The sequence below is a fragment of the Undibacterium sp. SXout20W genome, from assembly GCF_049340285.1.
GTDB lineage: Bacteria > Pseudomonadota > Gammaproteobacteria > Burkholderiales > Burkholderiaceae_D > Undibacterium.
In genome coordinates this window covers 1-57,671 of record NZ_JBMPPH010000024.1, presented here as the reverse complement: position 1 = coordinate 57,671, position 57,671 = coordinate 1, and the positions used below count along the sequence as shown (strand labels likewise).

The window sequence follows — 57,671 nt, the reverse complement described above, 5'->3', positions numbered from 1 at the left end:
CTGAATAATCCTGCTGTGAAGTCGACCAGACCTGGAAATGCAGGAGAAATAAGCAAACAGCTCAGTCCCGAAGTCATGATGAAATTGCGAATTTTTTTTGAAACAACCATGGATGCAACTTCATTCGAGCAAAATGTGGAAAAACGAGCAGCCAACACACCCCAGATAAATTTTGGACAGTAGGTGGTTATGATGCCATTAAACGGGATTAAAAAGAATTAAAACCAGGTAATTACAAAAAACATTCAGATGCAGAATTGTAGAATATTTTCTTTTCCAGAAAGCGCATCTTTTAGTCTCATGTTGTTTCCTGCAAATTAAAAGAAAAATTATTGTGCTACGTAATCTTTAGTGAGTTTTCTTGGCGAATTTAATTTTCACGTTCTACGCGGGTAAGTGCCGCGTACGAACCGGACGACCTTGCGTGTACCTGAGGGGTGATGCCACTTATTCTAAAAAAATAACAGCCTCAGTTATAGTCAAAAAGCTAATTTTATATGCCACTAGTTGTCTAAATTGTAAAAATATGGATGGCGTAAAATTGATCGCCAATGAAGAAATAAAGATGATTTGTGAGGCATTTTTTTAATGCGTCATACAAAATAAAAAAGATTGGCGGATTCAATATCTTCTCGATGCACGTAAATATGAAATCAAATTTATAATTTGGCTCATTATCTAAAATCCAATTCCCCGCGTGTATGGCTCAAAAAATAAATCCCGGTAACAAACATCAGGCATTTGAAGCCTTGAAAATTCCTAGCTTTCCGATCTTTGTTGCAACTTTTGTTTTAACAATGATGGCGGATAACGTGGAGCATGTGATCAGCTATTGGGTCGCTTTTCAGAAGTTTAAATCACCGACACTTGGTGGATTTGCGGTGATATCACATTGGCTGCCATTTCTTTTGTTTTCGGTGGGTGTCGGTGCATTGAATGACAGATTTGATTCGCGGCGATTAATTCAAATTGGAGGAACCTTGTTTGCATTGGTGTCGTTGGGGTGGGGCTATTTCTTTGTCACCGATACGCTGACGATACCGTGGGCAATGGCATTGCTGGTGTTACATGGCATTGCTGGCGTGTTCTGGATGACCTCAAGTCAGGTCTTGTTGTACGACATTGTCGGTGTAGAGAAGCTGGCGAGTGCGGTGCGTTTGAATGCGACTGCGCGTTATTTTGGTGTTCTGGTCGGACCAGGTGTCGGTAGTTTGATTATGTCAACCTTGGGGCCATCCAATGGGATATTTTTGAATGCGGCGTTATATCTTCCTTTGTTGATTTGGCTGATCAAAGCGCCGACACCACATCGTTCCAAGCGGCTTGAGCAGTCAAGTACGCGTCGCGTCAATGGCCTGACTGATATTTGGCAAACGATTGTGGCTGTCAAAAAAATTCCGACTCTCGGTGTGATGATTCTGTTGTCCGGTGCGGCGTCATTTTTTGTCGGGAGTAGTTATCAGGCTCAGATGCCCGGTTTTGCCACTGACCTCGGTAATATCGAACCAGGATTCGCCTATTCTATGTTGTTGGCGGCAGATGCGGCAGGTGCTTTATTTGCTGGCATTACGCTGGAAGCCGGATTCCGTTTTACGAAGGTTACACCCTCGGCGGCCATGGGTTTTGCGCTAGCGTGGGCGGTTGCATTGGGTAGCTTTGCCATGACCCGCAACTATCCAATGGCCCTCGTGTGCTTATTTGCTGCAGGCTTTTGTGAGTTGTCCTTTAGTAGTATGAATCAAACGATCGTGCAAATGAAAGCACCGGATGCGATTCGTGGAAAAGTGCTTGGCTTGTTTGGCATGTCGTCAGCAGGCCTACGATTATTTAGTGGAATCTTTGTCGGACTTATCGGCAGTAAAATCGGCATCCACCTTTCTATGGCCGGTGCGACGACCGTATTTTTTGTAGTGACACTGGGCTTGATCTATCTGAATCGTCCCCAGCGTCAGGAACAGCACTAAACACCTAAAGAAAGAAGGTGTACAGCAACTAAGTAATCAAATGGAAGAACTCTGTTGGTCAACACAGAAAAATGCCTTGTCGGTTTGTCCGTCGAAATAAGTCAAATGGCTGCTTATCTGATAGGGAACTTGAGAATTTTTTGACGTTTGTATTGAAGCTTTGAAGGAGGATGTGCCGATGGAAATTCGTGTTGATGACTTGCAAGGGGATGACATCCGCCGTTTGCTGGAAGAGCACTTAGAAGACATGTACGCAACGAGTCCGGCAGAAAGTGTCCATGCACTGGATCTGAATGCCCTGCGGCATCCTGACATTACGTTCTGGACGATCTGGGACGGCGACCAATTGGCGGGATGTATCGCGCTCAAGCAATTGGATGCACATCATGCGGAAATCAAATCGATGCGAACACCGCGCGCTTTGCGTCGTCGCGGCGCTGCCAGGGTTTTACTGCAGCATGTGATTGACGTGGCAAAGCAAAGGAACTATGCGCGACTAAGCCTTGAAACCGGCTCGATGCGCTTTTTTGAACCCGCACGTCAACTATACGCAAGTTTTGGATTTGAATTTGGTTTACCGTTTGCCAATTACGTCGATGATCCAAATAGCGTGTTTATGACCAAAGTCATTCGATGATGTTGGTGGCTTGAGGCCATCCATCATCATCATGGTGACTGTACTTTTTGCAGGGCGGGGCAAGCGGCCAATTGGCTCGGTAAATTCGACTGTCAGCTTGCACTTGCCCTCCAAAACGTGATTAACACACTTTATGCATCCAACCGTGTGTATCTGCTATCGTACCGTGTTGCAAACCTAAGAGAGCTTCTCGTAAGGCCATTGTTACTTTGCCATTTTCGCCATTGTTAATGGTGAATTCGAAATTTTTCGCCTTAACATGACCGACTGGTGTGATCACCGCAGCCGTGCCACAAGCGAATACTTCGGTCATTTTTCCAGATGCTATGTCGTCGCGCCATTGTTGTACCGTAAGCTTACGTTCCTCTACTTCATAACCCAAACCTTTTGCCATTTCCAGCAAACTACGACGCGTAATTCCGGAAAGCAAGGTGCCAGTCAGCTCAGGTGTAACGACGCGTGTTTTTCCGCTTTCTTCGTAGACGAAAAACAAATTCATACCGCCCATTTCTTCAATGTATTCGCGTTTTACAGCATCCAGCCAAACCACCTGATCGCATCCTTTTTCTAATGCTTGTGCTTGCGCAACCAGACTTGCCGCGTAATTACCAGCACACTTTGCCTCACCAGTACCGCCGGGTGCCGCACGGACAAAGTCTTCGCTGATCCATACAGTGACTGGTTTAACACCTTGTGGGAAGTACGCACCGGCAGGAGATGCAAATAAGACGAACAGATATTCACTAGCGGGACGAACACCCAAAAATGGATCGGTCGCAAACATTAATGGTCGCAGGTAGAGGCTTTCACCGACATTTTTTGGCACCCACGCTTTATCGATCGTGATTAAAGCATCAGCGGCTTCCATAAATAAATGTTCTGGCAAGTCCGGCATGGCTAAACGTTGTGCGCTACGGTTAAAACGTGCGCTGTTGGCTGCGGGGCGGAAAGTTTTAATACTGCCATCAGGCTGCGTGAAGGCTTTAAAACCTTCAAAAATTGCCTGTCCATAATGTAACGCTGAGGCGGCAGGATCAAGACTTAACGGACCATATGCTTTTAATTCACCTTGTTGCCATGCACCATTGCGATAGGGGATGACAACCATATGATCCGTAAAAATACGACCAAAACTTGGATTTGTCATGCGTTCTGCACGTATTGCATCGCTCATTGGATGAGCAGATGGCGTTACTAATAGAGTAGGAGTAGAGTTGATCATGGTTATCTTAAAAATCAATGTAAAAAGTAAGAGACGCGTCTTTGAAGAATGAGCAAATTATCGCATTTCTTCTAGATTAGTAGAAATTTCAAAAAATAGCGACCAGACGTCAGAAAGCGTGCCAATTCCTTTTACATTCCGGTTTTTTCGTCCAAATGAATTTTTAAAAAAATCGCCTCAAAAAAGCTTTGCGATCGATTTTGTTGTCGATATTACAAATTAATTATTAAGGTAACATTATGTTGAGCAGAGGACGCGTTTTTAAGAAACGATCTTTAACAAATAAATTGAAATTCAAATGGAACATTGGATTCCAGACTCGAATTGATATCAACGATTTTTGTTAAAACATTTTTGCTTTGAAATACATCCGAAGTAGCTGCTAAACGTAGCGTATCTGATTCTAAATTACCTTCATCGTGGCAATCGCATAGTGACGAGGACTATTTATTGATGGTTGTGCTGATGATGACGATTTTCAATTCTTCACAAATTTGTTATTAAAAAGAACTTATATCTTGCATTTTTCAGATACACGTCTCAGCGAAGACAATCTGTATATGCTACGATTTTCTTGCTTTATAGAATAAATCGTTATCTTCTTTTTGGGGATGACATTCACCACGAACGGAGACAGCCATGACGCAACTCTCTCGCCGTCAGTTTCTCAAGATAACCGGTTCAACGGTTGCAGGCTCCAGCCTGGCGCTGCTCGGATTTATGCCGACAGCAGCACTTGCGGAAGTGCGGCAATATAAGCTTTCTCGCACGACTGAAACACGTAATACCTGTCCGTATTGCTCAGTCGGTTGCGGTATTCTCATGTACGGATTAGGTGATGGCGCGAAAAATGCCACCGCCAGTATCATCCATATCGAGGGTGATGCCGACCATCCGGTTAATCGCGGCACGTTGTGCCCTAAGGGTGCAAGTCTGATTGACTTCATCCATAGCCCAAACCGCTTGCTGGCGCCAGAATATCGCGCACCAGGCGGCACAGAGTGGAAAAAAATCTCCTGGGACGACGCATTGGATCGGATCGCCAAGCTGATGAAGCAAGACCGCGATGCCAATTTTGTGGAAAAAACCGCAGACGGCAAAACGGTCAATCGCTGGTTGACGACGGGTATGCTGGCGGCCTCTGCTTCAAGTAATGAGACCGGTTATCTGACCCACAAAACCATGCGTAGTTTGGGGATGCTGACATTTGATAATCAGGCGCGTGTCTGACATGGTCCGACGGTGGCAGGTCTTGCCCCGACGTTTGGCCGTGGAGCGATGACGAATCATTGGGTAGATATTAAAAATGCCGATGTAATTCTTGTCATGGGTGGCAATGCCGCCGAAGCACATCCTTGTGGCTTTAAATGGGTCACAGAAGCAAAAGCACATAACAAAGCAAAGCTGATGGTGGTGGACCCGCGTTTTACGCGTACCGCATCGGTTGCTGACTACTATGTGGCAACACGCACAGGAACGGATATCGTTTTCCTGGGCGCGATTATTAATTATTTGCTCACCAACGATAAAATTCAGCACGAGTATGTCAAGAACTATACTGACATGCCTTTCGTCGTGCGTGAAGACTTTGCATTGAATGACGGTCTGTATTCCGGCTACGATGAAAAAGCGGGCAAGTACACAGATAAATCGTCGTGGAGCTATGAAATTGGCGCCGATGGTTACGCTGTGGTTGACCCAACACTCGAACATCCGCGCTGCGTCTACCAATTGATGAAGAAGCACTATTCTCGCTACACGCCGGAATTAGTTTCCCGCGTCTGCGGTGTACCCCCAGAAAAATTCAAGCATGTCGCTGAAACGCTGGCTTCCACCGCTGTACCTGGTCGTGCTGCAACGATTCTGTACGCGTTGGGCTGGACACATCACAGTACTGGTGCGCAAACGATTCGTGCGGGTGCGATGGTGCAACTGCTGCTGGGTAATATTGGTATCTCTGGTGGTGGTATGAACGCGCTACGCGGTCACTCTAATATTCAGGGCTTGACGGACTTAGGTCTGATGTCGAACCTGTTGCCTGGTTACATGACCTTGCCATCTGAAAGTGAGCAGGAATTTGAGGGCTACATTGGTGTTCGTGCCAAGAAGCCGCTGCGTCCGAATCAGCTCAGTTATTGGAAAAACTATCGCGCGTTCCACGTCAGTCTGATGAAGACCTGGTGGGGGGATGCAGCGAAAGCGGAAAACAACTGGGGCTACGATTATCTGCCTAAGTTGGACAAGCCATACGACATGATGCAAGCCATTGAGTTAATGCATCAAGGGAAGATGACAGGCTATATCTGCCAAGGCTTTAATATTTTGGCCTCCGCGCCAAATAAGAAAAAGGTCTCTGAGGGATTGTCCAAGCTCAAGTTCTTGGTGGTCATGGATCCATTGGCGGTGGAGACCGCAGAGTTCTGGAAGCCTTACGGCGAGTTCAATGATGTTGATCCAAGCAAGATCCAGACGGAAGTGTTCCGCTTACCAGTCACTTGCTTCGCAGAAGAAAGCGGTTCATTGGTGAGCTCTTCACGGGTTCTGCAATGGCACTGGCAGGGTGCGGAGCCTCCGGGCGAAGCACGCAGCGATATCGACATCATGTCAGGTATTTTCCTGCGCATGCGTTCGCTGTACAAAACCGAAGGTGGTAAGTTCCCGGATCCAATCGTGAATCTGACCTGGCCGTACGCGAATCCAAAATCACCACGTCCGGAAGAGCTGGCAAAAGAGTTCAATGGTCGTGCTTTGGCCGATGTGACGGATCCAAAAGATCCAACCAAAGTATTGGTGAAAAAAGGTGAGCAGTTACCATCATTTGCCATGCTGCGCGATGACGGCACAACAACGAGCGGTTGCTGGATCTTTGCTGGTTCATGGACGCAGGCGGGTAATAACATGGCGCGTCGCGATAACAGCGACCCGACGGGTATTGGACAGACGCTGAACTGGGCGTGGGCATGGCCGGCGAACCGTCGCGTGTTGTACAACCGTGCTTCCTGTGACGTCAATGGTAAGCCGTTTGACCCAACCCGTAAGCTGATCGCGTGGAATGGTACAAATTGGGCTGGCGCTGACGTGCCTGACTACAAAGCGGATGAACCACCAGAAAACGGTATGGGACCATTCATCATGGCGCCTGAAGGCGTGGCTTGCTTCTTTGCTTCCAAAGCAATGAATGAAGGTCCGTTCCCAGAGCATTATGAACCATTTGAAAATCCACTTGGTTACAACCCGTTGCATCCAAAAAATGCACGCGCAACCAGCAATCCTGCTGCACGGATTTTTGCTGGCGACCGTGAACAATTGGGCACGCATGAGGATTTCCCCCATGTGGCAACGACCTATCGTCTGACCGAGCATTTCCACTATTGGACCAAACACGCCAAGCTGAATTCCATTATTCAGCCTGAACAGTTTGTCGAAATAGGTGAAGAGCTGGCCAAACAGGTAGGTGTCAAAGCCGGTGACAGAATCAAAGTGAGTTCCAAGCGCGGTCATCTGGTGGCCAAGGCAGTCGTCACGAAACGTATCAAGCCATTGATGATTGAAGGCAAAGCGGTGCAAACCGTTGGCTTGCCAATTCATTGGGGATTTACAGGCGTAGCCAAACCAGGCTATTTGGTCAACACACTGACACCAGAAGTAGGTGACGCGAATTCCCAAACACCGGAATTCAAATCATTTTTGGTCAAAGTCGAAAAAGCCTAGGAGAACACCATGCCACTTCAATCTCTTGATATTAAACGTATGTCGGCGACCACCGTACAACCGCCGTCGGTACGAGAGCCGATTACAGGTACTGTGGCCAAGCTGATTGACACCACAAAATGTATTGGTTGCAAGGCGTGTCAGACGGCCTGCATGGAATGGAACGATTTGCGTGACGAAGTCGGTGAAAATCACGGCACGTATGACAATCCACGCGACATGTCCGAACACTCGTGGACGGTGATGCGTTTTTCTGAATACGAAAATCCAAACGGCAACCTGGAATGGTTGATTCGCAAGGATGGCTGTATGCACTGTGAAGATCCGGGTTGTCTCAAAGCTTGTCCGGCACCGGGTGCGATTGTTCAATACACGAATGGTATTGTCGATTTTCAGGAGGAGAATTGTATCGGCTGCGGTTACTGCGTCAGCGGTTGCCCATTCGATGTACCTCGCATCTCCAAACAAGACAACCGCGCTTATAAATGTACTTTATGCTCGGATCGCGTTGCCGTCGGGCAGGAACCTGCATGTGTTAAATCATGTCCAACTGGTGCGATTGTTTTTGGTACCAAAGAAGACATGAAGCAACACGCCGAAGAGCGCATTGTTGACCTGAAATCACGCGGTTTTGATAATGCCGGATTGTACGATCCGGCAGGTGTCGGTGGTACGCACGTCATGTACGTGTTACATCACGCCGATAATCCGTCGCTGTATCACGGTTTGCCAAATAAACCGCGCATTTCGCCGATGATCGCGGTTTGGAAGGGATTGTCCAAACCATTGGCGGTAGCAAGTATGGCTGCAGCTGCCGTAATCGGATTCTTCCATTACACCCGCATCGGTCCAAACGAAGTGACTGAGAAGGATGAAAAGGAAGCAGCCGACGCAGTGAAGGCCGCTAATGCAGCAATATCGTCAGCACAATCTGAGGAGGCGCATCATGAGTGATCATCAGGATGCAACAAAGATCGAGCGTTATAGTGCCAATGATCGCACCTATCATTGGATTACCGCGATTAGCTTTATTTTGTTGGCAATCTCCGGATTGGCGCTGTTTCACCCGTCACTGTTCTGGCTTAGCAACTTACTTGGCGGCGGTCAATGGACGCGTATTCTGCATCCATTTATTGGCTTAGTGATGTTCAGCATGTTTGTTGTGTTGGTCGTGCGCTTCTGGCATCACAATGTCATGGAGCCAGTGGATCACCAGTGGCTGAAGCAGATGAAGGACGTGCTGCACAACCGTGAAGAAAACTTGCCGCATATCGGTCGGTATAACGCGGGTCAGAAGATCCTGTTCTTTGTACTGATCTTCTGCATGGTTGGTTTGCTATTGTCCGGCGTGGTGATCTGGCGTGCGTATTTTTCGTGGGTGTTTCCGATCGAATTGATCCGGTTTTCAGCGTTATTGCATGCGTTTTGTGCGTTTTTGCTCATTACCAGCATCATCGTGCACATCTATGCGGCGATCTGGGTTAAAGGTTCGATTGGCGCAATGATGCGAGGAACAGTCAGTCTTGGCTGGGCTCGTAAGCATCATCGATTGTGGTTTGACGAGGTGGTCAAAGCATCGAAAGAGAAATAATATTAAACAAGTAATAATTATTCTTTCAATAATGGTATAGGTTCGTTTTTTATTTGGTTTGGAATTGACCAGATATTGTGCGCAGCAATACGACATCTACAACCTTGCTACAGTAAGAAAAAGCAATCGAAAAAGCAATCGAAAAAGCAATCGAAAAAGCAATCGAAAAAGCAATCGAAAACCGACGCCGAAGTTCGGCGTCGGTTTTATTTTCAAACTAGTCTAAAATACCCTTAGTTCGTTTTATTTCTGAGCCCGAAAACGCCTCATTTTGTTTATTTTATTGGAATAATCTTGGTACAACGAATCATTGAACGTGGTGAAATCGAATCACTCGATCATACCGCCTTGCCACGTTTTCATTTGCCAGAAGGGGCAGCAGCAGTATTTGCCGCGCGCGCTGCACGTTTGCGTGACTTAGCGGACGGTAAAGTCGCGGGCATTGCTTTTAATCCGGCCTTAAGCGGTTATCTGGAATTAATGCGCGAAGTCACATTAGCACAATCTGAGATCGCGCAATCGCTCAGCGAAGCAGATCTCGACATGCCAGATCAAAAGTCGCTCAGTCTTGCGCTTGATCATATGATGCCACCATTGGCAACGCAGCTAAAACGCCCGCTAATGTGGAGTACGATTCTGAATGCTCTGATTGAAAAATTAGCAGACCACAATAATCCAGAAAAGGCAGCACTCAATTCAGTACTCCAGAGTCTAAGAGATTTGATTGAGGAAAACTTGGAAGACCTCGAAGATCAAGCCAACGCTGTGTTAGCGCAGCGTCACGAACAGGTTAATCCCGCACAAGCCCCTTTTATTGCCGCCGCGCTGCAAGTCTTATGGACCTCGCGTGCTGCGAAACTAAAGCAACAGCAAGTGCCTATGCTTGATACCTTTACGCTCTGTCCTGTATGTGGCTCACATCCCGTTGCCAGCTTGATTCGCATTGGCGGACAATCACAAGGCTATCGTTATCTCACCTGCGGTATGTGTGCGACGCAATGGCATATGGTCCGGGTAAAATGCGTGAGTTGTGAGCAAAACGGAAAAATTTCTTATCAAGGACTAGATCCGGTTGATGCGCCTGAAGCCGCTGCGTCGCCGGTGAATAAAGCCAATGATCCACGCAAATATGTGCGTGCTGAGACTTGTGGCGATTGCCATCGCTACACCAAGATTTTTAACCAAGAGCACGATTACAATGCCGAGCCGTTTGTCGATGATCTGGCAACGTTGACACTGGATATTTTAGTCAGTGAAGCTGGCTTTGATCGCGGCAATATTAACCCGCTGCTGTGGTTCGGAGAATCAGAGTGACTTCAATACCACCGGTCAGTTCTGCGACGATATCAACGATGCGTAGCGTACGGCTGCCATCTGTTGATAAGGTATTGCTGGAAGCCAGTGGATTGATTGAACGATATGGTCGCAGCCGCATAGTATTAGCAGTACAAACCTCGTTGGCGGCGCTGCGTAAAGAGGCGTTAGCCCAAGACCCGCAAAAACAGATGGAAGCACCAGACATTCCCAGCATCGTCGAAAGTGTCGCGGCCGCGCTGGAGAAGCAAGATCGATCACACCTGAAAAGGATGTTTAATCTGACCGGTACGGTCTTGCACACCAACCTGGGGCGCGCTTTATTGCCCGATGTGGCCGTGCAAGCCGTGGTCGACGCGATGACGTCGCCAACCAATCTGGAATTTGATTTAGACACAGGTAAGCGTGGTGACAGAGACGATCTTGTTGAAGAATTGCTATGTGAATTGACAGGCGCAGAAGCGGCGACCATCGTCAACAACAATGCAGCCGCAGTGTTGCTGCTGTTGAATACCATGGCGATGGGCAAGGAAGTGATCGTTTCGCGCGGCGAGTTGGTTGAAATTGGCGGGGCGTTTCGAATTCCCGACATCATGCAGCGCGCAGGAGCAACATTACGAGAAACCGGCGCCACCAATCGCACCCATTTGGCCGATTACCGTAACGCGATTCATGCCAACACAGCACTGTTGATGAAGGTGCATTGCAGTAATTATGTCATTACAGGCTTCACCAAAAGTGTCGAGTTATCTGACATTTCGGCATTGGGGCGTGAACGCAATATTCCTACGGCTGTGGATTTGGGAAGCGGAACACTCATTGATCTTGAACAGTTCGGTCTTGTGCGTGAACCGACGGTGCGCGAGGCGATCGAGGCGGGGGCTGATTTAGTGACATTCAGCGGCGATAAATTGTTGGGTGGCCCTCAAGCAGGGATTATCGTTGGCCGCGCGGATCTGATTGCGCAGATTAAACGTAATCCACTGAAGCGGGCTTTACGCGTTGGTAAATTAACTTTGGCAGCCTTGGAGCCAGTGCTGGCCCTGTATCGCTCACCAGAGCTACTGACGCAACGTTTGACCACGATGCGCCTGTTAACGCGCCCAAGGGCTGAAATGCAACAGTTGGCGCAAACACTAATCCCTTTAGTACAACAAGTACTTGGTGCCGCATATATGGTCGCCGGCGAAGAGATGTCCAGTCAGGTTGGTAGTGGGGCTTTACCTGTCGATCAGTTGCCGAGCTTTGGCCTGACAATTCGACCAAATCCATCACACAAAGTAAGTAACCCCTTGGGGCGCCTCGAAAAAGCATTCCGGCAATTGCCGCGTCCGGTCATAGGCCGTATCGCCAATGAGACTTTCCTGCTGGATTTGCGTTGTCTTGATGGCGATCAGCATGAATTCATTGATCAACTGGCATTTTTAAAACCATGATAGTTGGCACCGCTGGACATATCGATCATGGTAAGACAACGCTGAGCCGCGCCCTGACTGGCGTCGATACTGATCGTCTGAAAGAAGAAAAGGCACGCGGCATTTCGATTGAGTTGGGTTACGCTTATACCCCATTACCCAATGGCGATGTGCTCGGCCTGATCGATGTTCCTGGCCACGAAAAGCTTATTCACACGATGGCAGCGGGTGCCAGTGGTATTGACTATGCGCTGCTCGTCATTGCCGCAGATGATGGTGTCATGCCTCAAACCCGCGAACATGTATCGATCCTGGAACTACTAGGCATCCAACATGGTGTTGTCGCATTGACCAAAATTGATCGGGTCGACGCCGAACGTATCGCTGCGGTGAAAGCTGAAATACGGCATTTTCTAGCCACAACAACTTTTGCTGATGCGCCGATTTTTTGCACTCAGGCGCAGGTGGAAAATGATCCTGGCGTGGCTGATCTGAAACTGCATTTAATGACTGCCGCTCAATCACTCGCGCAAAAAGAACATCGCCGTCTATTCCGGCTAGCGATTGATCGGGTTTTTAATTTGAGTGGCAAAGGCTTATTCATTGCCGGAACCGCGTCGGCGGGTGTTGTTTCAGTGGGTGACACGATTGCCTTGGCACCTTCCGGAAAGTCCGTCAGGGTGCGCAGTATTCACGCGCAAAACCGGCCTGTGGAGGCAGGTTATGCTGGTCAGCGATTGTCAATGAATATTGTTGGCATAGACAAAGACCAGGTGGAGCGGGGCGACTGGGCAGTGGCGAGCGCAATGACAGAATGCGGCGATCGAATCGACGTTGAATTGCATTTGCTTAACACTGCTGGACTGAACTTAAAGCCATGGTCTCAGGTGCACGTGCATTTAGGCGCTGCGCATCGTGTGGCAAGGGTATTGATGTTGGAAGGTGACACGATAGAACCTGGTCAAAAGGTACTCGCGCAATTGGTTTTTGACTCACCTGTTCATGCGGTACCAGGTGAGCGTTTTGTATTGCGTAATGCACAAGCACTGCGTACTGTTGGCGGTGGCCGTATTTTGGATCCGTTTGGTCCGGCACGCAAACGTCGCAGTGCGGATAGGCGCGAATGGCTGCATACGTTGGCTATTTATCTCAATACAGACAACCATCATGTGTTGATAGAACGTAGCGTGATGGGTATCCGGCGCTCTACGCTGACGCGCCTTACCCAATTGTCGCCTGAACAATTACGTTTTCCGGAAGAATGTTCAGAAATAGATATTCGCGGCGATGATGCGATTATTTTATCTAAAGCAAGCGCTGATCAGTTAAATAAACAAATCATCGACGCATTGCGAGCGTTTCATATGAATTTTCCGGATGAGACCGGACCGCAACACGCACGACTTAAACGGATGGTTGCACCGGAGATCGACGATGCACTCTGGCGCAGTTTGATCGATAAGCTTCTTGTAACTGGCGCATTGATCGGGCAAGGCTCATGGCTGCGTCTGCCAGAGCACAGTGTTGAATTGGAACCCGAACAACAACGATTGGCAGACTTGTTGCTAACGTCGTTACAGGCCTCAGAATTTGATCCGCCATGGGTGCGGGACCTTGCAAAAACACATCAGAGCAATGAAGAGATGGTTCGTACTTTGCTCCGTAAGCTCGCATTACGTGGGCAGGTCTACCAAATTGTGCGTGATTTATATTGTCATCCACAGCGGATTGCTGAGTTAGCCAAGCTTGCTGAGTCAGTGGCGACTATACCGTCACAAAACAGTAGTTATCGTCAAATTAGTGCGGCAGCTTTTCGTGATGCGAGCGGGCTTGGGCGTAAACGTGCGATTCAATTTCTGGAATTCTTTGACCGTGTCGGATATACTCGGCGCCTACGTGACGTACATGTTTTGCGGGCGGAAAGTCTTTGGCAAACCGGGAACATGGTGTGATAGTTTTTTTTAAACGTTTAGTAGCAAAATTGGAAGGCACACGTATCCGGTGGTGCGGGCGGGCTTCAAACCCGTCAGGGGATGTCAATCATTCTCTCGTAAGTTCGACTCTTACTGTCTTCCGCCAATTCATCAACGTTTCTGGCATCGGATTGTGCCGTACGTACTCCTCAATTATGCAAGTTAAAGACGTCACTTCAATCCATTAGTCGATGTTTCGCATAACGATACTATGGCCGAAAAAACAATGCTGACAGAATCTGATGCGGGGTAGCGCATCAACTCTTTTGGTGGTTTGAACCTCCAGACTGTATGCAAGGCAGAAATAACAAAAGCGTGGAATCAAACTGAAACGATGTTGAATTATGAGGAAGGTACGAATGAAAGTTTTTGGTATCGTTGGGCATTCTGGTATGGGTAAAACAACCCTGTTAGAACGTCTTATTCCTGAGTTACAAGCGCGTGGCTTGAAGATCTCCTTAATTAAACACAGTCACAAGGACATCGATATTGACCACCCTGGTAAAGATTCATATCGCTTGCGTGCTGCAGGTTGCCAGGAGGTGCTGTTAATGGGTAAAAGTCGGTGGGCGCTTATGCACGAACTGAATGAGCAGGCTGAGCCGCCATTATCCTATCTGCTGGATAGATTGCATGAATGTGATCTGGTTCTGATTGAGGGATTTAAAGCGGAAAATTTTCCTAAGTTAGAAGTGTGGCGCTCGCCAATTGGTAAGCAGCCACTTGGTACGGACTGGCCGGGAATTCAAGCGATCGCGTCCGATGGTGAAACGACGCATTCAACGTTACCAGTTTTCAATCTGGCGGATACGCCAAAGTTAGCTGATTTTGTAATTCAACATGCGAGTGAATTTGTCGCGTAAAAGTTGCGATTGAAATCAAATCTGAATTGAGTTGTGATGAATTGAAATTGAAATTGAAATTGAAATTGAAACATTCAACGCCCCAAAGTTATGCGAGCCCTCAAATGATCACGTCAGAGACAAAAAACACTTCCCTCAATGACCTCATCCATCGACTATCGGGTTGCTCAGGTGCTCATCCACATGAACATCCACGCGATCTTTCTGTAAATAAAGCACAAGAAATTATTGCGCAGTTTATTCAGCCGATACATCAAGTTGAAAAAATCGGCATCTTGCAAGCGCTAGGACGTATTCTGGCTGAAGATGTGATTTCCGGTATGAGTGTACCTGCCCATGATAATTCAGCGATGGACGGCTATGCGTTTGCCGGTGATGCATTATCTGAAACAGACGAATCTACGTATCGCATTGTTGGTGCCGCCTACGCTGGTCGGCCGTTTCAAGGTAGTGTGGCAGAAGGGGAGTGCGTACGTATTATGACCGGCGCGGTGATGCCGGATGGCTGCGATACGGTAGTGCCTATTGAGTTAAGTGACCAAGTTGGCGATACGCAAATAAAAATTCCTGCAGGGCGACTACAAGCTGGGAATAATCGACGACGTGCAGGTGAGGACTTGGCGATCGGAAAGACTGCTTTACGCAAGGGCAAACGAATACGCCCCGCAGACCTCGGATTGTTGGCCTCGTTGGGTATTGCTGAAATTACGGTACAGCGCCGTTTGCGCGTCGCTTTTTTTTCTACCGGCGATGAGTTACGTTCCTTAAATGAACCGTTAGACGTCGGCTGTATTTACGATAGCAATCGGTATACATTGCACGCAATGTTAACTCGATTAGGCTGTGAGTTGATTGACATGGGGGTGGTGAAAGACGACCCCATATTGCTTGAGTCCTGCTTCCGCAACGCGACTGAAAGCGCGGATGTCGTGATCACTACCGGTGGTGTATCAGTAGGAGATGCGGACTATACCAGGCAAATCATGTCGCAATTAGGCGAGGTAGCATCTTGGTCTATCGCTATGCGTCCGGGTCGGCCAATGGCGTTTGGGAAACTTAATTCTAATGGTAAGAGCGCCTATTTATTTGGACTTCCCGGCAACCCCGTCGCCGTGATGGTGACGTTTTACTTTTTTGTAAAGCAAGCTTTATTACATATGCAGGGCGCTGAAAACGCAACGCCGATTCTGGTGCCGGCAACGAGTAAATTTCCAATAAAAAAGCGACCAGGTCGAACCGAATATCAGCGTGGTATCGTTGAATTGAATGCACAAGGTGAACTTGAGGTGAGTATTACAGGATCGCAAGGATCAGGCATTCTACGCTCGATGTCTGAGGCCAATTGCATGATTGTTTTAGACCACGACCACAATGAAGTACATGCGGGCGATAGAGTAAAGTTGGTCTTGTTTGACGGGCTTATTTAGGTAGGTAAAAATTGCAATGGCAATGACAGTGATAATAACTTTTTGCTGAACTTGGCGGGTTGCAACGTCCCTGTAAAAACTGACAATATGAGCTGTGTTTGCCCAGTTGGATTTGATGAATGCCAATTGCAGTCAATGTCATCTCATCGATGCTTTATAATTTCAACTCATTTAAGCCATACGCATTCAGCACATCAAGCCAGCGTTTATCAGTCTTCATATCGGTGGCAACATTTGCTAACAACTTCGCCAATTCTGCATCAGCACTTGCGCAAAAAATATGTCGCGTAAACGCATAATGCCGTTCTCGCGCGACATATAATTTATCGGCAAAAGAGCTGCTTGCGTTCCGGATAAAAAATCGAAAACTACTAGCGGGTACAATGGTGACATCGATTCGACTGTAAGCGACCTTTTTTAAATTGGACACCTCATCACTCGCATCCTCACGTTCAATCGCTTCGCCAAACTGACTGTCCAGATTGAGGTAATGGTAACCTTTGATGCCGCCAAATTTCGTACCGGAAAGTGAATCTGGTCCTGTGTAATTCACTTTTTTATCGATGTTGGAGACGACGTAGTTTTCGTCGCGCATGAACGCATCAGTCCAATAGAATTTCTTGTTGGTATCGACAACGAAATTAGGATTCAGAAAAAGCACAATCCCATTGAATGAGCGCGCATTGATGATGGATTGATTCAGTTTCATACGAGGCACTGTCTGCAAGGTAAAATGATATTTACCGCTCAGACGTGAATTTAGATAGGCGACCAGATCTGCGCCTAACCCGCCGCTTGTGGTGACAAAAGGTTCGCTATCATAAGTGTTGTAAGCAATTAGCTGCTTTTCAGTCGCCAGTACATTCAGACTCATTAACCCGCTCGTTACCGCGAAAATGGCTTTTAGTGTTCTCAAAAAGTCGTTTTTTTTACCTGACATCAACACTTCCCCAACGTAAGCGAAATCCTTAAAGGATGCTAATTCATTCGTTGATATTGTGCAAATGTGATTGCCTTGGGATGAGGAAAAACTGTGGTTTTCATCATCGTGGCGCACGTTTTATGGTTTATTTAATATGAACAATATAGATTTTTCCGCACGTTTCGCATGTCGGGCTGAACACAAACATGATCATGAACATGAGCAGCCCGACAGACGTCATTATGACTGACGAATTTCGCGTCTTAAAATCTTGCCCACTGCCGATTTTGGAATGTTCTCAACAAACAAGACCACCTTCGGAATCTTATAGCCCGTGAGTTCCCGACGACAATGGGCGATGATATCGGCTTCAGTTAATGTCGCGCCTGCCAATTTAGTGACGACGAGCTTGACGGCTTCACCTGTTTTCTCGTCAGGAATGCCAACACATGCACACTCCATGACGCCGGGACAAGCGGTGACAACCGCTTCGATCTCATTGGGATAGACATTAAATCCTGAGACAATAATCATGTCTTTCTTGCGGTCAACGATACGCAAAAAGCCTTTTTCATCAAAGACACCAATATCACCCGTGCGGAAATAGCCGTCGACAGTGAATGCCGCTGCATTGGCTTTCGGTTGATTCCAATAGCCTTGCATGACCTGTGGACCTTTGGCGCAGATCTCGCCGGCCTCACCGATCGCAACGCGATGACCATCGTCATCTAATAATTGAATATCCGTTGATGGAATAGGTAAGCCAGTGCTGCCGTTAAATTCTTTAATTGAATCTGGATTGAAACTCAAAATAGGCCCTGTCTCAGACAATCCATAGCCTTCCCGAATAAACGTACCAGTCAGCGTTTTCCATTTGTCTGAAACAGCCCGTATCACGGCCGCCCCACCTCCTGCGGCAAGGCGCAAGCGGCTCCAGTCGATTTCAATTGTACGTGGATGGGCGACGAGTCCCGCGAATAAAGTGTTGACGCCAGTAAAGACAGTGGGTCTTGCTTCTTTTAGTGTGTTAACAAAGCTGTCCATATCGCGTGGATTGGGAACGAGCCAGTTGTCTGCACCAATTGAAAAGTACGTAATAAAATTCACCATCAACGCAAAGATATGGTAAAGCGGTAGGGCAGTCACAATCACTTCTTGTCCAGGGCGGATGGCGCTCGGCATGAAAGCTTTAAATTGCTCAGTGTTAGCAATCAGATTGCGGTGGGATAGCGCAGCACCTTTTGATAGTCCCGTTGTTCCACCTGTATATTGCAGAAAAAGTAGATCAGTGGCGCTCAGTTTTACAGGCTCAAGCATGGCGTGTGCGCCTTCTTCCAGCACATGTGCCAATGATTTGCTGTCTTGCAAGCGCGCATCAACTGGTGGGCTTGGTAAATTCACACCACTTCCATCGCCCACTCCGGCCGTGATAACCGTTTTCAATTCCGTCGAATTGATGACATCGGCGACAGTCTTAGAGACACCATTGTAGACAACGATAATGTCAGCGCCGGCATCGTTGAGTTGATGCTCTAGTTCTCGCGCTGTGTACATGGGATTGACACTGACCTGCACCGCACCAGTGCGAATAATCCCCAAAAATGCAATCGGAAAGGCCAGCAGATTGGGAAGCATGACCGCAATACGGTCACCTTTTTTGACACCGAGTCGTTGTTGTAAATAGGCTGCAAAATTGCGCGATAAACGATCGATATCCGCGTAGGTAATCGTTTGACCAGCACAATGCATAGCAGGAAGCGCGGCATATCGTTGCATGGCCTCTTCCATCAAATCAACGACCGAATTATAAGCATCAGGGTTGATTTCGGCAGGGATCGATTCGTAGCTGGATAGCCAATGTTGCTGTATCAAGGTATTCTCCTCGCAAAAATGAGTCTATCAAAACTCTGATTGTAGTACTGAAGTTCAGCGTCATCAGAGATTTCTTCTTCAAAATTTGTTATATTCGTTTCACAGGCTTGGCTTGCTCGCAGTTGTTGTGCTGACATGCAATGCATTTTTGTAAATCAGTTGTTCCAGTTTCGCTCAGGAATGATTTTTGCTATTTTTAAAAGACGCCGGAATCTGCAATGAATTTTAATTTCTCAGACTTAAATAATGCCTTGCGTGTTCCTCTCGCTGCGGAGGTTCATTCGCGCCCTTTCATGCCGTTACTTGCGCCTGAGTGTCTTACGCATCTGGCTGTTTATTCAAAGTCTGCGTCGAGTGAACTCACTGAACATCAACTTGTTCAACATGAATTGCTGGTCAATTTGTGTAGCTATTTTGGCGTCGTTGCTCCGGGCTTGGGAGCTAAATATTTTTATCATGATTTTGGACGTTTTCGTTTGAAATGGGAATTACACACTGAATTTTCTACCTACACATTCGCCAGCAAACCTGACGTGAATGTTGATATGGTCGCGGCGTTTGACCATATGCCAATTGAGATGATTCCACACGAATGGTTGGCCAGATTAAGTGGGCAAATCATGGTAGGCGCTCATGTTGTTTTGCATGCCGGGTCGGCACAAGATGAGCAGATGCAACTCAAGTTGCAATCTCTGTTCGGTAAATCAATGTTCGTCGGAAGTCAGGTTCTTTCTGGTGGCGAAGTCTGGACTGATTTCATTATTCATCCCGATGGCTTTAGTCGTTTTGTATTGTGCGATGTACAGTTTACAGAACATCAGGCAAGCCGGATGATACAACGAGTGCTGGAGATAGAAACATATCGCATGATGGCGCTGCTCGGGCTGCCGAATGCACAGAAATCCGCACCTGAATTGAATATTATCGAAGCCGAATTATCGACACTATGCGAGACGATGGTGAATGGAAATCAATCATCAACGACAGAGCCTGGATTAGACGTCGATGGCGAACAGATTTTGCTCCAAAAAATTATCGCACTTGCTGCACGTCTGGAAGCGATTGCGCTAGAGAATAACTACCGTTTTTCCGCTTCGTTAGCGTATTTTAAATTGGTACGAACACGCATCGAAGAATTGCGTGAAAAAAATATTCATGGCATGCCAAGCATCGGTGAGTTTATGGATAGAAGACTTGTTCCTGCAATGAATACCTGTGAATCCGTTGGGCGGCGCCAAGTCTCGCTGGCAGAACGAATCGCACAAACCAACGATTTACTACGTACGCGGGTGGGGATCGTTCAGGAACAGCAAAATCGTCAAATTTTACAATCTTTAAGCAAACGCGCTGCACAGCAAGTGTTACTGCAGCAATCAGTAGAAGGTTTGTCCGTCGTCGCGATTTCTTATTATATGTCTGGTCTATTAGGCTATCTTGGTAAGGCACTGAAAGCAGCAGGTTTGCCAGTGAACCCCGATGTGGTCACCGGCGTGGCTTTGCCCGTCATCGTCGTTGGTGTATGGCTGGGACTTCGCCGCTTACATAAAAAAATATCACATCGACTGCATGCTTGATGAGGTTATAGGAAGAGGGGAGCCCTAACTTTTTTCTATCACGTTTTACAAATATATATGCAGGTCATCGCCTGCATAATTTTTTTCGACAATTCGCATTCGACTTTTGTTAGCTCTACGACGAATGAAGTCCGTGAACAATGGAAATACGTGTGCCGCGCAATTGACCACCTTGGTCATACGATGAACTTTCTACTCGCCGCCAAATGCGATCATACTTCTGCGAGGAGCTTTTTCCAGCGGGTGATTGGGTTGCACGACGTGCCGTAAAAATTACCATCGACAAGCGTGGTGCGAATAATGCCGCAGTGCGCAGCATGATCCTCGATAGCCGCCTGAAAATCACGTTGCACCAATCAAAATATTTGAACAATCATGTTCAACAAGCGCATCGGGTCATTAAGCACCGAACACTATCCATGCGGAGATTCAAGCAATTTCAGTACGCAGCCAAACCCAGCGCCGGTATTGAGACTATTCGCTGACCAAAAAGGGGCAACTGAATGGTCCCAAAGGCCAAGTTGCATTCGTTGCAGATCAATTCGGCTCTTTAGTGTTGATCTTTACGATACATCGCTTCGTATCACTGCTCTTTTCTGCATAGAGTGACATACTTTTTTTGCACCAACTTATAGCGATTGACCTAATCAGTGGTGAATTTTATAGTTGGATTTAACCATGTAATAGACCGATGGAAAGGGGCTGCAATTTTTTCAGGCATCTGAGCATCGATTGGCAAAAGTATCTTTATCAGGCTATTTGTGGCTAGCCAAATGCGTACTGTCAGCCAAACTAGCATGCCTATTTTGATTCGTAAATGAGAAGTGCTCATGCCAAATAATTTATACAAAATGTTGGTAAATCGTTCTCGCAGGGAAGAGGGATTCACACTCATCGAACTGCTTGTTACTGTGGCGATTGTCGCAATTTTGGCATCGACCGCTTTACCGGCATATTCCGATTACATATTGCGAGGCCAGATTGCTGAGGCAACGAGTAATTTGATGTCTATTAGGGTGAATATGGAACAATATTATCAAGATAACAGAACTTATCTTGATGTTAGTTCAAGTGTAGTTTCTCCCTGCAATGTTGGGCAGCTTGCAGCGATCCCAATGAAATATTTTGTTTTAAGTTGCAATAGTGTGGCAGGCGACACCTACACAATTGTGGCGACTGGCAAAGCACAAACCTCTACTTCCGGTTTTGTATTTAAACTAAATAACACAAATATCCAGAGTTCGACGGTTGGGGCTAATTGGGGTGGAGCGTCATACAACTGCTGGGTAACAAAAAAGGGCTCAACATGCTGAGGCTAGTTGCAATAAGTGGGTTTACGCTCATTGAGATGTTGGTCACTATTTCGCTGGCAGTAATTATGATCTTGCTCGCACAAGCCGGTTTTTCTAGTTGGATTGCCACCAGTAAATCACGTAGCGTGGCCGAAGCTTTACAAAATGGTGTGCGTGCAGCTCAAGGAGAGGCACTCAAAAGAAATCGTCAGGTCGCATTTGTGCTTACCAATGTCAACCCTGTTGCGGGGGCCTCCGCGATGCCGAATGGAAGCAATTGGTATATTCAAGCTCTCCCTCTTTTTCCTGGAGAAGTCGTTGATGCACCGCTAGTAAGCGTTGGTTCTTTTGGGAATGTTGGGGCGGGCGTTTCGGTCAAAGGTACGGCTGCTATCTGTTTTAATTCAATGGCTCGCTTGGTTACGAATGCAGCAACCAGTTCAATTTTCGGCGCGGCATGTGTGGCCATGAGTTCAGTCTTATACACAGTCACGGTACCTGGAGCAAGTAGAACGTATCAAGTACAAATCTCGATGGGAGGGCAAGTGCGCTTATGCGATGCCAATAAGGTCTTATCAGCTGCTGCGCCGGATGGTTGTTAGAATGAAATACAAATTGAATTTATGTCGGAACCAGTCAGGTTTTTTATTAATCGAAGTTCTGGTGTCGTTACTGATTTTTTCCGTGGGAGTGTTAGGCTTGGTTGCCATTCAGGTCACCGCGGTCAAAGCCTCGTATTATTCAGAAGATCGTATGCGTGCATCAATGATGGCAAATGAACTTGTGACTATCGTAATGACACAGAAAGATGCCAACAAAAATTGGAACGTTAATCCGTTGGGCTTGGATCCTGCGAAGATCGTGGCTTGGAAAGTAAGACTAGTGAATACGGGTGCTTCAGGTTTGCCCGCTGCAAAAGCTGACATCAGTGCTCCTGATTCAAATGGCGTTGTTACGATTACGATTACCTGGTTAGAACCAACGCTTACTAATTCCAGTCAGTTTATTACGCAAGTTGCACAGCCATCATGAAAATTCAATTTTACTTTCGTAAATTTGAACGTGGCTTGTCCATGGTTGAGTTGCTGGTGACTCTGCTTATAGTGCTGATGATGTCGTTGGCAATTTCTGGCGTACTCTCGACCAGTGAAAGTAAAAAGCGCTCGATGACGTCGGTCAATGATATCAACCAAGCTGGGAATTTTGCGATGTATCAATTAGAGAAATTGATACGTGCAGCGGGTTTTGGAATATCCGACAATTATCAGCAGGTGTTTGGATGCGCTTTGTTTTCCAGTTTAAATCGTAACCAGATACTTCCATTCCCAGGCACTATGGCGGCGCCATTTACGGTATTGAATCAAGCTTTGCAAGGCAATTATCGTCTTGCACCACTAATCATAGCTCAAAATATGACTGTGCCCAACTTTAGCGGATCAAGCTCTGATGCACTGATTGTAATGTCTGGTAGTTCTGGTTTCGGTGAAGCGCCTACCCAATTTATTGGAAAGTCTTCTTCACCTCAACTTAATCTGAATAACTCAATTGGTTTTAACGGGAATGATTTAGTAATGTTACTTGATCAGGGAGCAGCTGTTGGTTCGCCATGTATGGTAGAAGAAGTTGCAGGAGGATTTGTTGGTGCCGTGGCGATAAGCGCCATCCCTTTGGATGGCGCTTAATATGCCAATCAGATCGGGACTGCTGATGTAACGAATTATGGTACTAGCGCAGTTGCAATGAATTTGGGCAATGCATCTACAAATATGCCTGGTTTTTATTTGATTGGCGTTGGAGCTAATAACGTTCTTTATCAATACGATCTTTTGCAAGGCGGCATCTTGAACACGTCAACACCCATTGCTGACGGTGTGTTTGAGATGCATGCTTTGTATCTTGTTGACCAGTCTGCAAGCTATACAGGTCTGGCAGATACTTGGGTAAGTCCTGGCACTTCACCGTTCGATTATGTCACCTTAGAAAACGGTACTGCGGCGTCAACCGACAATTTATCAAGGATCAAGGCGATTCGCCTTGGCCTAATTACCAGGACCGCTCTAAGTGAGAAACCTAGGGTTCCACCTGTAACAACTGGCCCAATTATTCTGTTTTCAGATATCGGGACGCCTTTTACCTACATTCGGAATTTAGCGCCGCCCGAGCAGAATTTTCGATATCGAACGATAGAACTCACTATTCCTTTGCGCAATAATTTATTGTTGAATTAGAACATGACTTCAGCAAATAACTATCGTCGATCCTCAGGTATTAAGCCACTGCGTCAACGTGGTGTCATCTTATTCGTGACACTTATAGCTCTAGTTGTTCTGCTGATCTCGTCGATAGCTTTGGTTCGGTCGTTTGACACAACGATGATACTCGCTGGTAATTTATCTTTCAAACGCGATTTAATTAATCAATCAGAGCGAGCTATCTTTGCGGCAAATGCGTCAATGAACGATCCAACTAAATTAGGAAATACAACTGCCGTGCAATCGAATGTAGTTGCATACAATTATTACGCTACGTTACTACCTTCAGATGTGCATGGTTTGCCAAATATGATCACTGACGATTCACTCTGGACGTTAGGCAGCGGTAATGACATCGTAGATCCAATTACTGGTGTAAACGTGAGATACGTTATCGATAGAATGTGTAATGTCGCCGGTCCGGCAAGTCCAAGTACATGTATCGTTGGCTATGCGGTGGTACCTGGCGGTACCGTGGGAATATCGCAAGGAAAACCGAATGGTCCAATAGTCTACCGCGTAAGCATACGGGTAAAAGGACCACGCAACACGCAAACCTATGTGCAAACAACGTTGCAGTCAAAATAAATATCGAAGGATTCGTGTTTTCTAGTTGAAGGATAGAAATGATCATACGTATTTCATTGAAGAAGGTTTCGACAATTTTTATAGGAACCTTGCTGTCGTCCGCTCTTTTCCTTTCCATCAATTCACGTGCACAAACAGTGCTGTCGGATCAACCCTTATTAACGTCGATTGCTGTTCCCGGTAATTTGCTTCTTTCCTTATCAGTTGAGTATCCAACGGCATTGAGCTGGGCTTATCCGCCCAATCTTTCACCATATACCCCTGCAAATACCTTTATTGGATATTTTGATGCGGCCAAGTGTTATGTCTATCAGGCGTCTCCGACAGACGATACAACAGGCAAAGGCTATTTTCAGCCATCCGGTATGGCAGTCGGTCACGCTTGTGTGAGCAGTTCATCTTCGCCATTGTGGAGTGGAAACTGGTTAAATTGGGTTTCTATGCAAACAATCGATACTTTTCGTTCTGCACTGACAGGTGGTTATCGCTCTTTTGAAAGTCCGGGCGTCACCGTGTTGGAACGTGCATGGGCGTCTGGTCAAGGTAAAAATATTGAAACAGCGACGAAGAATATTATAGATGCCGGTTACATTGCTGGAGCAACACCTTTCGCCACATGGACAAACCTATCTTCTCGCTCGTGGGGAGCAGGTAATCAAATCTGGATATCTGGTACAACTAATCCTGATTCTGTGAGTGCTGTTTTGATGTATGGAGGTAACGTCACTCCACTAAGGATGCCGGGAACAGTTCCATATGAAAAACAGAATTCATTTGATAGTAACAACTGGGCAAATCCAGCTACAGTATATGCACTTGATGTGCGAGTAAAGGTGTGTGACAGTGCAGTTTCGTTAGAGTCAAATTGTAAAGCATATAGCTCCGGTTATAAGCCAGAAGGGTTATTGCAGCAGTATTCTCAAAAAATACGCATCGGTGTGTTTGGCTATTTAAACGACGGCAGTGTCCAAAGAGACGGTGGTGTGTTGCGCGCTAATATGAAGTTTATTGGCCCGACGCAACCCGCATTACCGAGCACGACCGGCAATATTGGGCAACCTATCGCGGGAACACCGAGTCAGACTAACCCCTTTACCGAATGGGATGCAATTACCGGGGTAATGAATATCAATCCCAACCCTGCAGATGCAATTACGTCTGGTGTAGCAAATAGTGGTGTTATCAATTATTTGAATAAATTTGGCGAATCTGCTCAGTATTATAAATTGTTCGATCCCGTCAGCGAGCTGTATTACGTTGGAATACGCTACTTTAAAAAATTGGGAAACTGGCCAACTTATACGTCAAATGTTACTACTGCAATGGCCGATGGGTTTCCAGTGATTACCAATTGGGAAGATCCGATTTTATATTCTTGCCAAAAGAATTTTATCTTAGGGATCGGTGATAACAATACGCATTCTGATGCAAATTTACCTGGCAGTACGATAGGGTATTCTGGCTCTGAAACGTCAATGAGGCCAAACGACGATAAAACAGTTAATGTGACGACCGCCACAAATATGGTGGGCTACTTAGAAGGATTTAGCAGTTTAGGAACAAACTACTATTATGGCTATAGTTCCCCCAATTTTATCGCTGGTTTAGCATACGATTCCCACACAGTCGACACGCGTCCAAACGAATGGTTGAATACAGATGGAACTACCCCAAAATATTATAAGCAGACTGTTTCAACCTATTGGGTAGACGTTTGGGAGTACCAAACGTATGCCGTTGATAATAGATATTATCTGGCAACAAAATATGGTGGTTTCAATGTGCCTGATGGTTTTCAGCCCTATGCGTCGACTAATGGGTTTAGGACGTTAACAATAGGTACTGGCTCTTCTGCGAAAACTGTCCCAATGACAAATGCGATGTGGCATACCAATACTGATACGTTTGGTGCGAATTTACGCCCAGATAATCTATATAGTGGGGCCCAAGCGAATGTCATGGTTGCTGGTTTGAATAGTGCGTTTGCGAGTATTGTGAGTAATATTACGGGTTCTAGCACAGCATTTTCGTTCACTTCGGGAACAGTGACATCAACGAATAATTTAAGTTATGCGAGTCAATATAATTCAGGTAGTTGGACTGGCGATGTTACGGCAAGTTCTATTTCAAGAGACGCGCAAAATAACCCTACGTTTACCCAGATTTGGAGCGCCCAGGCAGCATTGGGAACACAAACCAATAGATACATCGTTTCATGTTGCTCTAATTCGGGAAAAGCCTTTCCGTTTCAGGTCGGTAACTTGAAACCCAATAATTATGCGACATTTGCAAATGTTCTCGGTGTCGCCTCAGCTTCCCAGTCTTCTGCTAATTATCTTGCATATTTACGCGGCGTAAGAACCAGTGAAATCGGGCAAACAAACGCAAATCAAGTTGCTGGTGTATACAGGACAAGGGCATCACTTTTGGGCGATATTGTTAATTCAAAGCTGGCAGCTGTTGGTCCTCCGAATAGTGTTTTTTCTGATAGCTATAATCCAGGATATTCTTCTTTTAAAGCAGCATACGCCTCCCGGAAAACGGTTGTTTATGCAGGGGCAAATGATGGCATGTTGCACGCAATTGATGGTTCATCGAGCGGTGGAGCAGAATTGTTCGCTTACATCCCAAGTTTTGTCTATGGAAATAGTACGACTGCTTCTATAAATGGATTGGCAACGTTAGGAAATCCCAGTTTCTCACATCACTATTTCGTTGATGGACAACAACAAGTTTTCGATATTGACATGAATAGTACTTACCAAAGTACTAGTTCATCACCAGCATGGAAGTCGGTATTGATAGGTGGCTTGGGTAAAGGTGGTAACGGATACTATGCAATTGATGTGACAGATCCTTCAACTTGGACTAATGAGTCTGCAGTCGCTAGTAAAGTCTTATGGGAATTTACTGATCCACGGATGGGATATTCGTTTGGTCCTCCAGTGGTCGCAAAGACCAAAAAATATGGATGGGTGATGGTTTTTACTTCTGGCTATGGTAATCCCGATGGTCGGGGGTACTTCTTTTTTGTAAATCCGACCACTGGCGCGCTACTTGAAGCAGTTTCTACAGGCGTCGGGTCAACAACGAGTCCTGCAGGCCTTAGCTATGCATCAGCTTATGCGATTGCTTTCAATGATACAACGGCAGATTCTATCTATGCGGGTGACTTGCTAGGGAATGTGTGGCGCGTTGATTTGACAACGACAGGAAATTATGAATCCCCGACAAAAATTGCTACTTTAAATTCGCCATCAGGTGGTGTGCAGCCGATAACAACTCAGCCATTGATTGAAGTCCAGCCTGGTTCGTATAAACGCTACGTCTTAATTGGGACTGGTCAGTTGCTCAATACTCCTGATCTCTCAAGTACACAAGTAGAAAGTTTTTATGCAATTTTGGATGGGACGGCAACAGCCTTTTATACGCCTTCCACCTTGCCGAGCGGTATATCTTTTCCAATCACGCGTGAGAAGATGGTGGCGAATAACAATTTGCTTTTAGGAATTGGTTCAGCACCGACTAATCCTATGGGTTGGTACATTGACTTAACTACTAATTCACTTGGAGTTTCGGCGCGAATGGTTATTGCACCTACAAGTAGTGTTGGATTAGTAGCGTTTGCATCGGTAACCCCAAATGGTGATCCTTGTAATCCTTCGGCAAGTGGGACGCTTTACGCAGTGAATTTTGGAACGGGTAGTTCTATCTTGACCGACCGCGTAGGCGCAGCAGTTCCATACATTACACAGGGCACGATTTCAAATGTTCAGTTTGTTAATGCGAATGGGTATTTCCGTTTAGAAGTCAGTGGAAATGGCGTCTCAAGTGCGCCCGGTCTGGGTGATGCTCCCGTTAGTTATAAACGCATTAGTTGGCGAGAGTTGCCGACCGCCGATTAGTTCGTTTGTTGTTGCAGATCCTGTATATGACATTAGATATCGGTAATGGACGAAAAATGCCGATACAGGCAATCGAAAAAAAGTCTTTCCGTATTATTGCTTTAATTGTCTCTTTGGGAATTCATTTGCTAGTGCTTTTTTTTGCATCACGTGAAGTTTCGTCTGGAGAACGTTTCAAAAATGTATCTCCAATTATTCCGAGAATTGCGTATGTCCAGGTTGATTCACATAGAAGCTTGTCAGAGAATGAGAGGAACTCTGCATCAAAAAAGTTTGGTCCCAATCAGAGTTTTTCAAAACCAAATTTGATTAATGGTATTACTTATGTCAATCAAAAAAAGATGCCCGAGATCGATGATTTATTTCCATTGACCTTTCTGCCATCAAGCGAACTGGAACTTTCTCCAGTTCCTATCTCCGAACCTGATTTTTCGACCTTTAATTTTTCCACCTTTGATGATTCCGAGCGTTTATTCTTACACATTCGACTTCGTATTTATGTTGATTCCAAGGGCTATGTAAAGGATGTAAGATTGCTCAATGGTGGTGGAGAAAATTCTAAATTACTAGAACAATTACAAGCGATTTTTTATGCAACTAAATACATCCCGGGGCGTCGCTTTGGCATTGATATGCCATCGTATATCGAATTGGAAATAAATTTATATGACGGGTTTTCCGTTGCCCCATGAGTCGAAAAGAGAATTGCCGGGGTTATGCACTGACCGGGAGTTGGTTAAACCGCTCCAAGAACAAGGATTGCCACGGAATTCGATCTGAAATTAACGGTCCATGAAATCTGCTTGCACTTAATATGTTGAGGTCTTTTATAAGCGAAAGCGAGCGAATCTTTTCTTCCTTTTGTGCACGCAAACCGTAAAGTATTTGTATTCTCAATAACCAAGTGCCTGATCAATATTCAGTGCGTCAACATGTTAATGTTAAAATGTTGATTTTATAGCACTGTTTAGCTTGAAAAAAAACGATATCAAAAGTGTGAAGCAAGTTTGAGAGTGCAGGATTGCTGTGGAAAATAAATGCTTCATTAGCCGCAACCATACATTTTTTCAAAGTACGCTTGCATTTCAAAAGTGAATTCGCGCTACCCGACTCAATGCCGTTGAGATTTAAATTTATTTTAATCATTGTGATTCAGAAAAATGAAGCGACTAATTTTTTTTGTTATTTGGAGTTGTACGTATTTATCTTTTTCGCAGGCAGCTCAGTTGGAAATCGAGCAGGCAATCGACTCTCGTGGAACGACGTATGCTAGCCTTTCACCAAACGGAAAGCACATAGCTACTGTCATTTTTAATGGTACCAACTATGGGCTCGTTATTTATGATACTGAGACGCTGACTCCACGACTATTGACGTCTGGAGGACGTGGCCGCGAAGGCTTTTATACTTATACAAAAGCGCCACGTGAGATTACATGGGTTGATAACGATTTGCTCGCTGTAAATTACGGCCTCGTAGCGGAAACAATCGATCTGGAAGGCAAGAAAGGCAGAGAATTGGGTGAAGAAGTGATAGGCCATGCTGAGCCTGGGGTGCCATCTTCGCCGACTCTGTTAGTCTATACTGATGTCGAGGATGGGGATGTCGCTCTTGTCAATGCTCGTACTGGCTCCAAAACTAAGTTTAGTACTCCCCGAGGGAAAATTTTGCATCGCGCCTTCGATCGTCGTGGTCATTTGCGTGCGGTGACATTGGTAAATTCTGCGTTCTGGAAGGATGAATCGACGGTATCCAATTGGTATAAAAAATCAGCGGATGCCGATTGGGAAAAACTGTCCGATTTCAAAATCACGGATGATTATTGGACTCCGATCTATGTACCCGACGAACCTAATCAATTGGTTGTTGCTAGCCGTATGGGTCGAGATACCTACGCTCTATTTAACTATGACACAACACAGCGTGTGATCACTGACATGTTGGCGGGTCACCCGACACAGGACATTTAAGCGTAAGCGGATTGGAACTCAGCGCATTCGAACGCGTGACTACTGGCGGCATGGTGCCGCAACAGATTTGGTTTGATGCGCATTGGGTCGCAGTGCAGCAATTGATAGATAAAATTCTTCCAAATCACCTCAACAAATTGAGTGGTGATCCAAAAGGAAACGTGTTGGTCTATTCCCTAAGTGATACAGATCCCGGAAGCTGGTATTTATTCGATACTATAAATGGATCATTGACATTGTTTGCTCATAGAAAGCCATCTGTCTCAAATGCCACGATGCGCCCTATGAAAATATTTTCATACAAAGCGTTGGATGGAACAGAAATCCCTGCTTTTCTTACGCGCCCAAATGACAATGCCGGTCCGATGCCGATGGTAGTGTTGATTCATGGCGGTCCCACTGCACGTGATTATTGGGGGTGGAACGAGGAGGTGCAAATTCTTGCTGCTCGCGGTTATGCAGTGTTTCAACCGCAATTCCGCGGCTCGACAGGATTTGGTCGCCGTTTTGAGGAGGCAGGATTTGGACAATGGGGTCGCGCGATGCAGGATGATATTACTGCGTGTGTTGGTGAACTGGTCGCGCAAGGTATTGCTGACCCTGCACGTATTTGTATTGTTGGCGCAAGCTATGGCGGTTATGCCGCTCTTTGGGGAGTAGCCAAAACACCAGACTTGTGTCAGTGTGCTGTTAGTTTTACAGGGGTCTCCGATATCGAGTACATGTTCCATGATGGCTCCGACAGTGTAGCCAAAAAAACTGTGAGAGAGTGGATGCTAAGCCGTATCGGGGATGCGACGACGGAGAAAGCAAAGTTCGATGCAGTATCTCCTCTTAAACATGCAGATAAAATTCATGTTCCAGTTTTACTAATTCATGGAGAAATGGATAAGCGAGTCCCTATATCTCACGCTGAAAAAATGAAAGATGCTTTAGAACATTTGGAAAAAAAGGTCGAATGGTTGTCTTTTGAAGATGAGGGACATGGTATTTTCTATACTCGTAACGAACTTATTTACTACAACAAGTTGTTGGAGTTTCTCGACAAGTATATCGCCCCAGTTAAATCAAATAAGGAGAATAAGGCGGTACCGTCGCCTTAATTTTCAAAGGATATGGTTAATACGGTTTATATGGTTAATGTTGTTAAGTTAAACTGAGGTGTCTGATGCCGTTAGTCAAAAAACAGGCACATCTTAGAACTTAAGATTTTTTTGATTCACGATCCGCCATTACCTCTGCAAAGATACGACGATTGGTTTAATCCGATGCAAATTTTTTGAGGGTGCGATAAACAATGATTGGGAATCAGCTCACCCGTAAATCGATTTTTGACTGATCGGCTGATTTCTTGAAAGTTCAATTGCGATCGTCCTCAAAACGTGAAATCGCTTTACCGTCAGGTTGTCAAATGCCTTGCCAAAGTTACGTTTATTTTACGTTGTCTTCGCGGGGGCAAATTCCGATTGAAGATCACTGCAAAATCCAGAGAAGTGTTCAGCTTTGACTTGTTGCATTGCCAGTTTTTCTCCGATTTGGATGAGTTCAGGAATGAATTCAATCGAGTCAAGTTTGGCGACGTCGGCAGGATTAATTTCATTTAATTCTAACTCATCGAGTCCCGCGCGGGAGATTTCGCCGTCGTAGCGTAAGTAAGTGAATAGTTTTTCGGCGCCGATTGACGGTGTGTTTATTAAGGTCCCCACTTCTTTGTCAATCGCACCGCCGTACAAACAGTTTCCAAACAAACGGCAAAGTGTATCTTGTTCTTGTACTGTAGAAAGCAATATTGAGGGGATAAGTGTCACGACATCATGCATCAGATTCATGTCTGAACGTTTCAGTTCCATGTTCTCATGGGGTATGCTTCCAGTCCCGATAGATACAAGCAATAAATTATCGACACCTGTTGCCCAACCAAGACCGAAAGGTTGAGCTGTCGCGTTAATAAAAGCTCGAAAAGCGGGATTGTTGTAGGATGAAATGCCGCCATCGATAAAGAGGAAATCATGATCACCAATTTTGATTTCTTCAGGTGGAAAAAATGAAGGTGCTGCAGTGCTGGCGCGTATTAGTTTCCACAGGGGAAGGTGTAGGTGAGAGTGACGTTGGTCGAGATTAAATTTGCTGTTTGGATTGTTACTGATTGCCCAGGGGTGGTCCGTATTCGCGTTGCGCATGACAACCATCAACACTGTTTGTAAGACTTCACTACCCAGTGTCGTGTCTTTTCCAAATATTTCATGTAATTTTTCGGAGAAAGCCTGATCGGTATATTTCCATTTAAAGCGGTCAAGCAGGCTCGCATGTTCGAACATACTTTTACCAAAGTCGAGGTAGAAAGATCTGATTTCGCTGACGGATTTTCCCATTGAAAGCAAGGTACCAATAATCGCGCCTGTGCTCGTGCCTGCGATATAGTCAAAATAGTCAGCGAGAACAAAATCTTCTCCGCGATTGTATTCAGTTCTGAGTTGATCCTCAATTTTGGCGAGAATTTCAAGCGTAATGATGCCTCGAATTCCCCCTCCATCAAGTGAAAGAATCCGTTTCTGACCAGGTTGTGCTATGCGCTTCGCTAAGGCTGATTCGTTTGTCGTCATATGATGTACCCCAGTGCGATGTCAGTGTAATAATGTTTTACATCGTAGCATAACTGCAACAATCATTCGCAGTGTAAATTCGTTATATTTTTGCGTACAACAAATCTTATCGGCAATGCGTGAAAAGACTTCTCGTTCGCTGGGGGCGTGCTGACGCCTATAATAAGCCAAGGTCCGTTGATGATAGATGGCTGTGGTGATCTGAATTCTCCTGATCAGTTTTAAGCGTTTGGACGACCGTGAGGTTCAGCGGGAGGATAGGGGCAAGCGTCTCATCGACACCTGACTTGATTTCGCTTACACGACAAAACACTTATTTCGAGGTATATTGTTCACAGAGGCCTGCCGCATCCAACTAACAAAATGGAAGACATTGGTTGGCCTAAGGAAAAAATACGTAGTCCGCATGTTCGATTAAATATGCCATATAGTGATGGACGACATATTCTGAATTAAGTCTTTTTGATGGATTTCATGATAAATTTCGACGACGTTTTAAGCCAGTCATTTGGCACAGTCTCTGATCTGATCCGGTCCCATGCGCAGTTACGGCCGCAACAGCCCGCGATTACCTTAAATGAACGCATGCTTGATTTTGTGGCACTTGATACGTTGGTTGACCGTATTGCGGCCTCGTTACAACGCGAGGGATTGCAACCGGGTGATAACCTCGCAATTTGTGCTGCAAGTTCAATTGAATATGCCGCTGTATTCCTCGGCGGTTTGCGTGCTGGTATCGCTGTCGCACCGTTAGCACCATCGTCAACGCCGGACAGTTTGATCGCCATGATAACGGATGCAGATGCCACCTTTATTTTCGTCGATTCGGCCATCTCGCAAGCGCTTGCGCCACGAGTCGAGGCGATAGGCGCGCGCTTGATTACGCTCGATGACTCCGATCCCGGTACGCACTTTAATGACTGGCTCGCACCCATCGGAACACGACCGAATCATGTCGACATCGATCCTGACAGTCCCTTTAATATCATCTATTCGTCTGGCACCACAGGCACCCCGAAAGGTATTGTGCAATCTCATCGCATGCGCTGGATGCATGTACAAAGAGGTGCCGCGAGTGGGTATGGATATCAAGCCGTGGTGCTTCTTGCTACGCCCTTGTACTCGAACACAACATTGGTTAGTTTTATGCCCGCACTGGCGCTTGGGAGCAGCGTTGTGTTGATGCAAAAATTTGATGCTGGCGAGTACCTTAGACTGGCATACCAGCACCGTGTCACTCACACTATGTTGGTTCCTGTTCAGTATCAGCGCCTGATGGCGCATGCTGATTTTGATCAGTATGACTTCTCGTCATTCGAAAGAAAATTTTGTACCAGCGCGCCCTTTAGCGCCGCTCTGAAAAGTGAAATTCTACGACGTTGGCCGGGCGCATTGGTCGAATACTATGGCATGACAGAAGGTGGTGGCACCTGCATCCTGGCGGCGCATGAACATCCCGATAAGCTGCATACCGTTGGTTGTCCTGCACCCGGACATGATATCCGACTGATTGACGATCAGGGGCGCGAAGTCCAACCCGGCGGCACCGGCGAAATCGTTGGGCATTCAATTGCAATGATGAACGCGTATCATAAATTGCCTACAGCGACCGAGAATGCCGAATGGCGCGACGCCAGTGGTCGGCGTTTCATTCGTACGGGCGATATTGGGCGCTTCGACAAAGATGGGTTCTTGATCCTGCTTGATCGTAAGAAAGACATGATTATTTCCGGTGGCTTTAACATCTACCCAAGCGATCTGGAAACCGTCTTGCAGCGTCATCCCGACGTTGTCGAGGCAGCCGTCATTGGTTTACCGTCGCAGCGTTGGGGAGAATCTCCGGTGGCGATTGTGGTACTGATATCGGGCAGCCATTTAACCGAAGTCGTATTGCTGGAGTGGGCTAACGCACAACTAGGCAAGACGCAGCGCCTCGCAGCAGTCAATATCGTGGACACACTACCTCGCAGTCCGATCGGTAAGGTGCTCAAACGCGAGCTGCGCGACGTATTCAAAACCCGCACAGTTTTACTCTGACGGGAGAGTGAAAGCCTAAAAGTGCCAATTCCTACTGTCACCTCATTGATCATTCGCCAGCCAGTAGTTGATCCGATTTCTGACTGACGTTACGAATTCCCGCCAATAGGCTATTACTGATGGACGTAGCTATTGACGCTTGAAAGAGGTCAATTTTCTTTCGAGTAAGAATTACTTACATGCTGGAAAAAGGATCATCTTGGGTTCGGCTACCCACAAGAACAAGCTAAGACTTGCTTTCAATAATTTAACGCACTTATTTCACAAGTTTAAGTTGTGATTGTTTGCATAACCAGACGTTATATTTAAATTGATGAACGACGTAGAAAATTATCGGACTCTGAGCGTAGCAAGAAAAATATTGTCACTACGCACCACATTTCATATTACCGATTCCAACGGGCAAATTCGTTACGAGTGCTCTCAAGTGTTTGCATGGTTTAACCCGCCTTGGACTCTTTCGCACAACGGAGTCCAAATGGCAGTTTTCAAACGTAAAATATGGAGTCTGGCGCCGACTTGGGAAGTTAAAACAAATGCTGCGCATTTTCTACTGCGAGGAAAATTGTTTTCGCTTCGACGAAGAATCCTCATTGAAGGAGGAGATTTTGATGGGGCTGAGCTTGTAGGAAATTTGTTCGATATGCGCTTCAAACTAAGCTTTAATGAAAAAACAATATCCGAGGCAAAAGCAAAAGTACTAACAATGCGCGAACGGCATGAAGCGATTTTGTTCGAAGATTCACCACAAGTCGAACTTCTTACTGCCATATTAATGTCATGTCTGTTGATACAGAAAAGTGTGAGCGAGAACGATAATCAAGCTGGTTCGGGTTAAAACGAAATTTGATGTAAGTTCGTTTCTCTGAGTTTAAGTTATGGTCAATGTACGAGGACTATCGTTTTAGTCTCGTGGGGATTAATTTCGATGCTGGAAGTGCGCAAGCTGCGGTAAATGACTTTGGTCTCAAAGTAGCCGTGTAGATCTTTCGGAATATTGAGACGAAAGTACAAAACACCATGTCTGTTACGGTGTAAATTGGAAGGTAATTTGATGCCCATTTTGTGCGATATGTGACACTCATATGTGACACTTGACAAAAACAGGGCGTAAAAACCAAAAAAGCCCTTGAAAAATCAAGAGCTTAGTATCTGGTTGGTGCCGAGAGCCGGAATCGAACCGGCACGCCTTGCGGCGCGGGATTTTGAGTCCCGTGCGTCTACCTATTCCGCCATCTCGGCAACGCACAAAAGGGATTATGACAGGGCTGGCTGTATTTTGCAAGTGCAGCGGGTGGTTGGATGCCTTTATGCGGGTTGGGGAATCGTATTTTTTCCAATTTCTGCATATTTTTTAGTCAATTTTATTGATCGCAAATTGTCGTGGTAGCGTCGTGTATATTGACGCTCAGTTTACCTGCCTGTTTTGTCTTGCTTATTCTCACTTTACTTCCACGCGATTCCCGCGCTATTTCCGCGCTATTCCCACGGTATTGCCATTCAGTTGGCATTACACTAGCCCTTCTTTGGTGCTGTGGAATCGGCCAGGTTGAAGTGACTTTGCACGCGTTGTAAATATAGCCATAGGCTCAGCGCGACTAAGGCAATGCTGGCGCTGTTGGCGAGCCAGAAACCGGTTGCGCCGTGGAGGCTGTCAGGGATGATGTGCCATGGATCAAGGCCGATGATATAACCACCGCCGAGACCGCAGCCCCACAAGGCTACTGCATATAAAACTGTGGGTATGACGGCGATTTTATAGGCGCGCAGGACAAAGGCGGTGACGACTTGAATGGCATCAAAAATTTGATAGACCGCGATGAAGAAAAATAGCGGCAGGGCGGCGGCGATAATAGCTTCATTGTTGGTGTATGCATGCAAAATCCAATCTCTGGTGAGCCAGATAAGGATGCCCATGGGTATAGCGCAGCCGGCAGCCAGAAGTAGGCCAGCATGACTGATTGTTTTTGCTTGCTGCAATTGTTTCGCGCCGATCGCTTGCGCGACGAGTGTGCTGGTGGAGTTGGCTATCGACAGCGGCAGCATGTATAAAATTGTGCCGAAGTTAGCTGTTAATTGGTGTCCAGATACGGCCACTTCGCCCAACCGGGCAATAAAAAGCGCCATGAATGCGTAGGCGGTGACTTCAATCAGGTAACTTAATCCCATTGGGATGCCGAGATGCAGCAATGCTTTTAAAGACTGCCATTGTGGGCGTATAAAACCAGTGCCGAATATGGCAAAGATTTTATAGTATTCAACGCGATGCAAGATCATCCAGCCCGTGATTAACATCAACCAGGCAATGACGGTGGTGGCGGCAGCGCAACCGGGCCCACCCATGGCGGGAATGCCTAAACCACCAAAGATGAATAGCGTATTGAGGGGGATTTTTAACGCTAACGATGCCAATTGAATCGCCATGACCATCTTTGGACGACCTACTGCATTATTGAGGGCACTATAAATTCTGAAACCCAAGGTCGCTGGTAATGCTAATGCAAGGATTTGCAAATAGAGGCGCGATTTCTCATTCAAAGAAGGCGATGCTTCGGCGATGTTGAGTAAAGGCTGCGGGAATAGTAATAGCGTGCAACCCAGCACCGACAAGAAAAACGCCAGCCAGATTCCTTGCTTTAATTTTGCACCGATTTGCGGGTAATCACGCGCGCCGAACAGTTGTCCTACGGTTGGCGAAATGGCTTGCAATACGCCGTTTAAGCCAACAAAAATGCTGACGTAAATCGAAATGCCGATTGAAAGTGCCGCAAAATCTGTCGCTGAAAAGCGCGAGGTCATGGCGGTATCGATGACGCCATTGGCAACGACCGCTAATTGTCCAATCAACATGGGCCAGGCGATGGCAGCAATTCTCTTTGCGTTGCCGATCACACCTGGCGTTGTTAGCGCCGTCATTTGTTTTTACGGCGATACAAAGTCAGCATTTCGTCCTTGTCATAGGCACGGTGTCCATTCCATATGCGTTCCCATTGGCTCAACTGATAATGTGACGGCAATTGCGGCTCATCAGATTGTTTACGATTGTGTTGCAGCATTAAATAGCCGCAATCGTGATCCGTAAAGCTAGCAAAATGTACGTGCCCAAAATACGCTAATGAACTACGCTGTGAAGGACCGATATAAGCTTCAACGCAATAATCTTTGCTAGGCAGTTGTTGCGCTACTTCCTTGCCCAGTGACGCATAAGTAATACGTTGATTGATCCAGGGTAACCATAAACTTAACAGCAACAACCAACATAAAATCACACCACCACTGGATAACACGACGGCACGCCACAAGACCGACGGTTGGCGTGAAATCCGCCAGTAGACCAGCAGGAACCAGGCAATCGTTGCCGTCAGTGCAAATGCAAAAACAAATGGATTAAAACTAGGTTGAAAACCAGGTGCCAGATGCAAAATTTTTGCGCTCATTTTGCCAGGCCAGCCAGTTTGTTCGGCAATCCAGCCTAGCCAGATGAAGGCTGCTGTGCCCGTCAACACTAGAACGGCAAACCAATCTACTGCATTAATCGCGCTGCGCTTCATGGTCGGCAAGCCAAATGCGGCCAGGATAGCGAGGGGCGGTAAAATTGGCAACAGCAGGCTTTCTTCTGAAGATGGATTTAAAAAGCTCAGTAATACAAAGCAGATAAAAAATGTACTTGGTAATGAAATGTGCAAGGCTTTTTCTTGTCGACGCCAGGCATAAATCGCCCAGCCTGCAAACGGCCATGCGGGCCATGCAAACCAAATGCTGTATTTGAAAAAATACCCTATGCTTGACAGTGTCGGCCAATTAATTTGATGGTAATTCCACGACATCCACGCGGGGTAAGGGCTGCTGTCATATGGCGCGACAATGTAGATCGCCAGCAACCAAAGTGCAGGCAAAATCAAGGCAACTGGCAAGGCAGCAAGGATGAATTTGATTTGTCTGGTCTGTTGGCGATACAGGCACAAAACGCTGAGACCCAAAACCAGACTGAAAGGCGTAACCCAGCCACGCGTCAAAACTAAGAGGCCAAGACTGATACCTAATTGGATCACCAGACGGCGCTCGGGTTTGTCAAGCAAACGTACGCACAGGTACAAACAGAACGCGATCAAGGAAATTTGCAGCGTTTCAATGCTGGTTTCATGGCTACGTACCAACAGCCCTAAACATCCCAGATAAATGAGCAGCGCGCCATCTGCGAGAGTGCGACCAAAGTCTTGTGGTTCAGGTTGGCCACCAAAGGCGAGTTTGAGAGGTTGTGCTTCTGATCGCCGTCCGAGTAAATACGTGGCATACCACACCGATACGGAGCCGATGATGAAAAAGATTCCGGTGGATATGCGTGCTGCCATTGGTTCGCCAAGAATGCCACCAAATAGTTGAATGCAAATTGCACCTAACCAGTAGGTAAGTGGTCCTTTGTCTGGCATTGGCATGCCGACAATGTGCGGCCACAACCAATCGGCGATGGTGCCATGTGCCATTGTCCACATGACGCCAAAACTGTTCGCGTCATCACCTTTCCAAGGATCACGACCAATCAGACCAGGCAGGATGTAGAGCAGGCAGAGAGCAAAGATGCCCCAGCGTGGGAGAGCGATGGTAGCAGCGGCGGGAAGGCGAACTGGCTTCATATTCAAATTTATAGTGACCATGTCGGTTGTTCGTGTTCCTGAAAAGCAAGGCAACTCAGGACTAGATGCAGTTACTTTTTGCGGTTGTTTATATCAACCACAAAAAAATCACAGCAAGACTGACGCAAAATGACTCAAATTTGATGTTGGCATTGCAGTGAAACGATTTTATCGTTGGCACTTTGCCTGCTGAATCCATTTTGCGTAAGTCTTGTGCTGGCTAAATTGTTTGTATTTTAAATAGATTGTACGGAGTTGCTTAGTAAAAAAGGCAGCCTGAGCTGCCTTTTTTGTTAAAACCGTTGCGCTGATTAGTTTGCAACTGAAGTCTTGGAGCCAACAGTGCCGAACTTTTTGCGGAACTTGTCAACACGACCAGCGGTGTCAACGATTTTATGTTTGCCAGTGTAGAAAGGATGGGATTCTGCAGAAACCTCGATCTTGACCAGTGGGTATTCTTTGCCTTCAAATTCTGCTTTATCTTTTGTGGAGATAGTAGAACGTGTGATGAATTTGAAATCGTTAGAAACGTCGTGGAACAACACTTCGCGATAATTTGGGTGGATGCCGTCTTTCATGCTTGCCTCAGTATATAAAGTAGGTAGCCAATATGCACTTCGTCGATCGCACAGCTTCTTGATCCGATTGCGTATCACTTGCCAGAGTTGAATAAATATGGATTTTGCACAAACAAAATGCCAAGCCCATGATTATATAACGATTTTTTGGTTTCAGGATAGCGTGGGCAGCGGCAAAATCAGTTTGTAGGTAAGCTTATTTGAAAGAAATCTTTAGAAATAGGAAAATTTCTAAAGATTTACCCGAAGTTGTCAGACTTTGGTCATGTCCCGCAGGTAAAATTGCATCTCTAAAATACTCAGCAAATTAAAATGCGGTGATCGACATTGGCGTTTTAATAACGACGATCCATTGCTCGTTGTAACGCCGCCGATCGTCTGGCTCACGGCGGCAGTTCAGTGTAAATTCGATGGAAAATAATCAATAATCAATAATCAATAATCAATAATCAATAATCAATAATCAATAATAATATTGTTAATAATGTAAATGAATTTGAAGGTTAAAAATTAGTATGGCAAGTAGTTATCTGGGAATGAATGCAATGTTGCACACTGCCGAGGTGGCAGGGGTGATTGCGTTTGCTTGTTCTGGTTTTATTGAGGCGCGCCGCAAACGTATGGATGCAGTCGGGTGTTTTACGGTCGCCTTTATTACCGCGTTTGGTGGGGGCACCTTACGTGATTTGTTGCTGGATCGGCGTCCCTTGTTCTGGGTCGAAAATCAGGAATACCCGATTCTTATTTTTATTTTGTCCTTACTCGCCATCCCTTTGTTACGCCATTTGCGGCATGCTTTGACGGAAAATATATTGGAATGGGCGGATGCCCTGGGTCTTGGTTTATTTAGCGTTACTGGCACCTCGCTGGCGCAGGAGGCGGAAATGCCGCTGTTTGTTTGCGTAATGATGGGTGTCATTACAGGGATTTTTGGTGGGGTGTTACGTGATGTGATTTGCAATGAAATCCCATTGGTGTTCCGCCGCAGCCAGTTGTATGCAACGTGTGCCTTTGCAGGCTGTTGGGTGTATTTATTCTTGAATTGGACGGATACGTCGGAAGCAATGGCCTTGCTCGCGGGTATCTCAATCACGTTTGCGATGCGTATTCTGGCCATCCGATTTAATTGGAAATTGCCGGCGTAGACTTTTTTAACGGCGGGCGGGTTAATAAGCCTGCCAGAAACATGTCAACCATGCTTTCAGCGTGAGCAATCATGCAATAGGCGTTCGTATCTTCCAGCCATTCATGCACGATACCGACCAAAAATGCGTGATTGGCTTGCATTGCGATCCAGGTATCGGTGTCATGGGGCAATTTGCCTTGATCGACCGCATTTTGGATGATGGCCTGAACCTTTGCCATACATTCAACACGCTGGCGTTTTTCGTTTTCAAAAAAGGGTAGGTCTGGATTTTTTTCACAGCGATGGAAAATAATGTCAAACACGCGGCGTTGACGCTCGTCCCCTGAGACCAGTTGCAAAAAATGAATATCAAGCTGCTTTAAGGCAACCACCGGATCTTTATCAGGTGTTTCAAGAATCTCATTCAGCAGCGCTTCCATGGGTAAGAATGCGCGATCACACATGGCCTGCAACAGGGCATTTTTATCCTTGAAGTGCCAATAAATCGCTCCGCGTGTCATGCCAGCGGCAACGGCGACATCGTTGAGGGTTGTGTTCGTGACACCTTTTTGAGAAAACACTTGCTCCGCAGCATCTAGTAATGCGGCATACGTTTCTTGTGCTTCTTCTTTGGTTTTTCTGACCATCGTTGTTCCTTTTAGGTCTTAAACAAAACGGTTCTGGCAGTTCTATTGTTTTATCCAATCTTGATGCGGTGCCTGAGCCGTGTTGTTTAAGTTGTATCCTGTTTTTTTCTTCGCGCTTTCCGTTATATAAGCTTATCTGAATTCTTTATGCGCTTTTTCTGGCAATTGTAGGCAAATTTATGCATATGTCATACTAAATTCGCTTATTACAATAAAAAGATTGAGAAAAATTGAATAAGAAATGAATAAGAAATGAATAAGGAATGAATAAAAATAGATAAAAAATAGACAAAAAGTAGACAAGAAGTAGATAAGAAATTATAAAAAGTTAATAAAAATTGTAAGTCTTGAAGAAGCAAAGATAAAAATAAAGAAATTTTTTCTATCAACATTCCAATCAGATCAACCTGAAAACTCCCGCCTACCTGCCGTTTTAAAACCCTAACAGCACAGTTTTTCCCACCCTCGCAAGCGATGGGACAATGACGATCCGGGTGCGACGGCGTATCCGGGCGAGTCAACGTCTTAGCAATTTAACCAAAATCACATACCAACTCCATCATCGCTATTCTAACTATGGCGCGAATCTAGGTGCGAGATAAGCACGTATTAGCATATCGGCATTGAAGAACTGCCGCATGAAGCATTGATTCCCTTCGATTTATAGGGTTGTTTCGCGCTATTATATACAAACATGATTGTATGTATATAATAGCGCACCGTTTTTTAATCATGCAGAAAGAATTCTTTATGCGCTTTTCATATAAATCCTCCTCATCACGTTCCTCGCTGTCGTCTTCGATTCATCAAATTTACCAGCATCCGGCCCTAAAGGCGTTGGCGTTGAGCTTGCCACTTTTGACTTTGGCTGCTTGCGGCAAAGAAGAATCTGCGCATGCAGCGCCTGGTCAAATGCCACCACCAGAAGTCAATGTGGTGACATTAGAAAGTCGTGATCTTGCCTTAGACTTTGAATACGTTGGACAAACTGCGGGTTCCCGCGAGACAGAAGTGCGCGCGCGCGTTGCCGGTATTTTAGAAAACCGCGTCTACGAAGAAGGTTCCCGCGTTAAAGCGGGCGACGTATTGTTCCAAATCGATCCGGGCACATACAAAACACAACTGGCATCAGCTGAAGCCGCAGCGGGTGTGAGCGAAGCGAAATTGAATCAGGCGAAACGTGAATATGCACGTTTGTCCCCATTGGCCGCAGAAAAGGCGATTAGCCAAAAAGAATTTGATGATGCGAAATCAAATTTAGAAACGGCCGAAGCCAGTTACAAGCAAGTGCTGGCGCAAGTCAATGAAGCCAAACTCAATCTTGGTTATACCAAAGTTGTTGCTCCCATCGGTGGCGTGACAGGTATTGCAAATAAATCCAATGGTAGTCTGGTGACAGCCGCTGATAGTTTGTTGACGACGATTGTTCAAACCGATCCCGTGTATATCAATTTCAGCATTCCTGAAGCAGATTACCTGAAAGTCGCTAAAGAAGTGGGTAGCGGCAAAGTCGCATTGCCAGGAAAACGTGCAAGTAATGGCAGCCTGGCTTTTGACGTGCAACTCAAATTGGCCGATGGCAGCATGTTCCCAACTACTGGCAAGATGAATTTTGTGAGCGAAAAAGTCAATCCGGCAACAGGCGGCTTTGATGCGCGTGCGCAGGTCGCCAATCCAGATGGCAACTTGCGTCCAGGTCAATTTGTGCGTGTGATTCTGGCAGGGGCAAAACGTAGTGCTGCTCTGGCTGTACCACAACGCGCGGTGATCGATGGTCCTATGGGCAAGATGGTGTTTGCCGTATCGCCTGACAACAAACTGGACCCTAAACCAGTGGAGTTAGATGGCTGGTCGCATGGCGAATGGGTGGTGACGAAAGGCTTGAAAAGCGGTGAACGTGTGTTGGTCGATGGCATCATCAAAGCGCATGAACCAGGCATGACCGTGACGCCAATTGCTGTGAGCGCGAAAGTGGCTGCGGCAACAGGTGCAGACAGCATCGCCCCAAAAGCGAACAGCGCAGCAGCGTCCAAACCAGCCGCTACTAAATCTGCCGAATAAGAACCCGATCAGCTTCCTTAACTGAATTTAGTGCTGCATCGTCAGCAAAGGCAAACAGGAATAATTCATGTTTTCAAAATTTTTTATTAATCGGCCGATTTTCGCGACAGTCTTGTCGTTGATTATTGTGCTGGCAGGCTTGGCCGCTCTGCGTGTCTTGCCGATTTCTCGTTACCCCGAGATTTCACCACCGGTCGTCAATGTGACGGCATTTTATCCAGGCGCCTCGGCTGAAGTGGTAGAACGTACCGTGGCGGCTCCGATTGAAGAACAAATCAACGGCGTCGAACACATGTTGTACATGAACTCAGTGTCGTCTGCTGATGGCCGTGTATCAATCGATGTGACGTTTGAAGTCGGCACCAATCTCGATATCGCTGCGGTGAACGTCAATAACCGTGTGCGTCAGGCGGATGCTAAATTACCGCAAGAAGTGCGTCGTCAGGGCGTAACGGTCTCTAAGAGTTCATCAAACTTCTTGGTCGTTGCAGCCTTGTATTCACCAGATAATCGCTACGATGCGTTGTACTTGTCTAACTATGCCACGCAGAATGTATTGGATGCACTGAAGCGCGTTCCTGGTACAACCAATATTCAGATTTTTGGTGCCAAAGATTATGCAATGCGGATCTGGATGCGTCCGGATCGCATGGCGCAATTGGGCGTGACGGTGAGCGATATTTCAAACGCCATTTCTGAACAAAATGCGCAATACGCTGCTGGTAAAGTGGGTGCCCCACCAAACAATACCGAAGAACTGACGATGACTGTGACGGCCAAAGGTCGTTTATTGGAGCCAGAAGAGTTTGCCAATATCATCGTCAAATCCGATAAGAGCGGTGCAACGACACGCATTAAAGATGTGGCGCTGGTCGAATTAGGCTCTAAAGATTACAACTTGTATGGTCGCGTGAATGGTCATCCTTCTGCCAACATCGGTGTGTTTTTGCAAACCGGTGCGAATGCCTTAGAAACACGCAAAGCAGTTGAAAAAACCTTGCAAGATTTGAAGGCGAAATTCCCCGAAGGCATGACTTATTCGACACCGTATGACACCACGCCGTTTGTCACTGAGTCGATTGCAGAGGTTTTAAAAACACTGGCAGAAGCGATGGTCTTGGTGTTTATTGTTGTGTACCTGTTTTTGCAAAGCTGGCGTGCAACGATCATTCCAACGCTCGCCGTTCCGGTATCATTGATTGGTACGATGGCAGGTTTGCACTTGCTTGGTTACAGCATAAATACGCTGACTTTATTCGGTATGGTGTTAGCGATTGGTATCGTGGTGGATGATGCGATCGTCGTGTTAGAAAACGTCGAACGCCTAATGAATGAAGAGGGCATGTCGCCGAAAGATGCCGCGATTGAAGCGATGCATGAAGTGACTGGACCAGTCATTGCGATTGTGCTGGTGCTGGTAGCGGCATTTGGTCCGATTGCTTTCCTTGGTGGTTTGGCTGGTGAGTTGTATCGTCAATTCTCGGTCACGATTTCTATCGCTGTTGTATTGTCAGGTTTGGTTGCTTTAACGTTGACCCCCGCTTTGTGTGCGATCTTGTTGAAACCAGGTGCGGAAAATCATAATCGCTTTTTTACCTGGTTTAACGCGGCGTTTTTACGTTTGACTAAGCGCTATACCGACGGTGTGAGTTTTTTCCTGAAACGCGCTACCTTAGGTGTTGCTTTGGTCTTGGGTATGGTGGCGTTGACTGGTGTGTTGTGGAAACACGTACCTGGTGGCTTGGTACCCGATGAAGATCAGGGTTACTTTATTGGTGCGGCGATTATGCCGGATGGTGCATCTCTGGATCGTACTAATGCGATGGTCAAGCAAGTTGAGACCGTCATGCAAACCAATAAAAATATCGACACCACCTTCTCTTTGGTTGGTTTGGATTTTCTGGGTGGTGGCGGTTTGAAATCATCCGCCGCGACCATGTTCTTCCCATTAAAGCCGTGGGATGAACGGAATCAATCCGCGCAGCAAATGGTTGGTGAAAGCTACATGAAAACTGGCCATATCAAAGAAGGTTTGCCATTGTTCTTCAGCCCGCCTGCGATTCAGGGGTTAGGACAAACTGGTGGCTTCGAGTTCTATTTGCAAAATGCGGGTGAAGGCGGTGTCAAACGCTTAGCCACTTTATTGCCGTTGTTATTAGCCGAAGCCAATAAGCAGCCAGAACTGGCCGGTGTGAAAACCTTGTGGCAAGCCCGTTCTCCACAGCTTTACGTGGATGTGGACAATGAAAAAGCACGTTCTATGGGTGTTGCCCTTTCTGATGTCTACAACACGTTAGCGGCAACTTTGGGTAGCTACTATGTAAACGACTTCAATAAAAATGGGCGTATTTACACAGTGCAGTTGCAAGCAGAAGGTCAGTATCGTGCCAAACCTGATGATATCGGCAGCATGTATGTTCGCTCTTCGACGGGGCAAATGATACCGGTACGCGCTTTCACGACGATCAAGTTCATTACCGGCCCTGATTCAGTGCAACGCTTTAATGCTTTGCCTGCGATTAAATTGCTGGGCGATGCGAAACCAGGTTACAGCTCTGGTCAGGCCATCGCGGCGATGGAACGCGCCGCAAAGAACGTGTTGCCTGCCGATGTCGTCTACGACTGGGGTGGTGCATCATTTCAGGAAAAACGTAGCAGCAATGCAGCCGGTATCGCACTGGGTGCTGGCGTGTTGATGATTTTCCTGATTCTGGCTGCGCAATATGAAAAGTGGTCGCTGCCTTTCTCAGTATTGTTGGCAATGCCGTTCGGTATCTTTGGCGCGTTGATGGCGGTATATTTGCGACACTTTAATAACGACGTGTATTTCCAGATCGGTCTCGTGACTTTGCTCGGTTTGTCGGCCAAGAATGCGATTCTGATTGTGGAATTTGCGGTCATGAAAGTGCATGAAGGTTATGCACCAGTGGCGGCGGCGGTCGAGGCAGCGCGCTTGCGTTTCCGTCCGATTTTGATGACCTCATTGGCATTTATTTTGGGTGTCGTACCACTGGCGTTTTCTCATGGTGCTGGTGCGGCTGCGCGTCAATCGTTGGGGACTGGTGTATTGGGTGGTATGTTGGCGGCTACCTTCCTGGCGATCTTCTTTGTGCCTTTGTTCTTTAAATTGATTAATGACAAACGCCTGAAAACGACCGAGGCTGATTTCGCTCATCCTGTAACGACCGCTCATCACGCAGCAAAGATGGATGCGTCAGTCACAGAGACTAAGGAATAAAAATGTTGAAAGTAAAATTGATAGTAACGACGATGGCCGCTAGTCTGGTGCTGGCTGGCTGCGTATCAGTAGGGCCTGATTATCAACGCCCGGCATTGGACGTGCCTTCAAATCTGAACGTGGCTGCCACGTCGGGCAAGACAATTGCTGTCGATTATATGGCGTGGTGGAAAGGATTTAACGATCCTATCCTTAACGCTTTGCTCGACGAAGCTCACGCCAATAATCAAGATTTGGTGTTAGCTGCTGGTCGCGTCGAAGAAGCGCGCGCATTGGCGTTTGGCGCAAATTCCAATCGCTATCCGACCGTGGACGCAAATCTCACGCCGACTAAATTGCGTACGAGTCAACATGCTGGTTCGCTCCCTGCTGGTGCTGAACCCATTAGTCGCGACTACAAGCTTGGCTTAAGTGCTTCGTACGAACTCGATTTGTGGGGTAAGTTAGCACGCGCTGACGAAGCCGCACGCGCACGTTTGCTGGCACAGGAAGCCAATCAAGGTGTTGTTTTGACGAGTTTATATAGCAATCTGGCACAGACCTACTTTAGTTTGCGTGCCAGCGATGCGCAATTAACGTTGGCAGAAGCGACACTTAAAACGCGTCAGGAAAGACTACGCTTACAGAGAAAGCTATTTGCCTCTGGTACCATCGGTGAAGCGGATTTGCACATTGCTGACGCTGAAGAAGCTGCAGCAGAAATCAACTTGGCGCAGGCGAAGCAAGCCGTCGCCAATGCGGAGTCAGCTGTTGCAGTGTTGGTGGGGCGCTCACCATCAGCGATAGCAAATCCGGTGATTACACGCGGTAACGATATTGATGGTCTCTACAACAAATTAAGCGTTCCAGCAGACCTCCCATCCGATTTGTTAGAACGTCGTCCGGATATCGTCACCGCTGAGCAATCTCTGGTGGCGGCGAATGCAGATATTGGTCAGGCGAAAGCGCTCTATTTTCCGACGCTGAAGCTAAGTAGTGGCGTCGGCTATGAGTCGCAAGGACTCAAGGATCTGATTAATCCTGCATCTATGCTGTGGAATCTCGGTGCAAATTTAACGCAGCCCGTATTCCGTGCTGGCGCCATTGGCGCAGTCGTCTCTGGGGCCGAAGCCCGCAAAACACAAGCGCTGGCGCAGTATGTACAGACAGTGCAGGGCGCGTTCAGGGACGTGCATGATGCCTTGAATAACGCCACCGCCAATGAGCAAATTTATACTTCTGGCCAGCATCGTGTAGCAGCATTAAAAGACTCACTACGCTTAGCCGAATTACGCTACAAAAGCGGCTATAGCAGTTACCTTGAAGTCTTGAATGCACAAAGAGATCTGTGGCAAGCACAAGTCACTGTGATTGATACCCAGCGTGCGCATTTGATTGCTGTTGTGAGCTTATATAAAGCGGTGGGCGGCGGCTGGGAGATATCTGCTCGTTGATTCGATGACAGCAGCTCGTTAGTTTTTAACTTAAATGCAATAAAAGTAGCCCCGAATGGGGCTATTTTACTTATCAGTGTGTCAAATATCGCAATAAAGATATTATTTTTTTAATAAATTATCTTATGTTAAGCGAAGGTGCATGATGTTTTTATGCAAGTGCTGGCACGGCAAAATTGTTATAAATTGTAACCCGCGATTATAATGATGACAGTGTCACACTGCTTAAATTGGAGCATCTCGTCATGATAAGACAACCAACAACATTAAATTCATCGACGAGCCGGCTGCTTTCGACTCGCTCATGGCGTTTCTTTGCTACAGGTAGCATGTTAAGTGTAGGGTGTTTATTTGCTGGGGGTGCACAGGCTTATTGTCCACCAACCAATCCGCCCTATTTGCAGCAACAATGTCTGGATAACGAACGTCAGCGTCAACAAGAGGCGGCTGAGCGTCAACGTCAGGTGCGCGAGGCAGAACGCCAACGTCAGCAGCAAGAAGCCGCTGAGCGTCAACGTGAGCAGCGAGAGGCTGAGCGCCAACGTCAGCAGCAGGAGGCCGCTGAGCGTCAACGTGAGCAGCGAGAAGCGGAGCGCCAGCGTCAGCAGCAAGAGGCAGCCGAACGTCAGCGTCAGGCGCAACTTCAGCAACAGCAGCAACAGCAGCAACAGCAACAGCAGCGTCAGCAACAAGAGGCAGCCGAGCGCCAACGTCAGACACAACAACAGCAACAACAGCAACAACAGCAACAACAGCAACAACAACAGCAACAACAGCAACAACAGCAACAACAGCAACAACAGCGTCAGCAACAGGAAGCAGCCGAGCGCCAACGTCAGGCACAGCAGCAACAAAATCAGCAGCGTCAAAGTCAACAACTGACACAGCCACAATACCAACAACAGCAATACCAACCACAGCAAAATCAGCAGCAAAATCAGCAGCGCACTGCTCAACCGCAACAGCAACAAATTCAACAGCCAGCTCCGCAATACCAAGCGGGTCAAAATCTGCCACAACGGCCATCGCAACCTACGCAGATGCAGCAGCAGGTACAACCAGGATACCAACAAAATCAAGTTCCAAATCAGCCACCAAGCCAGCAACAATTATTAAACCAAATGCGTCAGCCAGCGCAGGTGGGTACGCCTCAATCAAGTCAGCAGCAAATCGCCGCGCCAGCAAATCCATTACCAGTACCCGCAAATGTCCCTGGAATACCTGCTGCAGCGCAATCGTACATTCAGCAGGGAAAACCTGTGCGTCAGCTCGATACGCCAGTTCATATGGTAACTAACGGCAGTATTGCGCAACCCGGACGACAAGGTTTAACAGCAACGCCTTTGGTATCAGATCCAGTACAACGTCAGCCAATCTCGCAATCGCAGCTGGTTCAAATGCAAAGAAGCGGACAAATTCAAGCGCAGACGATTCCTTTACCCGGAGCATCTACTAGCTATCAATCTACTCACGCCGGAACGCCGGTGTCGCAGGTAACGAATGGCGTTAACAGCACCGGTACCGTCGCTGGCACCGCGTCAAATCAGCAGCAATCTGGCGGATCTTCTGGCGCGTCAGGTGGACATAGCGCAGAGTACCTACAACAACAGGCCGATAACAAATCGAAAGAGGATGAGAAAAAGCGTGTCTTTATGGATGCGATGACGAACGGCGTTCATCTTTATGCGACCAAATGTCCTGATGGTGAAGGCCATTATTATGCGACAGGTTCTAACCCTAAACCACGTCCTAAGGGTGATTACTGCGTCGATGTCGCTTATGAAGCTCGTTGCCCTGGGCAAATACCAGTAAAAGGAATAGCACAAAATTTTATTGGCATGAGCGGCTGCTTTGGGGATACCTATAAAATTGATCCTAAACCAGCGTGCCATATCAAAGATGTCACTGTCGTTGTTACTACCGTCAATGAGTGTCGATAATGACTGATTTTTTTAATTGTATCTGTGCGCACCGACGCAACATCGTTCAGCGTTGCTGTCAAAATATGCGCCGTATGCGATTCGTCCAATCCGCCTTGATGTTGAGTTGTATGTCACTCAATGTCATGTTTGTTCCTGTTGTCATTGCACAAGAACAGGCACAGGTATTTTCCGACGGTTCACGTTACCAAGGTGGAATACAAAACGGCAATATGCATGGCAAAGGACTCATGATCTGGGCTGACGGCGGTCGTTATGAGGGCGACTTTGTGAATGGATCTCGTACCGGTAAAGGCGTTTATCGCTGGGCGAGTGGCGATGAGTATAGTGGCGATTTTTTGAATAACTTGCTACACGGACAAGGCACACTTACTTGGGCTAACGGCAATCGCTATGAAGGTGATTTCGTCAGCGGGCAGCGTACTGGCAAAGGTAAATACACTTGGAAAAATGGCGATGGCTATGAAGGTGATTTCGTCGATGGGCGCAAGCAAGGTAAAGGCGTTTTAAGGTGGCAAAATCAGCAGCGCTATGAAGGCGATTTTCAGGCTGATCAACGAACCGGACAAGGGACTTTTTATTGGCCGGATGGCTCCCGCTATGAGGGTGAATTTAAAAATAATGAAAGAAGCGGGCAAGGTAAATTATTTTTTAGTGACGGTAATCGTTACGAAGGAACGTTACTCAGCGGCGTACTGAACGGTAAGGGGAGTTATTTCTGGACCAATGGTTCGCGTTATGATGGCGAATTTGTCGACGGAAAACGCAACGGCAAAGGAGTTTATCAGTGGCAAGACGGTCGGCGTTACGAAGGTGGCTTTCTTAATAATATGCGCACTGGTTACGGTGTATTTACCGATAATAACTATCGCTACGAGGGCAATTTTGAAGAAGAAAAGCAGCATGGCGCTGGTGTAGAGCAGTGGCAGAATGGCAGTCGCTATGAAGGCAATTTTTCTCATGGCGTGAAAGATGGCGCTGGTACATTGACGACAGTGGATGGAAAGCAAACGTCGCAAATCTGGCAGGCTGGACGCTTGATTTCACCGCAACCGCAACAAGTTGCTGAGATACCAGAAAAGAAACCAGAACTCAAAGCAAAAAAAGCGAGCCCGGTGCCAGTGGTTGCCGATCCTCAGCTTACGCTCATTGAAGCCGCGGTAAAAGACTTTGAAGCGGGGCGTTATCCGCATGCCGCGAAGAAATATCGACAATTACTGGAAACTTATCCAGACAATGCGATGGCATGGTATTTCCTGGGGCAGACCCAAGAAAAAATGGACGAGAAAGTCCCTGCTTTGAAATCTTATCGTCGTGCTTTACGGGCACAGTCTCAAGGGGTGGTCGCTGATCTTGTGCGGCAAGCCCTCGAGCGCATAGAGAAAGAGTCGGCTGATGCTGATGCCAAACTGTTGGCGCGCTTTGCATGGGATTATCAATTTGAGCCTGTAGGACGCAGAGAGTGGCGGATGATCAATCAGAATCGTTGGTTAGAAGTCTATCCAGATGGAAGTATACAAAGATTCGACGTGCAAGAGGTCGCTCAATTAGGCGGTTGCAATGGGATGTTGGTGGCGAAAGAATCTGAACGCGATTTTCAGATTTTCATTCCGTTCAATGGCTGTGAAAAAATGTGGCTGCGTTTCCGCCGGGGAAGCGGTGAATGGTTGTGGTTAGGAGAAATGAAAGAGATTGAATGGCGTTAATGAATAAGTGAATAAATGAATAAATGAATAAATGAATAAATGAATAAATGAATGCATGAATGCATGAATGTGAATGAAGCAAAAAACGGGCTTTATAGGCGCCGTACTTTTTCGTGATGGTTGAAAAAAAGCTGGCAATTTTTGCCAGCTTTTTTTAAGAATTTCAACGATGACTTGCAGATACCTTAGTCCATTTCAGCCCCAAAAAAAAGCCGCCACAAAAAGTGACGGCTCCTCAACCTAAGTTATCTATGGTTGAATTCAGGCTTAACCGCCACGACGCATCATCTCAAAGAATTCTGCATTGTTTTTGGTTGCCTTCATTTTGTCCTGGATGAATTCCATCGCTTCGATCTCGTCCATCGAGTACAGCAACTTACGCAAAATCCAGATTTTTTGTAACTGATCTGGTTTGATCAGCAATTCTTCACGACGGGTACCGGATTTATTCAGGTTGATCGCTGGGTAGACGCGTTTTTCAGCAAGACGGCGTTCCAGATGAACTTCCATATTGCCTGTACCTTTGAATTCTTCGTAGATCACGTCATCCATACGGCTGCCAGTTTCGATCAGCGCTGTCGCGATGATGGTCAGTGAGCCGCCTTCTTCGACGTTACGGGCAGCGCCGAAGAAACGCTTTGGACGTTGCAGCGCATTAGCATCCACACCACCGGTCAATACTTTGCCGGACGCTGGAATCACCGTATTATAAGCACGTGCCAGACGAGTAATCGAATCGAGCAGAATGACCACGTCTTTTTTCATTTCGACGAGGCGTTTGGCTTTTTCTAAAACCATTTCCGCTACTTGAACGTGGCGGGTTGCAGGTTCATCAAACGTGGAAGCAACGACTTCGCCGCGTACAGAACGCTGCATCTCAGTTACTTCTTCTGGGCGTTCGTCGATCAGCAAAACGATCAATGTCACGTCAGGATGATTAGTCGTAATCGCGTGTGCTACGTGTTGCAACATCACGGATTTACCGGATTTAGGTGACGCCACCAGCAAACCACGTTGACCGCGGCCAATTGGTGCGATCATATCGATGATACGGCCAGTGGTATTTTCTTCGCCGCGCATTTCGCGTTCGAGTGTCAATACTTTATTTGGGTGTAACGGCGTTAAGTTTTCAAACAGAATGCGGTGTTTAGACGCTTCTGGTGATTCTCCGTTGACCTTGTCCACCTTGACCAGAGCGAAATAACGCTCGCCATCTTTTGGTGTACGTACTTCACCTTCGATCGAGTCACCAGTATGCAAATTGAAACGACGAATCTGTGATGGAGAGATGTAAATATCGTCCGTTGATGCCATGTAGCTGGCGTCAGGAGAACGCAAGAAGCCAAAACCATCAGGCAATACTTCGAGGGCGCCATCGCCAAATATTTGTTCGCCAGATTTTGCACGCTTTTTAAGAATCGCGAACATCAATTCTTGTTTGCGCATACGTGCCGCGTTGTCAATATCGAGTCCTACAGCCATTTCCAGCAATGCGGATACGTGTAGGGCTTTTAATTCAGATAGATGCATGGTGAATGTCCCGAGATGGGAGTATGAGGTGGGGGAGTGAACGGAGGAACTACAGAATAAGCAGAATAGTTATTTGTATTTTGCGGTCAAATGACCATTTAAACAAGCTCTTATTTTACATTAATATTTTAAGGGGATCGTACTGCATCGGAAATATTTCGTTCAATTTGCATTTATTTACTTTTGCATGAATTGAACGAACGTCAAATGCAGTACTTGATGATACCTTAAATATTGGCGTCAATGAAAGAAGTCAATTGACCTTTTGCCAGCGCGCCTACTTTTTGCGCTGCTGCCGTGCCGTTTTTGAACAAAATCAGGGTTGGAATGCCACGGATACCAAATTGTGCTGGTACAGCTTGGTTGGCGTCGACGTCCATTTTTGCAACAACGATTTTGCCATCGTATTCTTTAGCAACTTCTTCCAGAATCGGGGCGATCATCTTGCATGGACCACACCATTCAGCCCAGAAGTCTACCAATACTGGTTTGTCGGATTTTAATACGTCTGCTTCAAAAGAAGCATCGCTTACATATTTGATGTTTTCGCTCATGGAATCCTCATCGAGAGGGAAAAATTAAGGGGTAACAGCGCCACAGAATATCGGTCGAAAATCGGAACTCGCCGCATTCATTGTTGAATCTGGAGGCGATTGGCATAATTTCAACGGTAATAAATCAGGTACCGAAAGATGCCAACGAAGAGTCTAGCGTGGGTAGCTATGCACCAAATAATAACCTATTTTTTAAAAAAGTGTGATCCTTCCATACATTTTGTGCGCTTCGTCACATAAAATAATTGTTTGCATACAAAAATGGCGTTTTTTTATAGGCGAATTTCGGCTTTTAGGATAATTTCATTCAAATTGGTGATTTTTTTTAGGCGAAATTGAGGTCGTCGCATTTTTTTCGATGCTTACTTAGACCAAGACATGCGTTGACAGAATATTTGCTCGTATAATAAGAACCCAGATTTGTTGCACTCCAAAAACTAATTATGATGATCTCCGATTTTGAATTACTCGCTGAAAAAGTGGCTAAGCTCGCCGAGCTTACTCATGCCTTGCGCAACGAAAATGCAGGTTTGCGCAACGAGGTGACGTTGTTGACTTCGCAGAATCATGACCTGCAGCAACGCATGCAACAAGCACATGCCAGAGTATCTGCATTGTTGACACAATTGCCAGCAGAAATCGCCAATGACGAGGAAGCAGCATGACTGAAAAAAAAGTGATTCAGGTCGACGTCACCATCATGGGACAAGTGTATAAGCTCGCCTGCAAAGAGGGAGAGGATAGAGCATTGCGTGAAGCCGCTGCCTTTCTCGATGCAAAAATGTCCGCGCTACGCGATTCCTCTAAAGTAAAAGGTACCGATCGCATTGCGGTCATGGCAGCCTTGGGTATGACAACCGAATTACTCGCGACCAAATCACCTGAGGGCCCACTGTCTGGTTTGTCCATGTCAGAGGTGAAGCAAAAAATGGTACAGATGCATGAAGTGATGGATCAGGCGCTGACGCCACAAGAAAACCTATTTTGAATACAGGGTCATTGTTTAATTTAATCAAAAACAGTCACCCTAATTCTTCATTTGGGAGTAAACTTCAATTCCCTGCCGTGTTCGCCAATGCCATATATTCCTTGAACCATTTATGTGCATAGGCTGTGGAACATTGTTCGATAGGTGTGAGCGTCGCTAGTCCGATGAACCCGAAATTGAACTGACCGTGGCCAACTTGAACCGCTTAGGTTCAGGATGCCGGCATAGCGGCATCGGTGGGGACTTTTTCTGAACGGCTGTCATTTTTTGACAGCCGTTTTTATTTTCAGAAGTGGATTTGTTCCTCGACGTGTGCGTTCCGATTGTCGGTTCCTAATTGTGCGACAATTTCCTTTTTATTTTTTATCTTTCACCTTTTCTCTTTTTCTCTTTTTCTCTTTTTCTTTGAGTGAATTGCTATGGCATATTGGTTGATGAAATCTGAACCTGCTGAAATGAGTATCGACGACGCGCTGGCAATGGTGGCTGTGCCGTGGTTCGGCGTCAGAAATTACCAGGCACGAAACTTTATGCGTGATGTTATGCGTGTTGGTGATGGGGTATTGTTTTATCATTCTAGTTGCCCAGAACCGGGTATCGCAGGCATTGCCGAAGTCGCGTCGACGCCTTATCCGGATCATACCCAGTTCGATCCCAAGAGCCATTATTTTGATTCTAAAGCAACGCCGGAAACGCCGCGCTGGATGATGGTCGACGTTAAAGCGATCCGCAAAACACCACTGCTGAGTTTGACTGAAATGCGCACTCATCCAGAACTAGAAACGATGCAAGTATTGCAAAAAGGTAGCCGTTTATCGATTACGCCGGTGACGACGGCAGAATGGAATGCAGTCATGAAGCTGTTAATGAAATGATAAATAAAGACAAAAACTCTCTTGAAAAAGGCATGGCACCATTTCCTGCGGCGCATCTGATTAAAGAAATTGGCCGTGGTAAAGACGGCGCACGTAGTATGGGGCGGGACGATGCCCGGGCTTTGTATGAGGCGATGTTGGCTGGACGAGTTTCTGACTTAGAGCTTGGGGCGATATTATTGTCCATGCGAATCAAGGGCGAATCCATTGAAGAGATTGCTGGTTTTCTTGACGCGGCTAAAGACTTTATCTTGTCGCTGACAGCGCCCACTGATAGCCCGTACGCGCCAGTGATTATTCCGAGTTATAACGGCGCTCGAAAAAAAGCCAATCTCACACCTTTACTCGCTTTGCTTCTGGCGCGTCGGGGCGTGCCAGTGTTGGTGCACGGTGTAACGAAAGACGCCGGACGAGTAACCACAGCAGAAATTTTTTCTGAATTACACATTCAGAAATGTGAAACCGTAGAGCAAGTCAGTGTCCAAATGGCTGCGCAGCAGCCAGCATTTGTTGCCATTGAAACGTTATCACCATCGATGTCGAACTTGCTGAATTTACGACGAATTTTAGGTGTCAGAAATTCGACTCACACTCTGGTTAAATTATTACAACCATTTGATTCGCCTGCGTTGCGTCTGAATTCTTACACGCATCCTGAGTATTTGCAGATGTTGCAGGACTATTTTTCAATTCATCAGAATCCGCTTGAGGGCGATGTATTTTTGATGCGCGGTACGGAAGGTGAAACGGTTGCTAGTACAGGACGTGCGCAACGCATAGATTGGTTTAGTGATGGGGTGGGAAGAACTCTTTTGGATAAGCAGGATGGTTTGGCGGGTGGCACACCCGAAGCGCCGGATAGCATTGATGCTCAAGCGACGGCAAACTGGATTTCTGCCGTACTTGCGGGGCGCATCGCCATTCCTGAAAACATAGAGCGGCAAGTTGGATTTTGTGTTGATGTTGCGAGACAAATAAAGATGCGCTGATGTCCGATAGGATTGAAGTATCTACGAGATCAACATTGAAGCCAATAAAAAAACGCGCCAGACTCATCATCTGGCGCGTTTTGTTTTGATGCTACTTCAAACGCAATTATTTAAAATCGCGAGTTCAACTATGAAGTGCAACTGAAGATAAATGGTTAAAGGTGGGAAGATGCAGTAGCATCCGGCCTTCCAGACCTCCAAGTCAAAGTTGCCCGAAATGACATACACACATCTTACCCA

Annotated in this window: 47 protein-coding genes, 2 tRNA genes and 1 other RNA gene (1 of these 50 running past the window's edge); 37 read left to right on the top strand and 13 right to left on the bottom strand. The window is 46.5% G+C overall.

The genetic code is table 11. From position 1 onward, the window contains the following. Positions 1–77, bottom strand: the start of a protein-coding gene (locus ACO0K1_RS13095) for a transglutaminase-like cysteine peptidase (RefSeq protein WP_423026389.1). 595 nt of this gene lie to the left of the window's left edge; only the first 77 of its 672 coding nucleotides appear in the window; it begins with the start codon at positions 75–77; its stop codon lies off the left edge, out of view. 624 nt (positions 78–701) lie between these two features. On the opposite strand from ACO0K1_RS13095, the gene ACO0K1_RS13090 reads away from it, so the two are divergent. Both ACO0K1_RS13090 and ACO0K1_RS13085 read left to right on the top strand, forming a co-directional pair. Continuing rightward, entirely contained in the window at positions 702–1,964 is a 1,263-nt protein-coding gene (locus tag ACO0K1_RS13090) for an MFS transporter (protein WP_423026387.1), read from the top strand. Positions 1,965–2,124: 160 nt separating this feature from the next. Continuing rightward, the gene (locus ACO0K1_RS13085; protein ID WP_423026385.1) at positions 2,125–2,601 is read left to right on the top strand and encodes a GNAT family N-acetyltransferase; all 477 of its coding nucleotides are present in this window, start codon (positions 2,125–2,127) and stop codon (positions 2,599–2,601) included. Positions 2,602–2,722: 121 nt separating this feature from the next. On the opposite strand, the gene ACO0K1_RS13080 is transcribed toward ACO0K1_RS13085, so the two are convergent. After that, entirely contained in the window at positions 2,723–3,823 is a 1,101-nt protein-coding gene (locus ACO0K1_RS13080; protein WP_423026383.1) for a branched-chain amino acid aminotransferase, read from the bottom strand. Positions 3,824–4,462: 639 nt separating this feature from the next. Here ACO0K1_RS13080 and fdnG point away from each other — a divergent pair. The 9 genes from fdnG to glp all read left to right on the top strand — a co-directional run bounded on the left by fdnG (position 4,463) and on the right by glp (position 16,117). Then, positions 4,463–7,534, top strand: a complete 3,072-nt coding sequence (gene fdnG / locus ACO0K1_RS13075; protein WP_423026381.1) for a formate dehydrogenase-N subunit alpha — start codon at positions 4,463–4,465, stop codon at positions 7,532–7,534. A gap of 9 nt (positions 7,535–7,543) precedes the next feature. Further along, complete coding sequence (gene fdxH / locus ACO0K1_RS13070; protein WP_423026379.1) at positions 7,544–8,488, top strand: formate dehydrogenase subunit beta; 945 nt, start codon at positions 7,544–7,546, stop codon at positions 8,486–8,488. Continuing rightward, positions 8,481–9,125 (top strand): formate dehydrogenase subunit gamma, encoded by a 645-nt coding sequence (locus ACO0K1_RS13065; protein WP_423026377.1) that lies wholly within the window; start codon positions 8,481–8,483, stop codon positions 9,123–9,125. Before fdxH ends, ACO0K1_RS13065 begins: the two co-directional genes overlap by 8 nt. A gap of 294 nt (positions 9,126–9,419) precedes the next feature. After that, positions 9,420–10,439, top strand: a complete 1,020-nt coding sequence (gene fdhE, locus ACO0K1_RS13060) for a formate dehydrogenase accessory protein FdhE (protein ID WP_423026375.1) — start codon at positions 9,420–9,422, stop codon at positions 10,437–10,439. Between the two features lie 38 nt (positions 10,440–10,477). Next, positions 10,478–11,875 (top strand): L-seryl-tRNA(Sec) selenium transferase, encoded by a 1,398-nt coding sequence (gene selA / locus ACO0K1_RS13055; RefSeq protein WP_423026399.1) that lies wholly within the window; start codon positions 10,478–10,480, stop codon positions 11,873–11,875. Next, on the top strand, positions 11,872–13,806 hold the full coding sequence (gene selB, locus ACO0K1_RS13050; RefSeq protein WP_423026373.1) for a selenocysteine-specific translation elongation factor: 1,935 nt from the start codon (positions 11,872–11,874) through the stop codon (positions 13,804–13,806). Before selA ends, selB begins: the two co-directional genes overlap by 4 nt. Before the next feature lie 31 nt (positions 13,807–13,837). After that, a tRNA-Sec gene (locus ACO0K1_RS13045) sits at positions 13,838–13,933 on the top strand. Positions 13,934–14,186: 253 nt separating this feature from the next. After that, positions 14,187–14,690, top strand: coding sequence for a molybdopterin-guanine dinucleotide biosynthesis protein B (mobB, locus tag ACO0K1_RS13040; protein WP_423026371.1), 504 nt, complete (start codon positions 14,187–14,189; stop codon positions 14,688–14,690). 104 nt (positions 14,691–14,794) lie between these two features. Then, the gene (gene glp, locus ACO0K1_RS13035) at positions 14,795–16,117 is read left to right on the top strand and encodes a gephyrin-like molybdotransferase Glp (RefSeq protein ID WP_423026369.1); all 1,323 of its coding nucleotides are present in this window, start codon (positions 14,795–14,797) and stop codon (positions 16,115–16,117) included. Between the two features lie 154 nt (positions 16,118–16,271). Here the strand turns inward: glp and ACO0K1_RS13030 are convergent, their stop codons facing one another. Both ACO0K1_RS13030 and ACO0K1_RS13025 read right to left on the bottom strand, forming a co-directional pair. Beyond that, positions 16,272–16,991, bottom strand: coding sequence for a hypothetical protein (locus ACO0K1_RS13030; RefSeq protein ID WP_423026367.1), 720 nt, complete (start codon positions 16,989–16,991; stop codon positions 16,272–16,274). A gap of 288 nt (positions 16,992–17,279) precedes the next feature. Next, a complete protein-coding gene (locus tag ACO0K1_RS13025) occupies positions 17,280–18,911 on the bottom strand; it encodes an AMP-binding protein (RefSeq protein WP_423026365.1) in 1,632 nt (543 codons plus the stop codon). 218 nt (positions 18,912–19,129) lie between these two features. On the opposite strand from ACO0K1_RS13025, the gene ACO0K1_RS13020 reads away from it, so the two are divergent. The 13 genes from ACO0K1_RS13020 (at position 19,130) to ACO0K1_RS12960 (ending at position 31,595) form a co-directional block, all read left to right on the top strand. After that, positions 19,130–20,485: a DUF3422 family protein gene (locus ACO0K1_RS13020; protein ID WP_423026363.1), complete on the top strand. Its 1,356-nt coding sequence runs from the start codon at positions 19,130–19,132 to the stop codon at positions 20,483–20,485. Between the two features lie 57 nt (positions 20,486–20,542). Beyond that, positions 20,543–20,755 (top strand): DDE-type integrase/transposase/recombinase, encoded by a 213-nt coding sequence (locus ACO0K1_RS13015; RefSeq protein WP_423026361.1) that lies wholly within the window; start codon positions 20,543–20,545, stop codon positions 20,753–20,755. Next, positions 20,692–20,970, top strand: coding sequence for a DDE-type integrase/transposase/recombinase (locus tag ACO0K1_RS13010; protein ID WP_423026359.1), 279 nt, complete (start codon positions 20,692–20,694; stop codon positions 20,968–20,970). Before ACO0K1_RS13015 ends, ACO0K1_RS13010 begins: the two co-directional genes overlap by 64 nt. A gap of 345 nt (positions 20,971–21,315) precedes the next feature. Then, positions 21,316–21,798 carry a type IV pilin protein gene (locus tag ACO0K1_RS13005; RefSeq protein ID WP_423026357.1) on the top strand — a complete coding sequence of 161 codons (483 nt, stop codon included), beginning with the start codon at positions 21,316–21,318 and terminating at the stop codon, positions 21,796–21,798. Then, complete coding sequence (locus ACO0K1_RS13000) at positions 21,792–22,379, top strand: pilus assembly FimT family protein (protein WP_423026355.1); 588 nt, start codon at positions 21,792–21,794, stop codon at positions 22,377–22,379. The genes ACO0K1_RS13005 and ACO0K1_RS13000 overlap by 7 nt, the downstream gene beginning before the upstream one ends. A gap of 1 nt (position 22,380) precedes the next feature. Further along, entirely contained in the window at positions 22,381–22,809 is a 429-nt protein-coding gene (pilV, locus tag ACO0K1_RS12995) for a type IV pilus modification protein PilV (protein WP_423026353.1), read from the top strand. Then, positions 22,806–23,459: a PilW family protein gene (locus ACO0K1_RS12990; RefSeq protein WP_423026351.1), complete on the top strand. Its 654-nt coding sequence runs from the start codon at positions 22,806–22,808 to the stop codon at positions 23,457–23,459. Before pilV ends, ACO0K1_RS12990 begins: the two co-directional genes overlap by 4 nt. 57 nt (positions 23,460–23,516) lie before the next feature. After that, on the top strand, positions 23,517–24,005 hold the full coding sequence (locus ACO0K1_RS12985; RefSeq protein ID WP_423026349.1) for a PilW family protein: 489 nt from the start codon (positions 23,517–23,519) through the stop codon (positions 24,003–24,005). A gap of 3 nt (positions 24,006–24,008) precedes the next feature. After that, the gene (locus ACO0K1_RS12980) at positions 24,009–24,617 is read left to right on the top strand and encodes a pilus assembly PilX family protein (protein ID WP_423026347.1); all 609 of its coding nucleotides are present in this window, start codon (positions 24,009–24,011) and stop codon (positions 24,615–24,617) included. 38 nt (positions 24,618–24,655) lie between these two features. Next, positions 24,656–28,522 (top strand): pilus assembly protein, encoded by a 3,867-nt coding sequence (locus ACO0K1_RS12975; protein WP_423026345.1) that lies wholly within the window; start codon positions 24,656–24,658, stop codon positions 28,520–28,522. 26 nt (positions 28,523–28,548) lie between these two features. Continuing rightward, positions 28,549–29,214: a hypothetical protein gene (locus ACO0K1_RS12970; protein WP_423026343.1), complete on the top strand. Its 666-nt coding sequence runs from the start codon at positions 28,549–28,551 to the stop codon at positions 29,212–29,214. Between the two features lie 468 nt (positions 29,215–29,682). After that, positions 29,683–30,492 carry a hypothetical protein gene (locus ACO0K1_RS12965; protein WP_423026341.1) on the top strand — a complete coding sequence of 270 codons (810 nt, stop codon included), beginning with the start codon at positions 29,683–29,685 and terminating at the stop codon, positions 30,490–30,492. 11 nt (positions 30,493–30,503) lie between these two features. Further along, positions 30,504–31,595, top strand: a complete 1,092-nt coding sequence (locus tag ACO0K1_RS12960) for an alpha/beta hydrolase family protein (RefSeq protein ID WP_423026339.1) — start codon at positions 30,504–30,506, stop codon at positions 31,593–31,595. Between the two features lie 333 nt (positions 31,596–31,928). Here ACO0K1_RS12960 and ACO0K1_RS12955 read toward each other — a convergent pair whose 3' ends face one another. Further along, on the bottom strand, positions 31,929–33,095 hold the full coding sequence (locus ACO0K1_RS12955) for a patatin-like phospholipase family protein (protein ID WP_423026337.1): 1,167 nt from the start codon (positions 33,093–33,095) through the stop codon (positions 31,929–31,931). A gap of 474 nt (positions 33,096–33,569) precedes the next feature. Here ACO0K1_RS12955 and ACO0K1_RS12950 point away from each other — a divergent pair, with 474 nt between their 5' ends. Then, complete coding sequence (locus ACO0K1_RS12950; protein WP_423026335.1) at positions 33,570–35,132, top strand: class I adenylate-forming enzyme family protein; 1,563 nt, start codon at positions 33,570–33,572, stop codon at positions 35,130–35,132. Positions 35,133–35,493: 361 nt separating this feature from the next. After that, positions 35,494–35,970 (top strand): hypothetical protein, encoded by a 477-nt coding sequence (locus tag ACO0K1_RS12945; RefSeq protein WP_423026333.1) that lies wholly within the window; start codon positions 35,494–35,496, stop codon positions 35,968–35,970. 44 nt (positions 35,971–36,014) lie between these two features. Here the strand turns inward: ACO0K1_RS12945 and ACO0K1_RS12940 are convergent, their stop codons facing one another. From ACO0K1_RS12940 to ACO0K1_RS12920, 5 genes are all read right to left on the bottom strand, one after another. Next, positions 36,015–36,194, bottom strand: a complete 180-nt coding sequence (locus tag ACO0K1_RS12940; RefSeq protein WP_423026331.1) for a DUF6538 domain-containing protein — start codon at positions 36,192–36,194, stop codon at positions 36,015–36,017. 95 nt (positions 36,195–36,289) lie between these two features. Continuing rightward, positions 36,290–36,374 (bottom strand) — tRNA-Leu (locus tag ACO0K1_RS12935). Between the two features lie 273 nt (positions 36,375–36,647). Further along, positions 36,648–38,048, bottom strand: coding sequence for an MATE family efflux transporter (locus ACO0K1_RS12930; protein WP_423026329.1), 1,401 nt, complete (start codon positions 38,046–38,048; stop codon positions 36,648–36,650). Beyond that, on the bottom strand, positions 38,045–39,787 hold the full coding sequence (locus ACO0K1_RS12925; RefSeq protein ID WP_423026327.1) for an ArnT family glycosyltransferase: 1,743 nt from the start codon (positions 39,785–39,787) through the stop codon (positions 38,045–38,047). Before ACO0K1_RS12925 ends, ACO0K1_RS12930 begins: the two co-directional genes overlap by 4 nt. A gap of 290 nt (positions 39,788–40,077) precedes the next feature. Further along, positions 40,078–40,344, bottom strand: coding sequence for a type B 50S ribosomal protein L31 (locus tag ACO0K1_RS12920; protein ID WP_186913154.1), 267 nt, complete (start codon positions 40,342–40,344; stop codon positions 40,078–40,080). Positions 40,345–40,859: 515 nt separating this feature from the next. Between ACO0K1_RS12920 and ACO0K1_RS12915 the strand changes: the two genes are divergently transcribed. Next, complete coding sequence (locus tag ACO0K1_RS12915) at positions 40,860–41,489, top strand: trimeric intracellular cation channel family protein (RefSeq protein ID WP_423026325.1); 630 nt, start codon at positions 40,860–40,862, stop codon at positions 41,487–41,489. On the opposite strand, the gene ACO0K1_RS12910 is transcribed toward ACO0K1_RS12915, so the two are convergent. Continuing rightward, entirely contained in the window at positions 41,467–42,117 is a 651-nt protein-coding gene (locus tag ACO0K1_RS12910) for a TetR family transcriptional regulator (protein WP_423026323.1), read from the bottom strand. The genes ACO0K1_RS12915 and ACO0K1_RS12910 overlap by 23 nt on opposite strands. 750 nt (positions 42,118–42,867) lie before the next feature. Between ACO0K1_RS12910 and ACO0K1_RS12905 the strand changes: the two genes are divergently transcribed. From ACO0K1_RS12905 to ACO0K1_RS12885, 5 genes are all read left to right on the top strand, one after another. Beyond that, entirely contained in the window at positions 42,868–44,178 is a 1,311-nt protein-coding gene (locus ACO0K1_RS12905; RefSeq protein WP_423026321.1) for an efflux RND transporter periplasmic adaptor subunit, read from the top strand. 67 nt (positions 44,179–44,245) lie between these two features. Next, on the top strand, positions 44,246–47,416 hold the full coding sequence (locus ACO0K1_RS12900; RefSeq protein ID WP_423026319.1) for an efflux RND transporter permease subunit: 3,171 nt from the start codon (positions 44,246–44,248) through the stop codon (positions 47,414–47,416). Positions 47,417–47,418: 2 nt separating this feature from the next. Continuing rightward, complete coding sequence (locus tag ACO0K1_RS12895; protein ID WP_423026318.1) at positions 47,419–48,849, top strand: efflux transporter outer membrane subunit; 1,431 nt, start codon at positions 47,419–47,421, stop codon at positions 48,847–48,849. A gap of 245 nt (positions 48,850–49,094) precedes the next feature. Beyond that, complete coding sequence (locus tag ACO0K1_RS12890) at positions 49,095–50,789, top strand: hypothetical protein (protein ID WP_423026316.1); 1,695 nt, start codon at positions 49,095–49,097, stop codon at positions 50,787–50,789. Between the two features lie 74 nt (positions 50,790–50,863). Next, the gene (locus ACO0K1_RS12885; protein WP_423026314.1) at positions 50,864–52,495 is read left to right on the top strand and encodes a hypothetical protein; all 1,632 of its coding nucleotides are present in this window, start codon (positions 50,864–50,866) and stop codon (positions 52,493–52,495) included. Between the two features lie 267 nt (positions 52,496–52,762). On the opposite strand, the gene rho is transcribed toward ACO0K1_RS12885, so the two are convergent. Beyond that, on the bottom strand, positions 52,763–54,025 hold the full coding sequence (rho, locus tag ACO0K1_RS12880; protein WP_423015374.1) for a transcription termination factor Rho: 1,263 nt from the start codon (positions 54,023–54,025) through the stop codon (positions 52,763–52,765). Positions 54,026–54,252: 227 nt separating this feature from the next. Continuing rightward, the gene (gene trxA / locus ACO0K1_RS12875; protein WP_423026312.1) at positions 54,253–54,579 is read right to left on the bottom strand and encodes a thioredoxin TrxA; all 327 of its coding nucleotides are present in this window, start codon (positions 54,577–54,579) and stop codon (positions 54,253–54,255) included. A gap of 443 nt (positions 54,580–55,022) precedes the next feature. On the opposite strand from trxA, the gene ACO0K1_RS12870 reads away from it, so the two are divergent. The 5 genes from ACO0K1_RS12870 to ybiB all read left to right on the top strand — a co-directional run bounded on the left by ACO0K1_RS12870 (position 55,023) and on the right by ybiB (position 57,431). After that, positions 55,023–55,244 (top strand): DUF904 domain-containing protein, encoded by a 222-nt coding sequence (locus tag ACO0K1_RS12870; RefSeq protein WP_423026310.1) that lies wholly within the window; start codon positions 55,023–55,025, stop codon positions 55,242–55,244. Between the two features lie 11 nt (positions 55,245–55,255). After that, positions 55,256–55,567: a cell division protein ZapA gene (locus ACO0K1_RS12865; protein WP_423026397.1), complete on the top strand. Its 312-nt coding sequence runs from the start codon at positions 55,256–55,258 to the stop codon at positions 55,565–55,567. A 66-nt stretch (positions 55,568–55,633) separates the two neighbouring features. After that, positions 55,634–55,814: non-coding RNA, 6S RNA (gene ssrS / locus ACO0K1_RS12860), on the top strand. 172 nt (positions 55,815–55,986) lie between these two features. Further along, positions 55,987–56,442 (top strand): EVE domain-containing protein, encoded by a 456-nt coding sequence (locus ACO0K1_RS12855; RefSeq protein WP_423026308.1) that lies wholly within the window; start codon positions 55,987–55,989, stop codon positions 56,440–56,442. A 32-nt stretch (positions 56,443–56,474) separates the two neighbouring features. Beyond that, complete coding sequence (gene ybiB, locus ACO0K1_RS12850) at positions 56,475–57,431, top strand: DNA-binding protein YbiB (protein ID WP_423026306.1); 957 nt, start codon at positions 56,475–56,477, stop codon at positions 57,429–57,431. Positions 57,432–57,671 lie beyond the last annotated feature (240 nt).

Coding starts and splice junctions, on each gene's coding strand:
- ACO0K1_RS13090 (WP_423026387.1), top strand. CDS start 702: ATGGCTCAAAAAATAAATCCCGGTAACAAACATCAGGCATTTGAAGCC.
- ACO0K1_RS13080 (WP_423026383.1), bottom strand. CDS start 3,823: ATGATCAACTCTACTCCTACTCTATTAGTAACGCCATCTGCTCATCCA.
- fdxH (WP_423026379.1), top strand. CDS start 7,544: ATGCCACTTCAATCTCTTGATATTAAACGTATGTCGGCGACCACCGTA.
- ACO0K1_RS13065 (WP_423026377.1), top strand. CDS start 8,481: ATGAGTGATCATCAGGATGCAACAAAGATCGAGCGTTATAGTGCCAAT.
- selA (WP_423026399.1), top strand. CDS start 10,478: ATGCGTAGCGTACGGCTGCCATCTGTTGATAAGGTATTGCTGGAAGCC.
- selB (WP_423026373.1), top strand. CDS start 11,872: ATGATAGTTGGCACCGCTGGACATATCGATCATGGTAAGACAACGCTG.
- mobB (WP_423026371.1), top strand. CDS start 14,187: ATGAAAGTTTTTGGTATCGTTGGGCATTCTGGTATGGGTAAAACAACC.
- glp (WP_423026369.1), top strand. CDS start 14,795: ATGATCACGTCAGAGACAAAAAACACTTCCCTCAATGACCTCATCCAT.
- ACO0K1_RS13030 (WP_423026367.1), bottom strand. CDS start 16,991: ATGAGTCTGAATGTACTGGCGACTGAAAAGCAGCTAATTGCTTACAAC.
- ACO0K1_RS13020 (WP_423026363.1), top strand. CDS start 19,130: ATGAATTTTAATTTCTCAGACTTAAATAATGCCTTGCGTGTTCCTCTC.
- ACO0K1_RS13015 (WP_423026361.1), top strand. CDS start 20,543: ATGCAGGTCATCGCCTGCATAATTTTTTTCGACAATTCGCATTCGACT.
- ACO0K1_RS13010 (WP_423026359.1), top strand. CDS start 20,692: ATGCGATCATACTTCTGCGAGGAGCTTTTTCCAGCGGGTGATTGGGTT.
- ACO0K1_RS13005 (WP_423026357.1), top strand. CDS start 21,316: ATGCCAAATAATTTATACAAAATGTTGGTAAATCGTTCTCGCAGGGAA.
- ACO0K1_RS13000 (WP_423026355.1), top strand. CDS start 21,792: ATGCTGAGGCTAGTTGCAATAAGTGGGTTTACGCTCATTGAGATGTTG.
- pilV (WP_423026353.1), top strand. CDS start 22,381: ATGAAATACAAATTGAATTTATGTCGGAACCAGTCAGGTTTTTTATTA.
- ACO0K1_RS12990 (WP_423026351.1), top strand. CDS start 22,806: ATGAAAATTCAATTTTACTTTCGTAAATTTGAACGTGGCTTGTCCATG.
- ACO0K1_RS12985 (WP_423026349.1), top strand. CDS start 23,517: ATGAATTTGGGCAATGCATCTACAAATATGCCTGGTTTTTATTTGATT.
- ACO0K1_RS12980 (WP_423026347.1), top strand. CDS start 24,009: ATGACTTCAGCAAATAACTATCGTCGATCCTCAGGTATTAAGCCACTG.
- ACO0K1_RS12975 (WP_423026345.1), top strand. CDS start 24,656: ATGATCATACGTATTTCATTGAAGAAGGTTTCGACAATTTTTATAGGA.
- ACO0K1_RS12970 (WP_423026343.1), top strand. CDS start 28,549: ATGACATTAGATATCGGTAATGGACGAAAAATGCCGATACAGGCAATC.
- ACO0K1_RS12965 (WP_423026341.1), top strand. CDS start 29,683: ATGAAGCGACTAATTTTTTTTGTTATTTGGAGTTGTACGTATTTATCT.
- ACO0K1_RS12955 (WP_423026337.1), bottom strand. CDS start 33,095: ATGACGACAAACGAATCAGCCTTAGCGAAGCGCATAGCACAACCTGGT.
- ACO0K1_RS12950 (WP_423026335.1), top strand. CDS start 33,570: ATGATAAATTTCGACGACGTTTTAAGCCAGTCATTTGGCACAGTCTCT.
- ACO0K1_RS12940 (WP_423026331.1), bottom strand. CDS start 36,194: ATGGGCATCAAATTACCTTCCAATTTACACCGTAACAGACATGGTGTT.
- ACO0K1_RS12930 (WP_423026329.1), bottom strand. CDS start 38,048: ATGACGGCGCTAACAACGCCAGGTGTGATCGGCAACGCAAAGAGAATT.
- ACO0K1_RS12925 (WP_423026327.1), bottom strand. CDS start 39,787: ATGGTCACTATAAATTTGAATATGAAGCCAGTTCGCCTTCCCGCCGCT.
- ACO0K1_RS12920 (WP_186913154.1), bottom strand. CDS start 40,344: ATGAAAGACGGCATCCACCCAAATTATCGCGAAGTGTTGTTCCACGAC.
- ACO0K1_RS12915 (WP_423026325.1), top strand. CDS start 40,860: ATGGCAAGTAGTTATCTGGGAATGAATGCAATGTTGCACACTGCCGAG.
- ACO0K1_RS12910 (WP_423026323.1), bottom strand. CDS start 42,117: ATGGTCAGAAAAACCAAAGAAGAAGCACAAGAAACGTATGCCGCATTA.
- ACO0K1_RS12905 (WP_423026321.1), top strand. CDS start 42,868: ATGCGCTTTTCATATAAATCCTCCTCATCACGTTCCTCGCTGTCGTCT.
- ACO0K1_RS12900 (WP_423026319.1), top strand. CDS start 44,246: ATGTTTTCAAAATTTTTTATTAATCGGCCGATTTTCGCGACAGTCTTG.
- ACO0K1_RS12895 (WP_423026318.1), top strand. CDS start 47,419: ATGTTGAAAGTAAAATTGATAGTAACGACGATGGCCGCTAGTCTGGTG.
- ACO0K1_RS12890 (WP_423026316.1), top strand. CDS start 49,095: ATGATAAGACAACCAACAACATTAAATTCATCGACGAGCCGGCTGCTT.
- ACO0K1_RS12885 (WP_423026314.1), top strand. CDS start 50,864: ATGCGATTCGTCCAATCCGCCTTGATGTTGAGTTGTATGTCACTCAAT.
- rho (WP_423015374.1), bottom strand. CDS start 54,025: ATGCATCTATCTGAATTAAAAGCCCTACACGTATCCGCATTGCTGGAA.
- trxA (WP_423026312.1), bottom strand. CDS start 54,579: ATGAGCGAAAACATCAAATATGTAAGCGATGCTTCTTTTGAAGCAGAC.
- ACO0K1_RS12870 (WP_423026310.1), top strand. CDS start 55,023: ATGATGATCTCCGATTTTGAATTACTCGCTGAAAAAGTGGCTAAGCTC.
- ACO0K1_RS12855 (WP_423026308.1), top strand. CDS start 55,987: ATGGCATATTGGTTGATGAAATCTGAACCTGCTGAAATGAGTATCGAC.
- ybiB (WP_423026306.1), top strand. CDS start 56,475: ATGGCACCATTTCCTGCGGCGCATCTGATTAAAGAAATTGGCCGTGGT.